The 47,136-nt window shown below is 38.0% G+C and carries 40 protein-coding genes and 1 riboswitch; of the genes, 14 read left to right on the top strand and 26 right to left on the bottom strand.

Features of this window, described 5'->3' with window-relative positions:
• Positions 1-64: 64 nt before the first annotated feature.
• Complete coding sequence (locus ACJ004_RS04135; RefSeq protein ID WP_410891241.1) at positions 65-862, bottom strand: DUF2935 domain-containing protein; 798 nt, start codon at positions 860-862, stop codon at positions 65-67.
• Positions 863-1,069: 207 nt separating this feature from the next.
• On the opposite strand from ACJ004_RS04135, the gene ACJ004_RS04130 reads away from it, so the two are divergent.
• Positions 1,070-2,239: an MFS transporter gene (locus ACJ004_RS04130; protein WP_410891240.1), complete on the top strand. Its 1,170-nt coding sequence runs from the start codon at positions 1,070-1,072 to the stop codon at positions 2,237-2,239.
• A gap of 163 nt (positions 2,240-2,402) precedes the next feature.
• On the opposite strand, the gene ACJ004_RS04125 is transcribed toward ACJ004_RS04130, so the two are convergent.
• The gene (locus ACJ004_RS04125; protein WP_410891239.1) at positions 2,403-2,561 is read right to left on the bottom strand and encodes a YuzK family famiily protein; all 159 of its coding nucleotides are present in this window, start codon (positions 2,559-2,561) and stop codon (positions 2,403-2,405) included.
• Positions 2,562-2,819: 258 nt separating this feature from the next.
• The gene (locus ACJ004_RS04120; protein WP_410891238.1) at positions 2,820-3,740 is read right to left on the bottom strand and encodes a patatin-like phospholipase family protein; all 921 of its coding nucleotides are present in this window, start codon (positions 3,738-3,740) and stop codon (positions 2,820-2,822) included.
• A 409-nt stretch (positions 3,741-4,149) separates the two neighbouring features.
• Here ACJ004_RS04120 and ACJ004_RS04115 point away from each other — a divergent pair, with 409 nt between their 5' ends.
• The 4 genes from ACJ004_RS04115 (at position 4,150) to ACJ004_RS04100 (ending at position 7,133) form a co-directional block, all read left to right on the top strand.
• Complete coding sequence (locus ACJ004_RS04115) at positions 4,150-5,076, top strand: DMT family transporter (protein WP_410891237.1); 927 nt, start codon at positions 4,150-4,152, stop codon at positions 5,074-5,076.
• Positions 5,077-5,088: 12 nt separating this feature from the next.
• On the top strand, positions 5,089-5,664 hold the full coding sequence (locus tag ACJ004_RS04110) for a cysteine dioxygenase (protein ID WP_410891236.1): 576 nt from the start codon (positions 5,089-5,091) through the stop codon (positions 5,662-5,664).
• A gap of 75 nt (positions 5,665-5,739) precedes the next feature.
• Positions 5,740-6,306 carry a helix-turn-helix domain-containing protein gene (locus ACJ004_RS04105; RefSeq protein WP_410891235.1) on the top strand — a complete coding sequence of 189 codons (567 nt, stop codon included), beginning with the start codon at positions 5,740-5,742 and terminating at the stop codon, positions 6,304-6,306.
• Entirely contained in the window at positions 6,207-7,133 is a 927-nt protein-coding gene (locus ACJ004_RS04100; RefSeq protein WP_410891284.1) for an IS3 family transposase, read from the top strand. Before ACJ004_RS04105 ends, ACJ004_RS04100 begins: the two co-directional genes overlap by 100 nt.
• 130 nt (positions 7,134-7,263) lie before the next feature.
• Here the strand turns inward: ACJ004_RS04100 and ACJ004_RS04095 are convergent, their stop codons facing one another.
• From ACJ004_RS04095 to thrC, 11 genes are all read right to left on the bottom strand, one after another.
• Complete coding sequence (locus tag ACJ004_RS04095; protein ID WP_410891234.1) at positions 7,264-10,638, bottom strand: beta-xylosidase family glycoside hydrolase; 3,375 nt, start codon at positions 10,636-10,638, stop codon at positions 7,264-7,266.
• A 262-nt stretch (positions 10,639-10,900) separates the two neighbouring features.
• Entirely contained in the window at positions 10,901-11,938 is a 1,038-nt protein-coding gene (gene yjfF / locus ACJ004_RS04090) for a galactofuranose ABC transporter, permease protein YjfF (RefSeq protein ID WP_410891233.1), read from the bottom strand.
• Entirely contained in the window at positions 11,935-12,942 is a 1,008-nt protein-coding gene (locus ACJ004_RS04085; protein WP_410891232.1) for an ABC transporter permease, read from the bottom strand. Before ACJ004_RS04085 ends, yjfF begins: the two co-directional genes overlap by 4 nt.
• The gene (locus tag ACJ004_RS04080) at positions 12,939-14,453 is read right to left on the bottom strand and encodes a sugar ABC transporter ATP-binding protein (RefSeq protein WP_410891231.1); all 1,515 of its coding nucleotides are present in this window, start codon (positions 14,451-14,453) and stop codon (positions 12,939-12,941) included. The genes ACJ004_RS04085 and ACJ004_RS04080 overlap by 4 nt, the downstream gene beginning before the upstream one ends.
• Before the next feature lie 176 nt (positions 14,454-14,629).
• Positions 14,630-16,519, bottom strand: a complete 1,890-nt coding sequence (locus ACJ004_RS04075) for a substrate-binding domain-containing protein (protein ID WP_410891230.1) — start codon at positions 16,517-16,519, stop codon at positions 14,630-14,632.
• Complete coding sequence (locus ACJ004_RS04070) at positions 16,516-17,706, bottom strand: response regulator (protein ID WP_410891229.1); 1,191 nt, start codon at positions 17,704-17,706, stop codon at positions 16,516-16,518. The genes ACJ004_RS04075 and ACJ004_RS04070 overlap by 4 nt, the downstream gene beginning before the upstream one ends.
• Positions 17,707-17,746: 40 nt before the next feature.
• Entirely contained in the window at positions 17,747-19,423 is a 1,677-nt protein-coding gene (locus ACJ004_RS04065) for a sensor histidine kinase (protein ID WP_410891282.1), read from the bottom strand.
• 256 nt (positions 19,424-19,679) lie between these two features.
• Positions 19,680-20,687, bottom strand: coding sequence for an ABC transporter substrate-binding protein (locus ACJ004_RS04060; protein ID WP_410891228.1), 1,008 nt, complete (start codon positions 20,685-20,687; stop codon positions 19,680-19,682).
• Between the two features lie 242 nt (positions 20,688-20,929).
• A complete protein-coding gene (locus ACJ004_RS04055; RefSeq protein WP_410891227.1) occupies positions 20,930-24,439 on the bottom strand; it encodes a 3-keto-alpha-glucoside-1,2-lyase-like domain-containing protein in 3,510 nt (1,169 codons plus the stop codon).
• A gap of 152 nt (positions 24,440-24,591) precedes the next feature.
• Positions 24,592-25,185, bottom strand: coding sequence for a TlpA family protein disulfide reductase (locus ACJ004_RS04050; RefSeq protein WP_410891226.1), 594 nt, complete (start codon positions 25,183-25,185; stop codon positions 24,592-24,594).
• Between the two features lie 295 nt (positions 25,186-25,480).
• Complete coding sequence (gene thrC / locus ACJ004_RS04045) at positions 25,481-26,884, bottom strand: threonine synthase (RefSeq protein WP_410891225.1); 1,404 nt, start codon at positions 26,882-26,884, stop codon at positions 25,481-25,483.
• Positions 26,885-27,298: 414 nt separating this feature from the next.
• Here thrC and ACJ004_RS04040 point away from each other — a divergent pair, with 414 nt between their 5' ends.
• Positions 27,299-27,934, top strand: coding sequence for a hypothetical protein (locus tag ACJ004_RS04040; RefSeq protein ID WP_410891224.1), 636 nt, complete (start codon positions 27,299-27,301; stop codon positions 27,932-27,934).
• Between the two features lie 546 nt (positions 27,935-28,480).
• Here ACJ004_RS04040 and ACJ004_RS04035 read toward each other — a convergent pair.
• From ACJ004_RS04035 to ACJ004_RS03995, 9 genes are all read right to left on the bottom strand, one after another.
• The gene (locus tag ACJ004_RS04035) at positions 28,481-29,104 is read right to left on the bottom strand and encodes a DNA-3-methyladenine glycosylase (protein ID WP_410891223.1); all 624 of its coding nucleotides are present in this window, start codon (positions 29,102-29,104) and stop codon (positions 28,481-28,483) included.
• A gap of 244 nt (positions 29,105-29,348) precedes the next feature.
• Entirely contained in the window at positions 29,349-29,726 is a 378-nt protein-coding gene (locus tag ACJ004_RS04030; RefSeq protein WP_410891222.1) for a peptide-methionine (S)-S-oxide reductase, read from the bottom strand.
• Between the two features lie 91 nt (positions 29,727-29,817).
• Positions 29,818-29,932: riboswitch (SAM riboswitch) on the bottom strand.
• Between the two features lie 283 nt (positions 29,933-30,215).
• Positions 30,216-32,243 (bottom strand): glycoside hydrolase family 172 protein, encoded by a 2,028-nt coding sequence (locus ACJ004_RS04025; protein WP_410891221.1) that lies wholly within the window; start codon positions 32,241-32,243, stop codon positions 30,216-30,218.
• Positions 32,244-32,264: 21 nt separating this feature from the next.
• Positions 32,265-33,278: a substrate-binding domain-containing protein gene (locus ACJ004_RS04020; protein ID WP_410891220.1), complete on the bottom strand. Its 1,014-nt coding sequence runs from the start codon at positions 33,276-33,278 to the stop codon at positions 32,265-32,267.
• Positions 33,279-33,318: 40 nt separating this feature from the next.
• Entirely contained in the window at positions 33,319-34,347 is a 1,029-nt protein-coding gene (locus ACJ004_RS04015; protein WP_410891219.1) for an ABC transporter permease, read from the bottom strand.
• A complete protein-coding gene (locus ACJ004_RS04010; RefSeq protein ID WP_410891218.1) occupies positions 34,337-35,872 on the bottom strand; it encodes a sugar ABC transporter ATP-binding protein in 1,536 nt (511 codons plus the stop codon). Before ACJ004_RS04010 ends, ACJ004_RS04015 begins: the two co-directional genes overlap by 11 nt.
• Before the next feature lie 166 nt (positions 35,873-36,038).
• Positions 36,039-36,974, bottom strand: coding sequence for a substrate-binding domain-containing protein (locus ACJ004_RS04005; protein ID WP_410891217.1), 936 nt, complete (start codon positions 36,972-36,974; stop codon positions 36,039-36,041).
• Positions 36,974-38,188 (bottom strand): response regulator transcription factor, encoded by a 1,215-nt coding sequence (locus ACJ004_RS04000; protein ID WP_410891216.1) that lies wholly within the window; start codon positions 38,186-38,188, stop codon positions 36,974-36,976. Before ACJ004_RS04000 ends, ACJ004_RS04005 begins: the two co-directional genes overlap by 1 nt.
• Positions 38,166-39,953 carry a cache domain-containing sensor histidine kinase gene (locus ACJ004_RS03995; protein WP_410891215.1) on the bottom strand — a complete coding sequence of 596 codons (1,788 nt, stop codon included), beginning with the start codon at positions 39,951-39,953 and terminating at the stop codon, positions 38,166-38,168. Before ACJ004_RS03995 ends, ACJ004_RS04000 begins: the two co-directional genes overlap by 23 nt.
• A gap of 279 nt (positions 39,954-40,232) precedes the next feature.
• On the opposite strand from ACJ004_RS03995, the gene ACJ004_RS03990 reads away from it, so the two are divergent.
• The 8 genes from ACJ004_RS03990 (at position 40,233) to ACJ004_RS03955 (ending at position 43,444) form a co-directional block, all read left to right on the top strand.
• Positions 40,233-40,571: a hypothetical protein gene (locus ACJ004_RS03990; protein WP_410891214.1), complete on the top strand. Its 339-nt coding sequence runs from the start codon at positions 40,233-40,235 to the stop codon at positions 40,569-40,571.
• Positions 40,572-40,669: 98 nt separating this feature from the next.
• A complete protein-coding gene (locus ACJ004_RS03985; protein WP_410891213.1) occupies positions 40,670-41,113 on the top strand; it encodes a hypothetical protein in 444 nt (147 codons plus the stop codon).
• A gap of 13 nt (positions 41,114-41,126) precedes the next feature.
• The gene (locus tag ACJ004_RS03980; RefSeq protein WP_410891212.1) at positions 41,127-41,255 is read left to right on the top strand and encodes a hypothetical protein; all 129 of its coding nucleotides are present in this window, start codon (positions 41,127-41,129) and stop codon (positions 41,253-41,255) included.
• Positions 41,256-41,406: 151 nt separating this feature from the next.
• Positions 41,407-41,625 (top strand): spore germination protein, encoded by a 219-nt coding sequence (locus tag ACJ004_RS03975; RefSeq protein ID WP_410891211.1) that lies wholly within the window; start codon positions 41,407-41,409, stop codon positions 41,623-41,625.
• Between the two features lie 70 nt (positions 41,626-41,695).
• A complete protein-coding gene (locus ACJ004_RS03970) occupies positions 41,696-41,938 on the top strand; it encodes a spore germination protein (RefSeq protein WP_410891210.1) in 243 nt (80 codons plus the stop codon).
• Between the two features lie 32 nt (positions 41,939-41,970).
• Positions 41,971-42,213 carry a spore germination protein gene (locus tag ACJ004_RS03965; RefSeq protein WP_410891209.1) on the top strand — a complete coding sequence of 81 codons (243 nt, stop codon included), beginning with the start codon at positions 41,971-41,973 and terminating at the stop codon, positions 42,211-42,213.
• A gap of 84 nt (positions 42,214-42,297) precedes the next feature.
• Complete coding sequence (locus tag ACJ004_RS03960; RefSeq protein ID WP_410891208.1) at positions 42,298-42,762, top strand: Hsp20/alpha crystallin family protein; 465 nt, start codon at positions 42,298-42,300, stop codon at positions 42,760-42,762.
• A 19-nt stretch (positions 42,763-42,781) separates the two neighbouring features.
• Complete coding sequence (locus ACJ004_RS03955; RefSeq protein ID WP_410891207.1) at positions 42,782-43,444, top strand: hypothetical protein; 663 nt, start codon at positions 42,782-42,784, stop codon at positions 43,442-43,444.
• Between the two features lie 182 nt (positions 43,445-43,626).
• On the opposite strand, the gene ACJ004_RS03950 is transcribed toward ACJ004_RS03955, so the two are convergent.
• From ACJ004_RS03950 to ACJ004_RS03940, 3 genes are all read right to left on the bottom strand, one after another.
• A complete protein-coding gene (locus ACJ004_RS03950) occupies positions 43,627-44,973 on the bottom strand; it encodes a TrkH family potassium uptake protein (RefSeq protein ID WP_486348383.1) in 1,347 nt (448 codons plus the stop codon).
• 81 nt (positions 44,974-45,054) lie between these two features.
• Positions 45,055-45,711, bottom strand: a complete 657-nt coding sequence (locus ACJ004_RS03945; protein ID WP_410891206.1) for a potassium channel family protein — start codon at positions 45,709-45,711, stop codon at positions 45,055-45,057.
• Positions 45,712-45,808: 97 nt separating this feature from the next.
• Complete coding sequence (locus tag ACJ004_RS03940) at positions 45,809-47,089, bottom strand: ArsB/NhaD family transporter (protein WP_410891205.1); 1,281 nt, start codon at positions 47,087-47,089, stop codon at positions 45,809-45,811.
• Positions 47,090-47,136: the final 47 nt, after the last annotated feature.

The following is a 47,136-nucleotide window of genomic DNA, read 5'->3' as shown; positions in this document are numbered from 1 at the left end:
TTTACATTTTCTAATATTTTTTTACCTATTAGTCCAGCATTTCTCTCTATTAGCCATCGGCTTATCATTCTTTAAGCCGAGGTTTAGCAGGATCACAATTGGGTGGATCAAGATTTGTCGATTCTGCTAACTTCATAAGATAATAGCATTCTTCACGGAACATATGATCCGCCATTAAAGGGCCGAATGTTCCTAAAGCTTGCTTACTTAATCTGAGATCTTCGATTTCCTGTAGAAAATTTTGAAACAACTTTATTTCTAATTGGCTTTCTAAATTCATTCTTTCCAAAGCAGGGAAGGAAGCCAAGTTGGTCCTTAAATATCCTGCTAGTTCGACGGCTTTTAAGTAAAAATTTTCAAAGGTCTTCGTAAATTTAACACTTTTCTCCCTTAATTTCTTTTCGACACCATCTAAATTCGTGGAAATGGCTTCTCCATGACCCGCAGCATCCAATAACCATAAAAGATGATGATGCAGTTCATGGTATACGGGAGGGACTTCCCCAGCCTTTAGGTGTTCTAAAATTCTTAAATATTCCTCTAATTCGTTAACCATATGGTTGATAAAGGTGGGTGAAAGGTGAATTTTGATTTTTCCAATAAGGTGTTTTCTTATTAACTCTAATTTAAATTCCCTTAATTTTATGACCGCAGATTCTGCTTCATTTGTTAATGACACCAAATCAGAAGATTTTGCACGTTCCAGAAGAGTATCAAATACTCTAATAAAATTTGAGGCCTTTTCAATTTCCTCTCCTTGAACGGGTGCAAGAGCTTCAAGAATAAACCTAGAATGATCACCTAATATTTGGAGCCAAAAACGATGTTCAAATCTTGCTGTCCTTTCAAGGATATCATTCATGAATATTCCTCCCCGAATTAAATACCCACACTATTTTGATGTTTATTCTTTCTTTTTCCTTTTATGAACAAACGAACAAAATTTCACTTCAGCACTTAAATCTAAGCAAGCATATTCATTAGCTCTGCTTTTCTATCTTTAGCACATAGACTGTTTTCAGTTCGGGATGTAGAATAAACTCTATCATGATTTTTTGAGGTGAACATCGTGGGTGATAAATCAACCCGTATCTATCTATTATTTCTTGGTTTGTACGGTGTCTCTTATATGGGGAATGCTGTTTATGGTACTTTTATGCCTGTTTACTTAAAAAGTATTGGTTTGAGTCAGACGTCCATTGCAACTTTATTAAGCCTCGGTCCATTGATTGCGATTCTTGCTCAGCCTGTCTGGGGAAGTATCGGAGATCGATCAGAGAGTAAAAACAAAGTCCTTCAGATTCTAACTCTGGGAAGTGCAGTTTCGATATTGTTATTTCCTATATCAAATCATTACTTATATTTATTGATGATTATCTGCCTGATTACATTTTTTCAAACATCAATAAATCCATTAAGCGATGCGATCACTTTAGAATATCTAGCCCGAACAAGGTGGAATTTTGGTCCGATTCGATTGGCTGGGACCATTGGTTTTGCCCTTATGTCTGTTGTTTTCGGCATGATAGCCAAAAAGAATATCAACAGTATTTATGTCGTTTATTCCCTTGTTATGCTACTGACACTTATTATCTGTATTAAACTGCCAAAAATAAAAGGTCATCAGTCTTCTAAAAACAAAGTTTCTATTTTAGTGTTATTAAAGAATCGAAAACTCATGCTTTTTATGGCGATAAATTTTATTGTTCAGATGACATTAGGTTATTATTACGCTTTTTTTCCAATCTACTTTAATCAATTAGGCGCGGATAATGGACTGCTGGGTTGGTCTATGCTTGTCTCAGCTATGAGTGAGTTGCCGTTTTTGCTTTTCGGCCATAAAATCATTCAGCGTTTTGGGATTCCAGTTGTCTTATTAGGTACGGCATTCTTCGCTGGACTTCGTTGGCTGCTCCTTTATTTTGTCCATAATCCATACTTAGTACTGCCAATTCAAATGCTCCATGGTTTAATTTTTATCGTATTATCTGTAACGATTGCTATTTTTATAAATCAAGAAGTACCTAAGGAATTAAAGGCATCTGGTCAGACTATGAATGGATTAATTAGTTTAGGTTTAGCTAGAATAATAGGAAGTATGGCCGGAGGAGTTGCTAGTGAATATCTCGGCATGCGCGAAGTATTTTTATATAGTGCAGTAGTTGCTTTTATCACCTTTATTGCCTTTTTGTTCATTTTTTTAAAGGAAGCCAAAGCCGTGCAAAAAGTACCTATTTAAGAATTCAATCTAAAATAGGCCCCCAGCAAACCCAAAGCGGATTAAAACGGAGGCCTATTTCTACATCTTTTACTAAAGGTAAAAATATGGAACTTAAACGTACTGGGTTTTCTTATGCCATCCATGACTTTGAGAGGCGCTATACATTGGTTTCCCTTTTAATTCATGTCTTTAATCGATTATTATAATGAGCAAGTCGTTCTAAATCTGCAACCATTCTGCGACATCTAATATAGTCCTTTTTACGGCGTTCTTCGACTCTCATTCTTACTGAATGATGTCTTCTGTATTCTTCATAACCTACACCATGAGCACTAAGCATTGCTTTTTCCATTTCGCACGTATAACTTAATTGTAAATGATTGATAACAAATCATTCCTTTCAGTTCTTTTCACATGGCGAATTGTTCTTTTTCGTAGTTTTCATCTTATCATTGAATTCTACGGTACACAAAGTCGAAATACCGGTGTATTTTGCTGTATATAGGAATGTCATTCAAACTCGAGAAAATATCACTGAGATACTTACTTTTTCAGCCATATCCTTCCATATAGTGCAAATCCTACCCTTTACTTTCATCTACTTATTATCTAATCTTTGCATTCTGTTAATCTTATGTTGTTCAAAATCCCACTTCGATAAAAATTCTTTTGCAGATGTATAGCCTGACATATAGAGAAAATCGATTTCATCCTTATCCAGTTCAAAATCAGTTGCGTTAAGGTCACCTGCTGGAATTTGAATGGTACGTTCAATCGTTTCTTTGTTCAAATATCGTAAATCATGGGCTTGAATCATCGTTTTAATGATATTTTTAAAAAGGTGGAGGGGGGTTGGAATAACTGGATCTATGTTAACTTTATCTTTCACAAAACGGAAGCCGAACGTTGGCCACCGAGGATTGTCCGTATCAAATATCCATATTGGGAAATTACTTAGTAAACCACCATCTAAAATGTAGGATTTTTTACGGTCTTTTGATTTCCAAATAACTGGACGGTAGAAAAATGGCAGAGAGGCACTCATCATAACCGCGGTTGAGACTTTTAGATCTACAGGAGTCATCCCGTAGCGAACTAAATCATCTGGCAAAATAAGCATTTCGCCATTTGAAACATCAGAAGCAATGATCTTCAATTTTTCCTCTGGAAGATCCGCAAATGTTCTTATCCCTTTTTCAGTAAGAAGCGAATCCAGCCACGTTTCTAAATAATCATTTTTATAAATTCCAAGATGAATCATTAGTTCTAATAAAGAGCCTAAAATGGGAATTCGATTCAAGAACGTCCCACCTCGAAGCTTTGAAAAATCTAGTTTGCTCAGATGATATCTAATTTCATGGCTTTTGTAGCCGCTTGCCAAAAGAGCAGCGATTATAGCTCCTGCTGATGTTCCAGCCAATCTTTCCCATTCTACTTTTTCCTCTTCCATTGCTTGAATCGCTCCAATAAAAGCAATTCCCCTGGCTCCACCACCTTCAAAAACAGCATCTGCCTTCATTTTTTTCCACCTCACGATTTATTTATAGTAAACTGCTAAGATTGTTCCTTAACAACGAAAATGAAGTATTTCTGACAAAACCCTACCTCTGTTACTTAAAATTTAATTTTTCTAATATAATCCTTAACTTTGAGATAAGTAAATCTTATGGTATTTGCCGATACTTTATTACTCTTAGGTATTGGGATATTATTGTTAAATTTCATAGTCAAATGGGCTTTAATTTCTATAATAGTATCTTTATAGTATCCTGATTGCCAATAAACGTCGAAGGTCATATCTACCATTTCTTTCTATCTCTCTTACTATTTTAATAGTATTAATGAACTTCCATCCTCCATACAGCATCTTCTTTCAGGACAAGCATAAGATGGAAATAACCATCTTTTGCTGGAAGGAATGTTCCGCCTTGACATTTAATAAAACCAAGTTTTCTGCGTCGTTGTATGCAACAATATCGATTAGTTTTTGGGGAGTTTCTTTTGTATCGACGAAAGCTGTTCTAGGAAAACTTGACCCCTATGCGTTACTGGTTCTTCGTTTTGGAATAGGTGCATTATTTTTACTATTGCTATTACTAATGCAGCGTAATCGGTTACTTGTCTCCATTAAATATGTCCCACATTTATTGATCCTTGGGATTCTTGGGGTATTTGTTCATCAGGTGCTCCAGGCAACAGCATTGTTAACGATTAATGCTTCTTCTGCTGGATGGCTCATTTCGTTATCCCCCATCTTTACAGTCATCCTATCCATTCTTTTTTTGCATGAGAAGATGACTATAACCAAAGCTGCCGGAATGGTACTGGCGGTAACAGGAGTGCTGCTAGTCACAACAACAAGAAGTGGACAATCCTTCCAATTCTCCTTGAATATAGGCTTTCTCCTCATGATTTTGAGTACATTGAATTGGGCTGTTTATTCGGTGTTATTAAAAAGTCTAAAAATTCCTTATTCCCCTCTTTTGATCACGTTTTATATGAGTTTATTAGGTTTGATTCTTACCCTACCATTGATCTTCAGAAATAGAGGCTGGGAATCCCTTTCCTTTTTGACCTATAAAGAGTGGGCCCATTTGATGTTCCTTGGTATTTTTGTTTCAGGAATTGCTTATTGGTATTGGGGGAAGGCACTTGAAGTCTTAGAAGCTTCGAAAGTTTCAATGTTTCTATATTTGGAGCCGATCGCAACGTTGGTTGCTGCGGTTTTGCTTTTACAAGAAAAAGTTTTTCTCATAAGTGTTGGTGGGGGAATCATAATTATAATTGGAGTGATTATTGTTAACGGTCAGCTTGTGCCTATGTTGTTTAGCATCTTCAAGAAAAAACGTCTATAGGAGATGAGCTTTATGACTATGACAGGTAGAATGAAGATTGTTTTAAATACATTAAAAAGCCCATCTAAAACCGAGTTGAAAGACGCTTTATTACAACTACATTTGACACTTGATGATCTTGCTCAATTGCCAGAACCCTCCAAGGGAAAGCCTTACAATCGAAAGCTATTATATAAAAATGATGAGGTCGAGCTGCTTATGATGAATTGGTCTCAGTTGGAATGTGCTCCTCATGATCACGGCAATTCCCACGGCTGGATACAAGTTCTCTCTGGCACTTCCCTTAATTCGGTTTATGAGTTAAACGGGAATGGTTTACCAACAGAATTGTTTCATGAATATCATCATAAAGGGAAATGTTTTTATGCACCAAAAAAAGCCATCCATAAAATGCAAGCTTCTAACAATACAGATTTAGTCACTCTCCATCTTTATTCCCCTCCTATAACAGGAATGATTGTTTATGACCTACAAAAATGTGCGGCTTGTGTCGTATCAGACGATTGCGGCGCGTGGTGGCCCGCTGAACAATATCAAAAGGTCAAAGAGATCCAGCTTAACAAGGATTTTACAAAGAATGAAAGATGAAAGGAAAAGGCAACTACCACAAGTGTACTGCACCCCAAAAGTTAGAGTTAAATCTAATTTTTGGGGTGTTTCTTTATGGCTAAGTATAGTGAAGGATTTAAGTTAATGTTAGTAAAGGAGTATCAAGAAGGTAAATTAGGATTTAGGCTTTTAGCACAAAAGCATAATATGAAGGACCATACACGCATTATGAGATGGGTAAAAGTTTACGAAAAATTTGGGGAGAAAGGTTTAATTAAAAAGAAGAGTAAGGAAACTTACTCTGTTCAATTTAAGTTGGATGTATTAAGCTTTATGAAAAGCACAGGTTCTTCAGAGGTTAATACAGCCCTTCATTTTGGGTTAACTAACCCTTCTATGTTAGCTTCGTGGAAGAAAGCTTATTTGGAGGGTGGTGCCGAGGCCCTGGATAGATCGAAAGGACGGCCATCCATGTCAGGTAAAGCTAAGAACAGCGGAAATAAAAAAATTACAGAAGAAAAAGAATTAACGTACGAACAAAAATTGGAGAAAGATAACGAACTTCTTCGTTTGGAGGTAGAATACTTAAAAAAGTTGCGAGCTTTTCAGATGGATCCGGAAGGCTATCTCGAAAAGCACAAGCAGCGTTATCATTCGAACTCAAAGAAACCTTCAAACTAAAGGATGTTTTACAAATAGTCGGCATTCCAGAATCCTCCTACCATTATCAAATAAAAATGATGAAGAAGGAGAATCCAGACCAGGAGTTAGAGGAACTTATTCAATCCATTTTCGAAGAACATAATGGAAATTATGGTTATCGTCGTATTCAATTAGAATTGGAAAACCGTGGGGTTGAAGTGAATCATAAGAAGGTTCAACGCATCATGAATAAGCGTGGTCCTAAGGGAGACAAGTTCAGATTAAAATCACGTAAGTACAGCTCTTACAAAGGATCGACGGGAACTGTTGCCAAGAACCTAGTTAATCGCCGCTTTAAAACAAATGTTTGTCATCAAAAATTAACGACCGATATTACAGAATTCAAGTGTTCAGACAGTGTAAAACTGTATTTAAGTCCAATTATGGATATGTTTAATGGTGAAATTCTATCATACGGGATAAGTATGCGCCCAACCTTAGAATTAGCGCTCAAGCCTCTTGAAGAAGCACTAGAAATAGTAAAGAATTCAAAGTTCAGAACGACTATACATTCTGATCAAGTATGGCATTATCAACATAATAAATGGGTAACAACGCTCAAGGAGAACAAGGCGTTCCAGAGTATGTCGCGAAAAGGAAACTGTTTAGATAATTCGCCAATGGAGAACTTTTTCGGATTACTGAAACAAGAAATGTATTATGGGGAACCACTGTGCTCTTTTGAAGAATTAAAAACGAGAATTAAAGAATATATGATTTACTATAATAACAAGCGGATAAAGCAAAAATTGGCTGGTATGAGTCCGGTACAATACCGTATCCATACCAGCCAATTAGCTGCATAATATAAAACTCTAACTTTCGGGGGTCACCTCAAAGTAAGAGGTAATTGCCTTTTCTTTTAGGCTCTGTAAAACTCGAAACCTTACCGAGGTTCCAGAATTTTCACTTCCCTGCTATTACTGTTTCCTTGTATTAGTCTTGAAGACTTTGCAAAGTAAAGTAATCAAAACTTGCCTTCACATTTCTACCGCTTCCAGTACTTGTACCGTATAAACCTACATTATGCACATTTATAGTAGATGTAACAGGGTCGGCCGCTTTTTCCCATTTTCCTTTTGACCAGAAAAAAGTTGAATAGACGTTACCGGTTTTTTTAATTTTTAAATAGACAGTGTCTTCACCTGGATGTCCCGCCATATTTTGTGGTTTACTGTACTTTCCAGCCTCCTCCTTAGCTGTCTCAAGCTTCAAACCGTTATCCCATACGTGACCAAAGCGGATGTAATTATCTTCGTCCTGCCAAATATACAATCCAGCCTGTTCATTGTTATTTCGAACTGCTGCGTTCAGTTTTGTCGTAATTTCAAAATCTCCCGATGGAGCCTCCTGCAGGAATACATTCTTTATTGTATTGATCTTTTGATAGCTGTCACCCGCTTGGGTTGTGATCGTTAGATGACCTGGATTCTCTGTTAAGCTCCATTTGGCAGCGTCCTCGCGGAAAACAGCCCAGCTATCAGACAAGGTGGTAGAATCGAATTGGTCCACTTTCGCATCTTTATCAATTGGTGAATTCATTTTATCCTTGAAATCCATTATCTGTTTCGTTAAAGTATCAACCTCTGCAAATAGTTGTTCTGAAGTTATCTTTTTGTCATGGTACATCTTATTTGCATCTTTAATGAAGTTCTTTAAAAATTCCATCGCATCCTTGGAATATTCTCCTGGTCTATCACCCATTTGTGAAGCTTTCTGGACATCCTGTGCCTCCTGAATTTTTACTTTTAATAGATTACGTGGGGATGAGAGTTGAATTAAGGATTGATTAGCTTCACGAACTCGCTTTTCATCTACCTTGGTAATTTTTCTGTCATAGGTTAGCAGCCCATTTAACTCGCCTTCTACATCGGTAGTTTGAGTGTATACTGCTGCACTAAGTCCATTTGTATACATGTAACCTTTTAACGAATTAATATATTCGATATAATTTTTCGTGACTTCTTCGTTATTTTTCAGCATGACGTAATTCCATCCAGTAGTTCCCCACTCATGACCTGGTGTTGCTAATCCAAGTCCGCCATATTCTCCAATAACTGCAATCCTATTCTCTTCTACTTGCGGCGATCTTGGGGCTGTATACGTATGCCAGTCTAAAACATCACCAACACCAGCATCCGTCCAACCACTTGCATTAGAAACTAAGCGAGTTGGATCAAGGCTCTCTACCCATTTTGTCATCCGAACTGTATCATACTGTCCCCAGCCTTCATTAAAGACCGTCCATAAGAAGATCGATGGATGATTATACCTTTCTTGAATCATTTCATTAAATTCGTGCTCATACTGTTTTCGATAATCCACAGCACCATCCATACTCGGCATATCCTGCCATACGATCATTCCCATTTTGTCGGCCCAATAGTACCAGCGTTCTGGCTCCACTTTTATATGCTTTCGAATCATATTGAACCCAAGATCCTTCGTCTTTTCGATATCAAATTTTAATGCCTCATCTGTTGGGGCTGTTAAGCCGCTCTCCGGCCAGTAACCTTGATCCAAAGGCCCCATTTGGAAAATGAATTCTCCATTTAATAATGGACGGAGCTGACCGTTCACCTTACCAAGGGAGATTTCTCTCATGCCGAAATAACTCTTAACGGTATCTACTATTCTATTGTTATCTTTAACTTTTATTTGCAAATCATATAAAAATGGATCTTTTGTTGTCCATAAACGTGGCTCAGGTACGGGTACTGTAAACTTTTCCCCTGCTTTACCAGTGGCTTTGCTCACTTTCTTGCCATTTTTATAAACAATGGCCTCAATCGATTTGTTTTCAAGATTCGTACCTTTAACTGAAAGATTAACCTTATTATTATGAATATCAGCCTCAGTTTTTATGGACTCAATACTTGCTTTAGAAACCGGCTCTAACCATACAGATTGCCAGATCCCGGATGTAGACGTATACCAGATACCCTCTGGGTTTGTGGTTTGTTTTCCTTTTGCTTGTCCGCCTTTTGTTTCGTCATATACCTCGACGATCAATTCATTATTACTTTTAACTAGATAATCGGTAATATCCAAACTAAAAGCATCATAACCACCAACATGGTCTCCAACTTTTTGTCCATTCACATAAACAACCGTTTTATAATCAACTGCATCAAAATTTAATTTAACTCTTTCATTCTTCCAATTAGATGGAATCGTAAAACTTCTTTTATACCACATATGTTTTTCTGGTCTTTCAATCCCGGATAAAGCTGTTTCTACGGAAAATGGGACAAGTATGGACTCTTTTAGTTTTTTGCCTGTAGGAACGGTCTCATCTTTTAATGCGCTTTGAAATTCCCATTTTCCATTAAGGTTCATCCATTTGTCTCTTACCAATTGCGGTCTTGGATATTCAGACAAAACCTTATTTTCGTCCACTTTATCTGCAAATGGTGATTCAATATTGAATTGTGAAAAATTCTCTGCTCTATTTAGAAATGCTGAGATTACTTCCCCTTCCTTCGTAACGAAATTCCCCTCACCGTCATACTTAATTAACACTTGGTCTGCAGTTCGTTCGTAGACAGGCTCGACTGTTTCAATGACCAATGTCGATGGGTCATCTTTCTTTAAGGAAAGAGTTTTAAATGCCCAGTCCCGGCCAAAAACATTGATTTTAATATGATCATTCAGCCCGGTTGGCAAAGCAGCTAAGTCATGATTAAATGATAATTCAATATGTTTCCCATCTTCTAACACCTTTGCCTCTTTGATATTGCCACTTAAATTAGAGTTATCTGGAAGGAAGAAGGCACTCTTTGGCACAATTTGTTTTTGCACACTGGCGCTTGACCAGTACAGTTTTAAATTTGCTCCGCCAAAATGCTCAAAGTATTCAATTTTTATGTCATATTCTTGCCCGGCTTTTAATGAAATAGGTGCACTTTTCTGTTCGAGGTCCCATTTATCCTCCCAAAAATTTATGGCTAATTTCCCATCAATCCAGACTCTGAATCCATTATCGCCGATCATGTAAAAGGTGTAATCTTCAGTATGCTCTGGAACAATTTTCCCGGTCCACCTCGTGGCAACGTTATCATTTTGTCCTGTGAACATATCAAAAGTTGGGTTTAGATCAGGAAAATTAATGTTATAATCTACAATCGTTGTTTTCAAATCGTTAAAATCAAATTTCCCTTCACCTGAAGAGGTATAATACTCACCTTTAAGCCCATGGGCTTTTTCAATAGTTTCTGCATTTGCAGTAGCGGGGGTTAATGCGTTAAACCCGATTGCCTGCGTTAATACCACTGTTAAGGTTGAAAAACAGACTAAAAGCTTTTTTTTCATACTCCTCTAAAACCTCCCTTAGTTTACCTTGCATTAGAATGAATCGCTTTCATCTTGTCATCTTTAGAATCATAGAATCTATGTATTCATCTCCTCCTCTGTACTGTATTTCCAATTTCCACTTTAACAAGATATTTGTGAAAAAGATTTACAATAAGAGGTTTATTTTTGTAATTTTCCAATAATTAGTTTTACCCATTTCTTTTGAACTATTTTTTTATAAAAAAAATAGAATGGAGAAGCCATCCTATTTTTTTCATTATTATATTGCGGCGTGCTGACCTGTCTTTTCGATCTGAACACTAGGATCTATTGAGGAAATGACCTTCTTTTTCCCTCTTTTTATAACAATAATCCGTTGAAGTAAAATAAAGAGAAAGAGCAAAAAACCTACCGCAATCTTCGTCCACCAGGAACTTAATGTACCCTGAAACATGATAATAGTTTGAATGATCCCCATGCTTAATACTCCTAATGTTGGACCAATAAGGTAACCTACACCTCCAGTTAATAGGATCCCTCCAATCACGCAAGCTGCAATCGCATCCATCTCCATTCCCATTACGTGAAGCGCATAACCTGACTGCATATAAGTGGTAAAAACAAAGCCTCCAAGTGCGGAGCTAAACCCTGAGAGGGTATATACCAAAATCGTTGTTTTTTTCACAGGGAGTCCCATAAGCTTGGCTGAATGAACATTCCCCCCAATTGCATAAACATTACGCCCAAACCTAGTGTATTTTGAAATGTAAATCGCAATACCTACTACAATAATCGAAATAATCGCCCCTAAAGAAATATAGTTTTCACCTAAAATATAAATTTTAAAATCTGAGAGGGCCATAAACGTAGGATCTGTTATCTCAATGCTCTCTGTATTAATCAAGTAACATAAACCTCTAGCAAAGAACATTCCTGCCAGTGTGACAATCCAAGGGTGTAATTGAAACCTATAGATCAGGTACCCTTGCCCAGCACCAAAGAGAACTCCTATTGCTAGTGTCATCACAATGACCAAATACGAGTTAACCCCATGCTGCAATAAGGAGGCAGTAACCATACTGACAAAGGCAACAAAAGAGGCAACAGAAAGATCAATACCACCAGTAATAATGACAAAGGCCATGCCTGTCGCCACCACAATTAGATAGGCATTATCAATAAATAAATTAAGAAACACCTGTAAACTGAAAAATCCTGTAAAGGAAATTGAGCCATATCCATACAACAGGACAATTAAAAGAAGGGTCGCAATGATTATGATATTATTTTCATTGATACGAAGAACAGACTGTTTCATGCTTCACTCACCTTCTGCTTCATTTTAGGTTTTTTTATTAGTTTTCTAAATTCCTCTGACTGCAGGAGGCAAACGGATATTACTACAATTGCTTTAATGACCATCGTAATTTCTGGCCTAATTCCCATTGAATAAATGGTCGTGGACAGTGTTTGAATAAATAAGGCACCGATAATGGTTCCGCCGAGGTAGAATCTTCCACCTCGCATGGAAGTCCCTCCAATAACTACTGCTAATATTGCATCCAACTCAATCCAAAGCCCTGCATTATTTGCATCAGCACTACTAACATTTGAGCTTACAAGAATACCAGCAATCGCGGCACAAATTCCTGAAATCATATATACAATGAGGATGATTTTTTTGGGCTGAACTCCCGCAAATTTACTAGATGCCATATTAGCACCGATTGATTCCAAAAATAATCCTAGTGCCGTTTTCTTTTTTAGGAATAAGATGATGCCAAATACAGCCAAACCAATATAGATGGCAAAAGGCAATCCAAGCAAGAATCCCTTTCCAATATAACCGTAGGCCTCATTATTAATTGTTAATATTTGCCCTCCTGTAATTAATTGGGCAATCCCTCTGCCAACAGTCATCAAAATCAAGGTCGCAATCATTGGTTGGATTTCAAAGTAGGCGATCAATAAACCATTCCATAATCCACAAATAAGTCCAATAACTATTGCAAAAATTAACGCGAGGGGCACCGAAGTAGATTCAAGTAATGCTGCAGCCGCAGCGGCTGTAATAGCGAGGACAGAGCCGACAGAAATATCGATTCCTTCTTTGGCAATAACGAGGGTCATGCCAATCGCAATAACAAGCAGGGGTATCACACGATTTAGAATATCTATTAAACTGCCAAATAGATGTCCATTCTTGATCTCAATTTGGAAAAATCCAGGGATTAGGATGAAATTAATCAGCAAAAGAAAAAGAAGTGCAATCAGTGGCCAAAAGATTTTTGCTTGAATAAAGCTATTGATGATTTGCTTCAACTTACACCAGCTCCCTCAGCGATCATTTCCATAATATTGGATACAGTCATTTGTTCTCCCTCTAATTCACCAATTTGATATCGGTCTCTTAATATAACTACTCGGTCACAGCATCCAACCATTTCTTCTAAATCCGCAGAAATAAACAGGATACTCATCCCCTCTGCAGCAAGATTGAGTATTAATTTTCGAATCTCTGCCTTTGAACCTACATCTATCCCTCTTGTTGGCTCATCCAAAATTAATAGTTTCGGATTTGTAGCAAGCCATCTTGCAAGAATGACTTTTTGCTGGTTCCCCCCGCTCAAGTTCTCAATTCTCTGTTCCATGCTTGGGGTTTTAATGTTTAAAAGATCAATATATTTTTGAGCAATTTCCTTTTGTTCTTTCATCGAAATATAGTTGAAAATCCCCTTTTTGGTTTGAAGGGCTAACATAATATTTTCACGAATAGTTAATTCCCCAACAATTCCTTCCACCTTCCGATCCTCTGGACAAAAAGCCAGTCCCTTACCAATCGCAAGTTTCGGGTTCATTGATTTGATTTGCTCATTATCAATGACAAGGACACCTTCATCAGAAGAATCAATGCCAAAAAGTAATTTGGCTACTTCCGTTCTCCCTGACCCCAATAGGCCGGCCAATCCTAACAACTCACCCTTACGTATCGATAGATTAATAGGATTAATCGTGCCTTTTTTCTCCAATCGGTTCGTTCTTAGAAAATCGTTCCTTTCTTTTTTCACTATTTTCTTCTGGACAGTTTCTGGCGTATCAGCCCATTCTTTTCCAATCATTTTCGACACCAATTCCGTTCTTGTTAATTCATTTGTTTTATATTCTCCTATCAGTTGACCATTTCTAAGTACAGTTATTCGATCAGTTATTTCAAATACTTGGTCAAGAAAGTGGGAAACAAAGACAATCCCCATTCCATTGCGTTTCAGGTTTCGCATGACTTCAAACAGCTTTTTTACTTCATTTTTATCCAAGCTCGATGTTGGTTCATCTAATATTAAGACGCCGCTTGAAATATCAACTGCTCTCGCTATGGCAACCATTTGTTGAATGGCTGTGGAGTAGGAGGATAGCATTTGTTTGACATCAATTTCGATATTTAGTTTCTCTTTAAGCAATAATTCCGCTTTCTGGTACATTTTCTTCCAATCAATTACTCCCTTTTTTTTGGGCTCTCTTCCAATAAAAATGTTTTCTGCGACCGATAAATTTTCACAAAGATTAACTTCCTGATAAACCGTACTTATGCCCAACCTTTGTGCTTCCTCTGCAGATCTAGGATTAATCTGCTGGTCTCGTAAATAAATCCGCCCTTCCTCTTTTTCATAAACACCGGTCAATACCTTTATCAAGGTAGATTTACCCGCACCATTTTCACCCATTAATGAATGAATTTCACCCTTTCGTAAACAAAAATCTACATTTGTCAGGGCTTTTACCCCTGGAAAGGTTTTTGAAATATTCTCTGACTTTAGCAAATACTCTGCATTCATGGATAACACCTGCCTCATGTATTATGGTCTTTCGATTAGAAGTTAGTAATAGTATAAAAAATCCCAATTAATAAGTATTTAAAAAAAAGAAGGATTTTTTGTAAATTTCCATTTAATTTCATAAAAATAATCCCTAGGTCCATACCAAGGGATTAGGTAAATCTGATAAAATTTATTTAATAGCTCCTACGATAAAATTCCTTCTTAGCCTGCTTTTGATCAAATGTTTCTTCTGATGTGATAATTTTTTGCGGTATTTCAATTCCGTTATTTAAGTCTTTAATTGCTTTCATTAATTCAGGACCGAGTAGCGGATTACATTCCACAGTAAAATTCATCTTGCCGACGTTTAATGCCTTAAATGCCTTTAGGGTTCCATCGATTGAAATAATTTTAATGTCAACTCCAGGTTTCAAGCCATAATCTTCAATCGCTTGAATTGCCCCTAAGGCCATATCATCATTATGGGCATAGACAACGTTTATTTTTCTACCATAGGTTTTTAATGCCTCTTTCATCAATTTCTTCCCTATACCCAACGTAAAATCTCCGGAATAGGATTTTAATAATTGTAATTTTGAGTCCTGCTGTACAATCTCATGAAAACCCAGTTTTCGATCGACGGCAGGGGCAGAATTTGCGGTACCCTCGATTTCAATAATATGAATGGGCGATTTCACTGACTTTGAGACCGATGCCAGCCATTTTCCCGCTCGTCTTCCTTCCTCCACAAAGTCAGAGCCGATAAAAGATGTAAAGAGCGACTGGTCATCCACATTTATTTCACGGTCAGATAGGATCACCGGTATCCCAGCGTTTTTTACTTCTTGCAACACCTCGTCCCAGCCACTTTCAGTTTTAGGTGAGAAGGCTATCACATCCACTCCTTGATTAATAAAATCGCGAATGATTTCAATTTGTTTTTTTTGATCATAGTCGGCATTTCTTAGGATAAGATCTATTCCAGCTTCCTTTGCCGCAGAAACAATTGAATCGGTATTAGCCAGCCTCCATTCACTTTCTGAGCCGACCTGGGCGAAACCAAGTTTTACTCGTTTGTGCTTGTTTTCAATGTGAGGCACAATCCCACCGTCCCCATTTTTAAAATAGGAATCTACATTATTTATTGTGACTTGGTGGTCTCTTAGAATAATCTTCTTAGGGAGGCCCCGAGCTTCATGTAATATATCAATGGCATAGTGAGCGGCCGTAGTTCCTCCTGTTGGAGTAATATACGTAGTGTCAATGATTCCTTCTTTAACTAAATGAAGCCCACCGTTCTTTTCATTTAGCCCATCACTGCCAATAATGCTAACACCTTTGAGACCTAATTGTTTAATAGCTTTATAAGCACCTAATGCCATTGCATCGTTTTGAGCATAAATTAAATCAGGCTTAACTCCTGATTGGAGAAGACGAATGAGTTCGTCTTCTGCCTTATCTTTTAACCAATTACCAGTTATTGAATGGATTATAGTATGGCTTGATTCCATTTGTAAGGTTTCATGAAATCCTTTACTGCGTTCCTCCGCTTGAAGGGAGCCATTATACCCCTTAACTTCAATAATTTGACCTCGTTTATTTCCTAATAATCTAATTGCCTCTTTTGCAGCCATTTTCCCGTTTAATTGATTGTCAGAACCAATATAGAGAGTATAGTCATACCCTTTAACACCTCTCCCTAAGACAATGACTGGGATCTTTTTATACGCTTGTGATATCACTGGGGTTAGAATAGCAGCATTGTCAACTGACACGATTAAAAGGTCTATCCCATAACTCATAAGAGTTTGAATATCTTGAACCTGCTGCTCATCATTTTGTGCTGCATCAGTGAAGATCACTCTTGTATCAGCATGATTTGCGATTTCATTTTTAATTTCCTTATTCATTTGTATTTGCCAAGGTCCGTTTAAATTAGGATGGGAAACACCAATTAAATAGTTAACCTGTCCTTCTGAATTTGCTTTTTGGCTTTTAGTAAACTCTTTAAATCCTCCAAATATAATTAGACCTAACGCCGTTCCGAGTATGATAAGTTTAATTAAAACCTTCCTAAGTCTCACTTCCTGCTACCACTCCTATAGGAACTAGGTGAAATTCCCACCACTTTTTTAAAGGCATTACAGAAGTAATGCTGAGTGCTATAGCCAACCTTTTCGGATATCTCGTAAACTTTTAAATAGGGGTCATTCATAAGCAAAAGAGATTTTTCAATTCGTACCTTTGTTAAATATTGAATAAAAGATGCACCCAATTCATTTTTAAACTGCTTGCTTAAATAAGATGGGCTAACCTGAACACTACTTGCCACTTCATTTAACGTGATAAAGGGATCAAAATATCGCTGGTCAATATAATTCTTAGCTAAAACAACCATCGGTGACACATTTGTATGAGAGTTTAATTGACTAATCAAGTTTTGATAAATGTTAGGTATTTCTTCCGTGTTAACAGCTATTTTCTCGGAATAAACAATGGTCTTACCGAGGAATGTTTCTACTTTTTCCTTAATATGTTGGGTGATAGTCGTTAGTTCCTCTGCTCGATCAACAGGTAGTAAAATGACAATTTGTCCATGTTTATCTTCAAATATTTCAGCAGCTAATCGATTATTTAAAATCTCTTTGATAATATTTCCAAGTGAAAACGCTAACAATTTTTCACTCCAAAATTCTTCTGCTGTATGTAAATCAATATTCAAAAGTTTGATAACTGATACTCCGATAGTTCCATCAAGCTTAATATTAAAGAGATGAAATTCTTCATTAAATTTTTCCTTCGGGATTAGCCCTTCTATCCATTTTTGGAGAAAATCTATCTTTAACAATTCTCGATTACCCTCAAATTGCTTATCTCGATTTTGTAGATCGTTTTTACTTTTTAATTCCTCAGCCGCTCTTTCAATTACATTTTCTAATTCCATCACATTTACAGGTTTTAGCAAATAGTCAAATACACCTAATCGGACGGCTTGCTGGGCATATGAAAATTCGTCATGTCCTGTTATTAAGATAAATAAAGAATCGGGCAAAAGATTTTCTAATTGTTTTATTAAATCTAATCCGTTAAGAAATGGCATACAAATATCTAAAAATAATATATCTGGCTTTAGTTCCTTAGCCAGTTCCAGAGCAAGTTCTCCATCTTCCGCTTCTCCAACTACCTGGATTGAGAACTTCTCCCAGTCAATTGCAGCCTTTAATCCCTTTCTAATAATCACTTCGTCGTCAGCAATTAAAAGTTTCAACATAGAGAATCCCTCCAATTGATATAATAGTAGAATGGAAATGTTATATTTTGATTGGAAGATTTATTTTCACCATCGTCCATTCTTTGTATTTACTTTCTATCGTTAATCCAAAATCGGCGCCATACACCAGTTTGATCCGATCATTCACATTAAAAAGACCATATCCATGAGGTATATTTTCTATGCTATTCTTGCTATGTAAAACCTCATTTAATTCCTTAACTCTCTCTTCTGTCATCCCTATGCCAATATCTTTAACAGTTAATAGAAGACTGTTGGTTTCTTGTTCGACCTGAATTAAAATTTTCCCCTTACCCCTTTTATTCCGAATCCCATGATAAATGGCATTCTCCACTAAAGGCTGTAAAAGAAGTTTGATTATTTGATAATTGTTTACTTCCTTATCCACGATAATTTCATATTCAAGCTTTGATTGATACCTAGTCATTTGGATGATTAAATAACTTTCAACATGCTGTATTTCCTCTTTAATAGTAATAAATTCATTTCCTTTATTTAACCCAATCCTAAATAATGTCGTCAGTGCACTGACCATTTCGACAATTCGATTTGCCTTATATTCATATGCCATCCATTGAATGGTATCGAGCGTGTTATAAAGGAAATGAGGTTTTATTTGTGCCTGTAATATTTTTAATTCCGCCTCCCGTTTATTTTTCTGTTCGGTATAGACGACCTGAATAAGTCTACTAATTTCTTGGATCATTCTGTTGTAGCTTTTGCCAAGCTGACCAATTTCATCATTGTACTTGGAGTAAAAAGGTAAATCGAATCTTCCCTCTTCTACGTTTTTCATCAATTCCTTCAGTTTATTGACAGGGTTAATAATCGAACTAGTAAAAAACCAGGAAGCGATCGACGCTAAGAGTAAGGTGATGACCCCAATGATATAGGTATAAAATTCCACTCTTGAGACGACTTCTGTTGTTTCATCCAATGAGAATACACCTACAACTTTCCACTGGATGGTTGGGTAGGTGTTGTAGATTATTTGGTACTTATTATGATTAATGACTTTCTCGAGGGTGTGGATATTCTTTTCCGACAGCCATGCAGGGTTGATTCGGTAAACAATAGAATTTACAGGGGAATAAACCACATTCCCTTCTTTATTTAGGATAAAGATGAAACCACTTTTCCCTAATCTTATCGATTGAATGACCCTCTGTATAAAATCGAGTTTTAAATCAATTAAAATTACTCCAGTTACTTCATTTGTTTTCGGGTCCTTTATTGCTTTTACAATAGATAATAAATTATTGACCTGATAATTTGAGGTTTCTTTGATATTTCTTCCAACAGGATTACTAATTAATTGAAGCTTTTCTGGTGATTTTATCGCCTGCATATACCAATATTCATCGGTCAAGGAGTCCCTTGAAATCGGTATTGTCTCATTACTTGCAAACAGACCTTGTTGATTAACGATGAGGAGTCCTGCCATATCACCATGACGCTCCATATAGACACTTAGTCTTTGATTCACTTTTTCCTGCAATTTAGGATCTGGAACTTTTTCTTTCATAAATTGCTGAACATCAGCTTCCATAGATAAGTAATGGATAATATCATCATTCTGATTAAGGTTCTTTTCAATTTGATTCCATACCTGTTCCATCATTTGTACTGTATAGGAGTTAGCTTCTTCTTGAAGAGATTTTTTATAAATGCTACTTCCTAACAGGGTCAGTGTCATGACACAGAGGATAATAATAACAAAAAAGTAAAATAAAAGTTTAAACCGAATGCTCTTATTATTAAAATAAGAAAAAAGCTTCATATTAATTTTTTCTCCCGCATAGTATAAACCTATTATTATTTTAAATTTTCAAAAAGAACAAGGGACTATTAGTCCAATTATTGGCTAATGATTTCTTAAATAGTAAAATCGGAATTGCTTCATACGCAATTCCGATAATGATGTGTTATTTCCTAGCAGTACAAATTCACGATTAATACTTTCTGGACGGTAATGCCTCTTCCGCAGCATCTTTCCCAACAAAAACAGATTCTTCCGTTTTAATCCAACTTGGAATTTCTTTCCCGGCTTTCAAATCTTTAACTGCTTGTGCAAGCTGTGGTCCTAGCAATGGATTACATTCTACTATTATATTTGTTTTCCCTTGAACAGCCGCTTCAAATGCATCTTTAATACCATCAATAGATACAACCTTAATGTCCTCACCAGGTTTTAAGCCATATTCCTCGATTGCCTGAATTGCACCGATGGCCATATCATCATTATGGGCATAGACAGCGTCGATGTTCTTACCGTCAGACTTTAAGAACGCTTCCATAACTTCTTTTCCTTTCGTCCTCGTAAAATCGCCTGATTGTGACTTGATAATCTTGAAATTTGGATTGTCCTTTAATCCATTAGCAAAGCCTGTTTTACGATCATTAGCCGCACTGGCACCTACAGTCCCTTGAAGTTCCACAATATTCGCTTTTTTATCAGCACCGATTAAGTTAATCAACTCTTTAGCAGCATTTTCTCCTTCAAGGATAAAGTCTGACCCAATAAAGCTGGTATACAACGATTCATCATTCACTTTAATGCCGCGATCAAGAAGAATAACGGGGATCTTCGCATCCTTTGCTTTTTTCAAGATACTTTCCCATCCTGTCTCAACCACAGGTGCTAATGCAATCACATCTACTTTCTGGGCGATGAAGTTTCTAATTGCCTTAATTTGATTTTCTTGTTTTTGCTGTGCGTCCGAAAACTTTAATTCAAAGTCAGGACTGTTTCCAAGTGTTTCTTTAATAGACTTTGTTTCTGCTGTTCTCCATCCGCTCTCAGCACCTATCTGGGAAAAACCCACCACAATCTTTCCATCCTTCTTGCCACCACTTGCTTCTTCCGTTTTTCCATTTGTATTACTATTACAACCTACAAGCAAAAATAATGCCATGACGAAGATTAACAGACTTACTGTGGCTTTTTTCATCCTATACATTCCTTCATTCCCCCTTTTTGTACTACCTTAAAATTACAAAAGATCAAGGGAAAAGTATTTACAAAAATAGAGCACTTATTTGTAATTTTTTGAACTTTCTCATAAAAGAAACAAAATACCGCTGCCGACTAATTTCGAATACTATATTCGCTATAGATCATTCTCATTTTTTTAGAAATGAAAGAACCCAGTAATAAAATTAGCTGGGTTCTTTACTCATTTTGATCATCTGACTTTATCTGTTATTTCTCTTCAGGTTGTAAAGGTCTAACCACAATATTATCCAGTTCATAAAATCCTTGATCCTTCATGAACATGATGGTATTGACGCCTTTATTCAAAGGAACCTCTATTTTGGTTGCCATGAAGCATCCCCATCCCCGTGTGGATTGATATTTTATAGAGTGTACTTCGCCATTGACAATCACTTTTCCGATTGAAGGACTTAGTCCGTTAGCAAACCAAATATCAACATTATAATTTCCTGCTTGAGGAACAACCACTTGACTGTACTTCACATAACTGTCGGAAAAATCGATTCCGCCGACATAACTTCCTCCTGATGCATTGGGTTCATTAGTTCTCACATTCGCACGGAATACATCTGCTTTTTCCGCTTCATATATAGCTGTGCCTGTATCTGTCAAACTCTCCGACACTTCAGGGAAATAGGTGATACGAAGGTTTTGCGCTCCGTAAGGAACCAGGGTAATATTCTCGGTCGGCTCCGTCGAAAGAATAGGACCCACAGGCGGCTCGGCAGCTTCAACGTTATTGGCTCTTTTGCCCCAGGTTGGAATTTTTTTCGCTTTAGCTATCAACTTAACTGGGGACGTCGCTTGCACAAACGGATTCTCCGGCATTGGTTCGGTAATCACATCAATGGATTTCTCAGGATGCGCACGGTCAATTAGCAAGCCATAATTCCATTGATTATCCGCCTTCACACTGTACTCATTGAAACCCAGTGCAGACGCATTGAAACCTGGCGATCCCGCAATTGGCTTGGCTTTCACCTGCCAATTCTCATTCATCTGCAAAGAAAACACAAGCGGACCGCGTTCAATTCCAATCGAATTATTGATCCACGTTGTCGTTTTTAGTTTCATCGGTACATGAAGAACAACTTTGTCTCCGCTCTTCCACTCTCTGTTGATGTTTACATACTCTCCTGCATTCACACCTTGAACTGGCTCTCCATTCACCATAATAGTAGGTTTAACCGACCAAGCAGGAATACGTAGCTTAAGTGGGAATTTTACCTTTTTTGACGTGGTAATATCAAAATTCATTTGATCTTCAAACGGATAATTTGTCGTTTCCTTAATCGTAACATCTGCTTTTTTCAGTCTTGCTGATACCTGGCTCGGTCCATAGGCAATGACACCAAGTCCTCCGTCTGTCGATGCTGCCCACATATTCTTGACAAAATATGGCCAGCCCATATGCATATTGAAGCGGCAACACGGAAATCCAGAAGTGGGCGAAGGCATCATTCCATTGGAATATTCTTGTTTAAAGCCATGATCTGCATAGTTACTCTCCACTTGATTAGGTAAGGAATAATATTGGTGATTCTTGATTTCCTTATCCATGGCCCCAGGAAGCGAATTGAAAGTAATTTTTTCTAAATCATCGCCAATGTGCGGATCGCCAAGAATCATCGCCGCTTCCTCATTACTTTGCATTCTCTCTGTTATGGCGCAAAGTTCTACTCCCTGCGTGGACGATAAACCTGATAGCATTTCTGTACCGGAAGGCATGCCGGTGATTTGAGTATGATTGGATAAATTATTTACACCCTTCTTGAAGGCGTCACGATCTCTATTGGAATGTGAACGCTGGTAGTAAATAGCCGGCATTTTAATGGCTTCATTCACATTAACCGCATGGGTGGGTTGGAAATCATCTCCAAAATCCTGAAACTTATTATTATTAAACATGTCTGAAATTGGATAACCTTGGTCTGCTAGCGTATCCGCCAGATTGAGCAAGAGGGGTTCCTCCGTATGGTTGTACAGCCATAGAACGGTATCGATATTATCTCCTACCCTTATTTTCCCCCAATCCTTTAAAGGCTGATCCGGCAAATGAACGACTTGATATTGAAAATAGTTACTCATAAATGGAAGAACGCGTGCATCACCCGAAGCTTCGTAATAATCTTTCAGGGCATATAGTGCTACCATTCGCGGCCACCAATCGTCATTACTAACCGGCCCGAATGAACCATCTTTCCGTTGACTATCCAAAATGGCGTTGATCCATTTTTGTGAAGTGGCAATAAGACTCTCATCTTTCAATGTATAAGCAAGAGCGATCAAGCCTTTTAAATAATATACGGGGCGTTCCCAATCAGAATCAGATGCCGTGCCTTCAAGCCAAGCTGCATTTGTTCCAAGCTCGCTGTACAAATCTTCCGCATGACCGGTAGCTCCGTCACGCTGAAGCTCGAGTTGTTTAAGGAGCCATCCTTTAGCCTCAACCGAACCAAGAGGCAATGGCGTAAACGGCGTCTCAGCCAGTGGTTTTTTGTTGATGACCGGTTCTTTGTATGTTTTGGCCGGCACTACATAGGCGCTTGCAATAAAATCATCAAACGACGATTGAGTTTGGTGACTTTGCAGTCCAACTCCACCTTTACCGTAGTGGCTTCTTTTGTTATCGGTATATTGAATGGATGGAGTAACGGTATCGTTAACGTAAACCTTAATACTTTTTTGGCTAGTGACGACTTTCAGATGGTAAAACTTATTAGGCTCGATACGATCAAACAACTTTAATGATTTCAGAACCTGCCGCTTGTTATTTTTTAATTGATTAAGAGTCAATGTACCGTTGCTGCTAATTCCGGCATAATATCCGCGTACATGATCATCATCCGCAGAAACGTTTTTCAGTCCGAACAATAGACCTGCGTCTCCTGTTCCAGAATCCGCAGGAAGTTTGATATTGACTTCCAAAGTCATATCCTCTAACTGTATATCCTCAGCAACAATGTTACTGCTTTCACCTTTATTGCCTAATAGGATCCCTGACTGTAATTTCCAACTGCCGTCAACGATATTCCATGAGTTGATTGCTTGTTCTGGAGTAATGTCGAACTTATCCTCGAACAGAGTGGTACCATCCGTGGTGCTAGCCTTGAAATTATCATAAGTTGGCAGGGAATTGTACATTCTAACTCCGATGCTTCCTGTTGTATAGGTACTGTCGATTTGTTCAAGCACCAATTTATCATTTAAATAGACTTGTATTTTACTGCCAACAGCAGATACCTTTAAATGATAAACTGAATTAGTATTTATTGTGACGGCAGTCCGTTTCAATTCGTTCCAGTTGTTGTTCATACGTCCCAAAAATACAGACCCTGTACCATTTGCCGTAATGCCAACATAATAGCCCTTAACATTGTCAGCGCCAGGCACCGCGCTGTTGACCCGAAACAACACACCTGCATCACCGTTCTTATCTGCAAGGCTGATTTCGGTCTCCAAAGTAAAGTCTTGAACCGAAGTGTTTTGGCTGATAGCTTTATACCCGGCTCCTCTACTAACAGTCAACTTACCTGAATCAATTCCCCATGGGCCTTCAATCACATTCCATTTAGCATTAATGATTGTTTTATCGAAATGATCCGCGAAATAATCAGGGATTTTTTTATTTACTTCCGCTTTAACAGGATACTGGAAAACGCTTGATACAAATAAAGTCAGTAAAAGAAGCTGAACAATCGTTAATTTGACCTTCATCAGATTCACCACTCTTTTTATATTATTCTAATAAACACTACTCTTATTGTTTTTACGAAGCCCCTTTCTTTAGGATTTAATTGCACATTTAAAGACAACACTGCAAAAAAAATAGATTCTAATAAAATCTCTCATCTAAAAGATTAGAAAGCTTACTTCTTGGCAAGACGACCTATCTTCTCTTCTAGTTCAAGCGAATCCACCATGTGGAACGTATCAATAATGTAGCCCTCCTTGTCGATTAAGAACATTGTGGGCAACGCATGAAGTTCATAAAGATCAGCAGTGTGCTTATGCTCATCGAGCAAAATTGGGTACTGAAGATTGTTTTTCTTAATAAAATCTTTAATATTTTCAGGCTTTTCTTCGGTTGTCACATTTATTCCGTAGAAGTCGATTTGATCCTTAAACTGCTCATAGAGCTTTCTCAGCTCCAAAGCTTCGACAGAGCAGGCATCACACCAACTTGCCCAAAAATTCAAGACAATCGGTTTAGCGCTTTTTCCTCCAATTGAAACATAGGAATTATCTATTGATTTCAGTGTAAATGCTGGTGCTTTTACGCCAGATGATCTAGTTCCGTGGCCAGAATCAGCCTGATTTACGATCTTTTCCAACGCTTCTGCATCCAAACTCTTGTCCTCAACAGTATTTGCCTTTTGGGCTGCTGTATTGTTTACCGCCTGGAGGGTGGCAAGGGTTACGATGAGTACGATGGCAACAATGAGCCATATATTTTTCTTCATTAAATACCTTCCTTCCCCACTTTAATGATAGCGCTGCCAATATAACTTTGAGCGTAAATCTATCATAAATGGATTCCAAGCACATGTATTTGTAAAAAACCTAGAATTTTTGTGATTTTCGGCAAAAATTTGTGATGCAATGTCTTAGACAAACACGAATTTATTTCGTAACTAATTGACATAAAAAAAACAACCTTCTTTAATAAATTGATGGATTTAACGAACTAGTTCTTATTGAAAATCATTAAAAAAAGGAGGAAAAAATCCCCCCCCTTTTTCAACCTAATATTAAGATTTAATTAGCTGTAAAACGAAAAAGTGTCTCTAAATGACGAACTACTTCATCTTTATCCGCCTCAACAACTTCTAAATACTGTGGTTTATTAAACAATTGACTTATTTGCTCAGGGAATGTCTGCTGTATGTTACATCGTTCAACAGATTCATTAAACTTTGCCGGGTGAGCGGTTGCTAGTGTAACACAAACCTCACTAGAATCATTACATCTTTCATATGCAGCGACTCCACACGCCGTATGTGGGTCTAATAAATAACTCGTTTCATCATAGTACTTGCTAATCGTTTGCAAGCATTCTTCCCCTTCAACTCCATGTGCCGCAAAATCCACTTTCACTTGGCGGAGCTGTTCTTCGCTTACAACGATTTTTCCTTCTGACTGAAATTTCTCCATTAAATCCGAAACTGCCTTTGAATCTTCACCAAGTAAGTAGTATAAATAACGCTCAAAATTGCTTGCGACCTGGATATCCATCGACGGGCTGTATGTGCTGCGGAACTCACCAGGCTCGTACACGCCATCACGGATAAACCCTTCTAAGATATTATTTTCATTTGTCGCGACAATGAGGTTACCTACAGGAAGCCCCATTTTCTTCGCAAGATAACCAGCAAAGATATCTCCAAAATTCCCGGTCGGTACACTAAAGTTCACGCTCTGTAACTCCAACTCTTTTTTCACTTGGAAATAGGCATAGAAATAATAGACGGTTTGCGCCAAAATACGAACAAAGTTAATGGAATTAATCGCACGCAGATGATATTTGTTTTTCACATTCATATCTGCAAACAATTCCTTGATGATTCTTTGACCATCGTCAAACGTTCCCTTTATGGCTAAATTCAACACACTTTTGTCATCAACAGTTGTCATTTGTAATTCTTGAACCTTACTAACTTTCCCATGAGGATGCAAAATACAAATGCGAATGCCTTCTTTTCCTCTGACACCTTCAATGGCTGAAGCACCCGTATCACCTGATGTTGCTCCGAGAATATGAATCGTTTCACCTGTTTTCTTTGAAACATAGGAATATAAATTTCCTAAGAATTGCAGTGCAATATCTTTAAAAGCAAAGGTCGGGCCATGGAATAATTCTAGTACAAACATGTTATCCTTCACCTTTTTAACAGGTGTGACCTCTGGGTGGCGGAAGGTAGCATAGCTTTTCTCGATTAATGCCTTCAACTCATTGTCTGGAATTTCACCATCGACATAATAGGAAAAGATTTCGAATGCTAATTCCTGATAAGTTAACTCGGACATTGCCTCTAACTTGTCTGCAGAAATTTGCGGAATCTTCTCAGGTACTAATAGTCCCCCATCATTTGCCAGTCCCATTAGGACTGTATCAATAAATCCAATTTTAGTTACATTACCTCGTGTACTTACAAAGTTCATGACAGCCTCCAAGTATATTAAAAGTTTTATTATCTTAATTGTAAAACAAGATTCATTTAGAAACATGTGAATCCTATATTATTTTTGAATCAAAAATATATAAATTTTATTTTATACATAATTGAGCGAATAGTCTATAAATTGTCGTTTTAAAAGGCATATTTTTATCAATTACATATTTCGATAGTAGATTTCCTCATATTTACTCAACAAATAGGAGGAACCATCGTATTTCATAAGAAAGTGACGATAAAAACTCATCATACACATACAGGAATGAGAAGAATGATATTGAATTATACTCTTACAAGAAAAATAATCTTGTAACAAAAATAGAGAGGTTGTGTATTTATGATACTTTCAGATCTACAACCTAAGAAAAACTTCAGCTACATCTTCGTTCAATTTCCAGGCATGAAAATGAATGTTCCTATGCTCTCTAACGAAGAGGGAAAGGCGGTGAAAGAAGATGTGGCATTATGTGTCCAATTAAACAACAAAGAAAAGGTACATCAACTTCACTTTGTCCGCACACAAAGTATTAAACCCTTTGACTTCACCGAAGAAGGAATTGGAGCAAAAGCATTTTATCGAGTGGTGAAACAAAAGGAAACCTCAAAAAACTCACACCTGAATGAAAACGTAGATTTCGTCACGATTATTACAGATGAAGTAGAAATAGTACAAAGGAAAACAGAGACAGGCTATAACTTCGTCTTAGTGTTAAATAAACGTGAAATCGGCGTAATTGCATCGGTAGAAGAAGAAGTATTTCAAACAAAGAAAGTATCATTGCTAATCAATAAAGAATTGAATGAGCGTGACACCACTAATAAGGCTAGTAAAAAAAATATTTCTGTCCTTGGCAGGAGCGTCAACAAGGAGATTTTCTTAGGAGGCAATGCCTTTCAGGATATCGGAGTTATTAAATCAATCCGAATTCTTTTAGAGGGCGTTAAGAGAAAAGTTACGGTCTTTTCTCCTGCCGCATTAGATTTTATCGGTCCAGGTGATCGGAACCAAACCATTTTAATGATGAGGAGGTGTTGATAAAGATTGTTCTTTTTGAAAAAAACTTCATATTAGTAAAATCGAAACAATAGGATTAAATGGATAATCCTTTTCGATAGAATAAACTCTAGGAAAGGAAGAAATAATCGGCTGCAAGCCTAATTCTTACTATGGAGAACTAAATTAATCCATTTATTATAGGGACTTAACCAAGGTGTTAAGTCCTTTTTAGGTTGTTTTCGTAAAGAATGTGGTTATTTACAACGTTCGACCTCCCAGAAAGTGTAAAATCATAGTGAATTAATCTAAACTATCAGCGTAATTCGTAAGTTTATCAGCGAATCTGTAATTTTATCAGCGATTCCAAACATTTTATCAGCGAAACTTCAACTTTATCAGCGATTCCAAACACTTTATCAGCGAAACTTCAACTTTATCAGCGAAACTTCAACTTTATCAGCGATTCCAAACACTTTATCAGCGAAACTTCAACTTTATCAGCGATTCCAAACACTTTATCAGCGAAACTTCAACTTTATCAGCGATTCCAAAAAAGTAACAACTTTTTTAGAGACGAGTCCTACTTTAATACACGTAAATAGACTTTTGATGCCGTGAAACATATTTATTATTCGTAACCCAGAAGCGCCATGGATAGTCCCGTGCTTCTTCAGACTTGTCAATTCCGATCCTTTTCCCGGCTGATATGCTATCCGGACTAAGGCCTTTAGCAATATATAATGGAGGATGCGTAAGAGTGTGGCCATAGTCCTCCATGGTAATGCCCAATGATTTTGTCAGTTTGCCCGGCCCATTTGTCAGGCTTCGCAAGTCTTCCAGCCCTCTCCTGTTTTTCATTATCTCGATACCATACCGAGGTTCCAAGGCGCGGATTAAAACCGCTTCAGGATTTTCTTTACCACCGCTAACCACATTGAATAGGCAGTGTGTATGCATTAAATAAGTATAGGTAAGGCCGGAACGTTGGAACATGACCTCGGTTCTAGTGGTCCGCCTATTATTATAACTGTGGGCAGCCCTGTCACCTGGACCTATGTAAGCCTCTGTTTCGACAATATAACCTGCCGCCATTCCCACACTAGTTTCTTTTACAAGGAGGCATCCGAGCAGAGCCTTTGCCAGTTCAAGAGTCGGCTGTTCATAAAATACTTGGGGTAATGGAACGATTTCTTCAGTTATTTCTCCCATGTTATATGCCTCCTTTTACGTTACTATTATAATGCTGACGAGTTCAATTTTTCTATACTTAACAAGTCTCAAGAGGAGCTCCAAATTCTGATACCCCTCCGGAATATTTAAGTGTTTGTATTCCAATAAAACAATAAAACCAAAAATCCGTCGCAGTGACGGATTTTTAGATTTATTTTGAGAAAATTCTAACCTGTCAGTCGCACAAAAACAGTACTTGCCAAAACATTTTCAAATTAGTGGTTTAGGATATTAATTTTATTTCTTCTAGACTATTAATATGTTCCCGAACTGGAGTAATTTCTGTTATAAGTTCATTTTTAAATATATGTTGTAACTCATTTTTCTTTTGTTTAGCTACAGTTAATTGATTAAGATCTGAAAAGAAAATGAATGATTGATTTTTAAATTGCTGACCTTTCCTAGAAGTTGGATCATGTAAGTCGAAAAACAACTCTAATAATTCATGATAAGATACTTTCCAGGGATCAAACCATATTTCTACTATATCTACATTTTTCCCTTTTAGGTGTCCTGTTTGAACAGATTCAATACCTCGAAATCCTGTAATAAAAGCTTTTTGACTAAAAAATTCACTTGCACCAAATACTGCTCTTTCCATTTAATTTCGCTCCTCCTGAGCGATAAACCTTTTATCCATTTAAAAAAACCTCTCTTGATTAAAAGAGAGGTTTGTATTGTTAAATACTCTCCTCTCATCTTTCAAAGGTAATACCTTTGCAGGAATTAGCACCGTTCAAGCCAAAATTTTGACTTGATGGTTGCCGGGTTTCACAGGGCCTGTCCCTCTACCACTCTGGATAAGAAGTTTATCGCTATTTATTTTTTAATGTTTAGTTGGTTTATTGTTACTAACAATACCACTCACTAATCTAAAAAATCAAGCAAAAATTTAAAATAATAACCCCATTGGACGATAAGAAGCATATTTTACTTTTATTTTACGCTAAATAACCAGATCTCCTCCTGCGAAGAAACCTGGCTAAATTATAATCACTTTATCACCGTCCACTCCACGTGGACAAATTGGGTAAACTGTCTTTCTTCGGTGTCAGGCACCATATAAAACAATATTATTACTCCACCACCATTATTTAATTCCGTACCAATATGTTGTGGAACCATAGTGGGCAGGGACATTGTTTTCCCAGCCGACTTCGATGCCGAATCTTGCGGATGTGTTGAATGAGACGGAGTCGCCGATTAGGAGTCGGTATGCTCCCGTACTGTCAAATTCTGTCCCAAAGGCATTGACTTCGTGGGCAGTGTTGCCGTTTAAGGGATTGGTGAAGGTTCCGCGGTTAAAGTACCAGCCTGATTCATAGAAATCTTCTGTTCCTGTTCCATGAATTTGCGGAAGGTTTGCTTCGTCTACATATACTCTTTCGTCACCTTCAAGATAATTCCGTGTAAAGTCTTTCCCCTCCATTGAATGGGAAACCCCAACAATTGTTCCTTTTCCAATGGTATTTAAGAAAGTCCAATCCTGACCGCCTGTCACTTCTCCCTTGTGAGAAGTCGTTCTGAAGTAAGCGGAAGTCGGGTTTGAACCTAAAGCCTTTGCCCACTGCCCTGACTTGGCAAATGTCACTTCGGCCTTACCGGCTGTAATTTCTTGCTCAGATCCATTATACAATTCAACCTTTGCTGACTTCTTATAAGGCATTGGCCACCAAGATGTATACCAGCCTTCCGGATTTGTATCCATAGAGAAGAATAACGATTTAACGTTATATTCACCAAAGGCAGACCCAAAGAATTCTCCAACTGGCGAGTCCACCATCAATTCCCCATCGAAAGTGATTCGTAGTCTGGCATTTTGCAGAACATCATCTGAAGCTGCAATAAGCTCTGAATCACCAGTGGGAGGATATTGGTAGTCTCTGACTCCCTGCCATTTTTGGTCTACAATTTGGTAATTGTGGGCTGCTTCATCATCCAGGGAGTTTGGACCAAGATCCATGACATCCGTTTGCACCCATTCACCATTCACCTTTGATTCAATGAAGTAACTGAATTCATTAAAATCAACGTCAGAGGAAACAAACTTATTTTTAATGGTGATATTTTCTTTTCCAGCTGTTAATTCGGCCGGAATTTCAATTGTTTGATCGAGCCAGCCCTGTCCGGCAGGAAGTGGCCCCCAAACGCCCGCATTCACTCCATCTACTAATAGATTAGCTTTTTGATTTCCAATCACTTTATCCAGCCGGCGGGTAATCCGCACCGCTTCGTTTTCAGGATTAACGGCAGCAGTAAATTCACTATAGCCTGTAAATGCACGTCCATCATCGATAACCCGCTTGCCAGGAGTCGGACCAATGATTTGCGGAATTTGCATACGAAGCTCTGAAATACTTCCAGGATTATTCAAATTTGCTAGTGTTACCTTTTCACCAGGAGCTAACTGGAAATCCTTTGCAACTTTTTTAGCCTTCTCCTGTTCTGGTTTTGGATCCTGAGTACCTGATTTCTTCAAAAGTTCAATGACATCTTCAGCTTTATCAGTTGGATCAAATGTTTTTACACCAACAGCATCGGAAAATGCTCGGTAAGTTACATGGTAAAAATATGGATTGTTAGTTGTAACTACTTTCATGCTCTCTTTATATGGCATTGGAATTTTAATATAGACACCGCCGGATGTTTGATCACCATTTGCGACTAATGGGAATAGAAATGGTGCTCCCAATTCTCCATTCACAACAGCCTGCAAAGATGCATCCACTACTGTTTTTCCATCCAAAACAATCTTAATGTTTCCTGTTCTGGTTACATCTCCGCCATCACGGGTAAACCAAATCGATTCGACTTCACCAGCGCCTTCACTTTCCGCAATAACACAGCCTTCTTCATCCTGGCGTAAGCAGGAGTAAGTCCCTTCAAAACCGTCATTATTTCCGCCGTTACGATCGTAGCTCGAAAATTGCTTTGTCTCAACACCACTTTTTAGCTCATGAAGTCGGTCAAGCTGTCTGTAAATATCCCAGCCTACCGTGCCTTTGTTGGTAGGGGCAGCTTCCGTATTACTTTTTCCAAAGGCTGCGACCGGCATTGCTAATAAAATGACAAGTACAACAAGAAATGGAACAGTAAATATTTTTCGTTGCTTATTCATTAATTCTCTCCTCATAATCTTTTATTTTCCGCCGAATTGCCTATACACCTGCTCGGCATTGTCCTTTGTAACCTCAATCGTATCAAGAATCACTGTTTTTTCTACTTCCTCTTTGTCTAAGAGAATTTTTATAGCGCTTTCAATTGCTTCCTTACCGCCAGTCGGATAAATATACGTTGCGGAAAGTCTTCCTTCCATTACCGCTTTAAGACCTCCATCCGGAGTTGGCAGTCCATCAATACCAATAAAGATCATTTCCTTCTCCCGCCCTGCATTTTTAGCTGCAATGTAGGCTCCTTCTGCTGCCGGATCGTTATGACCGTAAACAACATTGATATCTTTATTTGCCTGAAGGATATTTTCCATGACGGTAATCGCCTTATCTCTTAACCAATCAGCGTTTTGAGAAGCAATCACCTTAACATTCGGGTTGCTTGAAATCCCTTCTAAAAATCCGTCATGCCGTTCCTGCTGCGGTGTCGAACCTTCTAATCCTTTGATTTCTACAACCTTACCCCCTTTTTCCCCTAACACTTTTGCAACATACTCACCTGCTTTTTTACCTATTAACTTGTTGTCGCCACCAATGTATTGCGTATAAGCATCCCCTTCTACTTTACGGTCAAGCACAATGACAGGGATTCCCGCATCATAAGCTTTTTTTACAACTGCCGTTAATGGTTTTGCTTCGTTAGGAGAGATAATAAGCAAATCTACCTTTTGCTGGATAAAATTCTCTACATCAGCAATTTGCTTCGAGTTATCCTGAGCCGCATCTGCAAATACAACCTTTAGTTCCGGATGCTCATCTGCTGCAGCCTGAATCTGATCATTCATTGCTACACGCCATGGTTCCCCGAGATTGGCCTGAGACATCCCAATCAAAAATTCTTTTTTCTCCTCTCCCCCGCTCCCGCTATTTGCCGTACTCGAGGTGTTTTCAGAACTGTCGCTACAGGCTGCCAGCATCAGCGACAACAACAAGGCAAAGCTCAAGAACAACCATTTTTTTACATCAATTCTTCCATTACTCATTACTTTCACCCTTTCACTTTTATATTTACCTATTAATCTATTATTTGTTCGAATTCGCTTTTTGAAGGACAACGGCGACAATGATGATTGTACCCTTGACAACCATTTGCAGATTACTGTTAACATTCAAGAGTCCCAGCATATTATCGAGGACGCCAAGAATGAGAACACCAACGATGGTTCCGAAGATGGTTCCGATTCCTCCCATCAGGCTTGTACCGCCAATCGCAACTGCTGCAATGGCATTTAACTCGTAACCATTACCATCATTAGGAGATCCCTGGCTGAGCTGGGCTGCGTGAATAATTCCCGCAAAGGCTGATAGTAAGCCGCAAATAACGAATACAAGGATCTTGATTCGGTCTACTTTAAGCCCCGATAAATGCCCTGCTGTTTCATTACCGCCAATCGCATAAACGTACCGGCCAAACCGGGTAAATTTTAAAACAGTAAAAAAGATAATTGCGAGCAGGATAAAAATAATGGCTGGTACAGGAACACCATAAACCCTTTCGGCAAAAGTACTAAAAGCGGAAGGTGCCAAATTGGCTTCCTCACCGTATGTGATTGGAACACCAATACCGCCTGACCAAAAGCGGGCAATCCCCCTTGCAATACTCATCGTCGCCAATGTAACAATAAAGGATTGAATCGACAGCTTGGTGACAACGAGTCCATTTAGCCACCCAATTAGTGCACCCATTAATAAAACAATTATAAGCGTAAAGACCATTCCTAAATCCTTGTTCATCATCAGGTCGGCTGCTGCCGTTGCGGTCAGTCCGAGGATCGCACCAACCGATAAATCAATCCCGCCGATCAGGATAACTAGTGTCATACCTATTGCGATAATCCCATTTTCAGATACAGAGCGGACAATGTTTGCCAGATTAATAGGGTCAAGAAAAAGGTTCTCACCATTGCGGACACATAGGATCGATGCGAGAATTACCACCACAATTAAACCAAGAATGCTTTGAAATCGTTGAAGCCAGTATAAAATTTCCTTCAAATTAAATTTCGTCTGATATTGCTCTAAATTTGGCACAGGAGATTTCTCAGCTGACATGTTCCTCCCTCCTTTCTCTTAAAGTGGCCGCCATTAACAGTTTTTCCTGAGTTGCTTCTTCCTTGCTGAACTCTCCTGTGAGCTGCCCTTCACAGAAAGTCAGGATGCGATCCGACATCCCTAATACTTCTGGTAATTCAGAGGATATCATGATGATACTTACTCCCTGTGATGCAAGCCCGTTAATGAGGTGGTAGATTTCAGCTTTTGCCCCAACATCTATCCCCCGTGTCGGTTCATCCAGGAGCAAAATATCCGGCTTTGTCAGGAGCCATCTGCCGATGATCACCTTCTGCTGATTACCTCCGCTTAGCTGCTGCACCAAAGAATAAAAGCTGGGAGCCTTAATCTTTAAATCATCCATTTGTTTTTGCCAGGCATCCTTTTCCATCCGTTTATTCATCAACATGAACGGGCTGAATTGTTTTAATAGCGGGAGTGACATATTTTCGCCAATTGACCGGCTTGGAACAATCCCCTGGCCTTTCCGGTCCTCTGTAACAAAAGCAAGACCCTGTCTGATTGCGTCGATCGGGTTTTTGATATGGACCGCTTTTCCTTTTAAAAAGATCTCTCCTTTTGTACTCTTTGGGTGAACACCAAACAAGCATTCAAAAAATTCGGACCGTCCCGAACCCATTAGACCGGCAATTCCTAAAACCTCCCCCTTTTTTAAAGACATGGAGATATCAGTAAGACTCTTCTTATTTCTGGTGGTTGGGCTGAATGATAAATGCTGTACTCTTAAAATCTCCTCCCCAAGTCTGGATTCTCTTACCGGGTACATTTCCGTTAATGTTCTTCCTACCATCATCGTTATTAATTGATCCATATTCGTCTCTTCGGTGTTGACTGTACCTATGTACTGCCCGTCACGAAAAATGGTAATCCTGTCAGACAGCGCAAATATTTCATCCATTCGGTGTGAAATGTAAATGATGGCTACCCCTGATGCCGTCAGCTTTTTCATTACCTTGAATAGCTTTTGTGCTTCTGTATTGCTGAGGGCAGAAGTAGGCTCATCCATGATTAGTATTTTTGCTTCCATTGATATAGATTTTGCAATTTCAACCAGCTGTTGTTCGCCCACGCGTAATGTTTTTACCTGCTGTTTTGGGTTGACTTGCAGCTCTAATGCATCTAAATAGGGCTTTGCCAGCTCATACATTTTTCGATAATCAACAAAGCCAAATTTATTTCTTGGCTCCCTGGACAGAAAAATATTTTCGGCTATGGACAGCTCCGGTACAAGCTGCAGCTCTTGGTGAATTTTTGCAATCCCAAGCTTTCTCGCCTCCAAGGGTGATGTAATCTCGACTTTCTGCCCTTGAACGAATATATCCCCATCATCTTGGCTCAAAGCTCCATTTAAAATATTCATGAGTGTGGATTTTCCTGCACCATTCTCACCCATCAAAGCAAGCACTTCACCTTCTCTTAAATCAAGCTGTACATTAGCAAGCGCTTTCACAGGACCGAAGGTTTTTGAAATTCCCTTCACCTGAAGGACCATTTTACTTTTCAACTTCATCACCACCTTTTGCTATGGTTTCATTATAGATTTTTATAAAATCAAAGTATTTCTACTATTGCGCCATTTTTTATAGTTTTCTGAAAAGAATATCATAGTTGAAATAAAAAAGACTTGCAGGAAATATCTTTTTCCGTGCAAGCCACTTATCTTAATAATTTTATTTTGTTATTTTCTTGCTTTCGAGAGTAAGTCTTTTCGGTACATCCTTATTTTGTAAAATCTTCAGCGCGTATTGAACTGCTTCCCTACCGCCTGTGGGATACGTAAAGGTTCCTTGCAGGATCGATTTCTCCACTAATTCTAGACCACCATTTTTCCCTGGAAGTCCATCAATTCCAACAAACTGAATATCTTTTTTTTCGGCTGCCATTGCTGCCCGGTACGCTCCGAGCGCCATTGGATCATTATGAGCATAAACAAGGTCAATGTCCGAATGATTCCTTAAATACGTTCGAAATGTATTTTCCGCGTTGTCTCTCAGCCAATCTGCAACCAATGTTTTCACAATGACAATATTTGGATGACCCTTAATTTCATTCTTAAAGCCCTCACTTCGCTCCTGTGCAGGCAGTGAACCAGGCAGGCCAGAAATCTCAACAATATTTCCTCCCTTTTGTCCAAGCAATTGAGCGGCATATATTCCTGCCTTTTGACCGATTAATTTATTATTTGCACCAATAAACATCGTGTAATCATCACTGATAATATCGCGGTCAAGGATGATGACAGGGACCTTTTTGTATGCTTTACGGATGATGGGGGTTAAGGGCTCCGCTTCGTTAGGTGAAATGATAAGGAGGTCAATACCTAAACCAAGCAGCTTCTCTACATCGCTGATTTGTTTTTGGCTGCTTTGCCCGGCATCGGTAAAAATCACTTTTGCTCCTTCATGACGCGCTGCCTCCTTCTTAATCTCCTCATTCATCACTACACGCCATGGTTCTCCAAGATTTGCCTGCGACATGCCAATTAAATATTTTATTTCTCCCGTTTTTTCAGAATTTACTGGATAGACGCTGCAACCTGGCAGAAAAACCGACGTGCCCAATAAGTAAACACCAATAATCAATAAAATAAATGGCCTTTTCCACACTAGTGCCCTTTTCCTCCCTTTCGATATTCCAAGGGAGACAAGCCAAGCACCTTTTTAAATACAGTACTGAAATAATGCTGCCCCTTGTATCCAACCTTTTCGGCAACCTCATAAATCTTAACAGTAGGGTCATTCAAAAGCTTTATGGCATGCTGGATTCGTTTTTGAGATAAATAATCAATAAACGAAGCTCCTAAATCCTGTCGAAGCAATCTGCTTAAATATGCGGGGCTGATGCCGATTGCATCTGAGACTTCCTGGAGTGATAAATCAATTTTGTGAAAATGGGTATCAATATATTTTTTAGTCAAGGCCACTATCGGTGAATTGAATTGCTCATTTTCAATTACTCTCACCAGCTCTTCATATGCCCCACAAATCCCGGTAAGCCCTCCAACGGACTCCTTTGCTTCTACTACTATTGGAAATTCCAGGATACTCTCCACTTTTTCACTGATCATTTTCGGTAACTCTACCCACTCTGACCATGATTTATTTGGCAGGATTGCGACAATATAATCCTTCCGATCCCTGAAAACGAGGCATGGTTGCCAGGACTTTAGCAAGTCTGTAATAACGTTCTGTAAAGCAAATAAAGCAAGCTTCCTTTCCCATGTTTTATCTGCACCTGGCAAATGACTCTGTTCTGCAAGCTTAATAACCATTATTCCTTGGTTTCCTTCTGATAACGTGATATTTAAATAGTCCATTTGCTCTTGGATATCCGATTTCGAAATCGAGCCATTCATCCATTCATCAAGAAAGCGCTCTCTTAATAAAGGCAGATTTTTTTTTAGCTGCTCATTGGTCCATTCTGAATATTTTTTCTGTGTAGTCCGAAGTGTCAATTGTTCAATTGCCTTATGTAATACACTTTGTAATTGCTCCTGAACAATTGGTTTAAGCAAGTAATCAAATACACCGAGTTTGACCGCCTTCTGGGCATAAGTAAATTCGTCATATCCTGTAATCACCACCACAAAACAATCCGGGTTTATGTTTTGAACTTCTTGGATTAACTCCAGACCGTTTAAAAAAGGCATACATATATCAACAAGCATTAGCTGAGGTGAATGTTCTTTTACCATTTCCAATGCCATTTCTCCGTCCTCCGCAAGACCTACCACCTCAACCTCGATCTCTAAATGATCAATTAAGCGTGCAAGCCCGCGGCGGATTTTAGGTTCATCATCAGCGATTAGCATTTTCCACATATCGATCCCCTTCTCCAATAATAGGATGCCATATCTCAACTGTTGTTCCTTCACCTTCTTTACTTCTTATATGCAGACCATAGTCTTGCCCGAAAGTAAGCTGTATCCGTTCGTTAATATTAAATGACCCATACCCTGGTTTATCTGTTAATGGAATTCCATCAACGAACAGGTCCCTTAACTCTTCCAATCTTTTTGGAGAAATTCCGACGCCATTATCACTCACCATAAAAACAATTTTATCGTCTTCCTGTCTTGCGCTTATCCTGATCCTCCCTACCCCGCGTCGGGCTTTTATTCCGTGATAGATTGCATTTTCTACCAATGGCTGTAAAATCAGCTTTAACACAAGGAGATTTTCAATTTCTTTTTCAACTGTAATCTCATATTCTAGCTTTTCCTCATATCTTGCTTTTTGGATAATCAGGTAGCTGCGAATATGCTCCATCTCTTCCTTAACACTAACCATTTCTTTGCCTTTGTTTAATCCAATTCGGAACAAATTAGTTAACGCGGCAATCATCTTTACAATTTCATCATTCTTCTCCTCTATCGCCATCCACTGAATGGTGTCGAGCGTATTGTATAAAAAATGCGGTTTAATTTGTTCCTGTAAAACCCTTAATTCAGCTTCGCGCTTACCCTTTTGTTCTTTATAAACCATATCCACTAGGTTCCGGAGTTCGCCAATCATGTTATTAAAACTTTTACCCAATTCGGCAATCTCATCCTGTGATGGACTGTCAAAATGGACGTTTAGATCCCCTGCCTCGGCTTTTTTCATCAGCAGCTTAAGTCTTCCCACAGGTTTCACGATAGAATTGGTAAAAATGATTGCTGCACCCATACCAAATAACAGAGTAACAATACTGATCGCTATAGAGAAGTTTCGGACCTGTGTGACTTCCTTAAGGGTGTCATTAAGGGAAAAAACGCCAACGGTTTTCCATCCGGTAAAAACGGAGGCGCTTACTAGTATCTGAAAACGATTACCTAAAATATTCTTCACAATGTTATCATTCTCCTCCTCAAGCCATTCGGAGTTTACACGTTGGACAATCGGATTTACCGGTGCATAGACGACATCCCCTTTTGCATCGACAATATAGAGGAAGCCACTTTTTCCAAGGGTTACTCCGGTAACGGCTTTTTCAAGAACATCCAGTTTCAAGTCCACCATTATGACACCAAGGATGTTTTCTTTCAGGGGATCTTTTATTGCTTTCACAATAGATACTACTTGATCAGCACTGTAATTGACACGGTTTCTAATATTTCTCCCTATCGGGTTGCTATTAAGATGAAATTCGGAAGGTGTTTGAACGGCTTCGGTATACCACGATTCCTCTGTGAGCGGATCCTTTGAGGAGCGGTACATTTCGTTGCTAATATCTTTATCATCTTTATTTACGATCAGAATCCCGGCAATTTCCGGTTGATTACCTTGAACATTTGTCATTAATCGGCTAATTTCTCTTTCTGTAGCTTCCCTTTCACTTTCTGTCGAAGGCGTCTTATTCTGCAAAAACGTTATAACTTCGGGTTCATTGCCGAGAAACTTAATCATTGTTTCAACGTCTTTTATGTAAGATTCAGTATTAATCTGGACTTGTTCAATCATTTGTTCAGTATGTGTGGTTGCTTCATCTTCAATCGTTTTACTTGAAACCCAGTTGCCGAAAACCCCAAGTGTGGTAAAAGGCAGTAAAATAATCGTAATAAAATAGATTAATAGTTTTGTACGAAGACCTTTTCCAGAAAACATCTCATTCCCCCAAAAAAGTAAATCAACTAATTCTCATCCCTTTAAAACGCTCCAGACTTTTCATAATATTTTAACATATCCGGACGGGTTATATAAAGATAGCTGTGTATACTGTTTTAAAAATCCTGATGGGAAAATTAGCAGCACATTGTATTGCGAAAAGGTGATAAGGACAATACTAGAAGCGGAGAAAAACGGTATCCAGCTCAAAAAGTCAAAGTAAGAATTCATGGAACGTCTGATTCAGGAGGGTAAAATCGTGTTACAGGAGGAATGGTAATGACCAAAGATGAGGTTGTCAAACTATTAATACTAATCGAGTCGGTTTATCCTAACTGCATAATCAAGGATGAGACGATTCAGCAATGGTTCCAATATTGTTCTGAAATGGATTATGAACTGGTGATGGCGAAGCTGAAAAACCACATTAGAAAAAGTCCTTTTCCTCCGGCTATTGCTGACATTGCTGTATTCTCCTTTGCAGAAAATGATTTTCCAGTAACATTCAAGGAATGGATGAAGAAAGGACGGGAGAGAATTGAATGCGAACGTGACCATGCCCAACGAATTCCAATACCTGAATGGCTTGTCGAATATTCAACAAGAAAATCTGTTTGAAGTGGTAGGCATTCTTTTAGCAAATAACTCTTAAAGTGGAGAAATATAAGCACATGTGCCCTCTTTATTGAATAAGATGGGCGTGAGGGTGTGATTCGATGTTTAAAAGCACTAATGTTCAAGAAGATTTGCATGTGATTGCTTCTCTTCAAAGAGATCTTAATCTTGCTTCGGCTGCATTATTATTAACAGGTCAAATTACAATAATTGGTGTATTTGTAACACCTGGTGAATTTAGTGTTTCACTTAGTGGTCCCTTATTTGGCAGAACTCGACTTGAAGGGAAATATGGAAATTTGTTTGCTACCACCATGATTGACATAATAGATGTATTGATTGCCGTGCTTTTAATTATCGATGAAATTCGAGTGGTCAGCTCTGTGGTCGGACCAAGCAGATTTTCAATTAATGTCAGCGGTCCCATTTTTGGTGCTCCGAAATATGAACCAACTCTGCCCGTTCTAAAGAAAAGTTTTCATTTCTTTCGTAAAATTGTTTCAAGGCATTTTGAGGTGGATCCCATTATTTTTAGAAATAGTTAAGGAGTGAGAGTATATGTCCCTGACTGATTTTCCAACGATTAAACCTACAGATAGTCAAGTTTTTGTTATTGCACTGTCTATCATTCTCTTTATTTTCTTTTTTACAGAGAGAAAAGAAAGTGACGCTCAACAGATGGATTAATCCTTGTTGCTATAGTGTATGTATAAGAGCCTAAATTGGTTAAGAGCCTGAAAGATGAGAACCTGATTGTTAATCGATCATGGCCTATGGGGACTGAATAGATTTTTAAGCATATAGTATAGGGAATTGAAGAAAAAGAGGTGGGACATCCTTGGATAATAAACAAATCGTGCATCATATGGACACAGGTATCATCAGCGAAAACGGAAATATTAATATCGGCTCCACGGTTCAAAATAGTCATACCGCCAACAAGAAAGTGGCGGGAGCTGCTTTTACCTTTGGAGATTGTTCAAATATCTTTCAGCTTCATAACCAAACGATTGTAGATGACATTAACAAGGAAGAACAAAGTGAAATTCCTGAATAAAAACTTATTTTAACCAAATGTAAAAAATGGGCATATATATATAACCAACGACAAGTTGGGAGGAGAGAACATGCCCACCAATATAAATATATATAGTATAAAAATCAACAATATATCTAATAACGGCTCTTTAAATATAGGAGATGCTCTCCATAATGCACCTACTGCCAACACAAAATCACAAGGGGTTAACTCCTCATACGGAGATACCTCACCAACTACCTCAGGTATGGAAAATGTATTCATCGATCCAGATATAAATGATCAAGGAGACATTGCAAATCCAGCTAATGTAAACTCCAAGCAGATATAAGGGTTTTCGTTTTCAATGAAAGGAGTTTTAAGATGCCCTACTTTATAAATATTTTCAACATTAAGACGAATGGAATTACCCAAAATGGGAATTTTGATATTGGAGCAACGATTCACAATAGTCATACAGCAAATACAAAATTTATTGGGGCTAATTTTTCATTTGGGGATGTGTCTCCTTCTTATTCCTTAATGGGCAATAGCAATATTGACCCCGATATTAGTGATCAAGACCAAATTGCAAATCCTTCACTTCCAATAAGTAACCAATTCTAAAGTCACCTTCTTGAGTAGCTGTCCCTCCCAAAAGTTAAGGACAGCTATTTTAATACTTAGGAAAAGCTGTAAGGGGGAAGCCTGATGGATTTTGAAAAAATTAAACAATGGATGGAAATTACACAAAAGTATCAAAACGGAAAGTTTTGGGAGATGGTTTTGGATGAGCATCGCACTGATGATCTAGAGGATGTTGAGGGAGGTAATGTAAATACCAAGGAAAATCCTCCATTGATAAAATATCCAAAGACTGATATTTATCAAACAGAAACAGATATCATCCTCTTATTAGAGATACCAGGAGCTATTAAAGAAGATATTTCTTTATCGGTTTCTGGTACGAAACTTACGCTAAGAGGTCTATTGCGGCCTCCAATGATTCAAGGTGTGACCATAAAGAATGAACGAAAATATGGGGAATTCGAAAGGAACATCGATTTACCGGAACCCGTTGATAGTAAAGAAATCTTTGCAAGGTTTGAAAATGGACTTCTAATCATTAGTTATAAAAGAAGATATACAAGGGAAGAGACAATCATGATTCGTTGACTAAGGTGTGGTGAGTATTATGCCTTTAAAAGGGAATAAATATCCACAGGATGTTTATAAAAGAATAGAAGCATTAGAAAATCATATAACAAAAATGAATACGGTAGAGGTATATCTGAAACAAGTGATGCAGCTGGAAAAGCAGCCAGGGTTAATGAATAGGAGCGATATTTCAATAGGGGAACGCATTAGTACAGACTCAGTCAAAAGCTTGGAAAAAAAGCTTTTAATCTTCGTACAAGAAACGATCAAAGGACAATTAGAACCAATACAGAATTCGATAAACAACTTATCTAAACGTATTTCCAATTTCGAGCATCGTATATCCACAATAGAGAAAATGTACCCTGAAAACATGGATACGAAAGAAACGGAAATAAAAGATAATGAACCAAATGCTAAAGAATGGCCGGTTGTTTATCAGGAATTCAAGGTAGAAAAATTATATATTGATAAATATGAACAGGTCAATAATCTAGGAAACTTAGGAATTAGAGAACTAAACGGACATTTAAATATTGGCCCAACCTTTGGTAACGGTTCTATCCCAAAGGAACTTGTTACAGAATTGATAGGGGAATTCGATTTACTGAAGGAAAAATTAGAAAAATACAACGATGTACAGGAACAAGGAAAGGATAGCATGGACAGCAAAGGTAACAAGGAGGTTCATAAAAATTGATGGGCCCAACCAAAAATCATACACGGTTAAAGCTGGGGGTTATTCATGGACACTAAGTGTTTTAGAATAAGGTTTCTCAATTACAAAGGCACAACTAGCAAAAATCCACTAGTTGTGCCTTATTGCGCACAAAACCCTCACCCGCTGAGATTGAAATAATGAGCACCTTTAAACAGTTTTATTTAGCCAATCAATATTTTTTCTTCTGCATATCTTACTTTTGCATCGTTCTTTTTCACCAAAAGCGCAAAAGCCATGGTTAAAGGACCAAGCCTTCCAATAAACATCATGATTGTGATTAAAACTCTACCTACTGGTGTTAAATCTCCGGTTAATCCTGCAGATAAACCAACTGTCCCAAATGCTGAAATCGTTTCAAAAAGAATGGAACTCATATCCGCTTTTTCCGTATAAGTAAGTAAAAAGAAGATAATAAAGATAAAAAAGATAGCAATGACCCCAATTGACAATGATTTATTCACCAATCGCCATGAAATTCTTCTTTTAAAAATATTGACATCATCTCTATTTGTAAGGACCGCCCAAAAAGCAAATATAATAATAGCGAAAGTCGTTACTTTTATTCCTCCCCCAGTCGATCCTGACGAGGCACCAATAAACATTAGAACCATTGTAAAAACCTTGGAAGATAGTGTCATTTGTCCTATATCAATCGTATTAAAACCAGCTGTACGGGGGACAACTCCTTGAAAATACGAGGCCCATAGTTTATCTTCTAACCCTAGCTTTCCAATGGTAGCTGGATTATGAAATTCTGAAACCAAAATAATCAATGTGCCAACAATATTGAGTATGAGGGTTACCAGTAAAGCTATCTTTGAATGAAGAGACAGCTTTCGCAACGATTTTTTTTGCCATATATCCAATATTACGGTAAATCCAATTCCACCAGTAATAAAAAGAAAAGTAATGACAATATTTATGGTAGGATCTCCCACCCATTTACTCAAACTGTCCGGCTCCAGTCCAAAACCAGCATTATTAAATGAAGATATGGAATGAAAGATTCCGTAATAGATGGCTTTCCCCCACGTCATTTCAAAGGACCATCGAATCGCTAAAATAAGTGCACATAGACCTTCAACAATCAAGGTAATACGGATAATTCGTAATACCAGATGGACAACTCCTGATAGTGTAACAACATTCAACGAATCTTGGAGCAGAAGCCGTTCTTTTAATCCAATTTTCTTACCTAGGATGATAAACATAAAGATGGCAATAGTCATAATTCCCCATCCGCCAAATTGGATTAATACCAGCAGGACAATTTGCCCAAATAAAGTAAAAGTTGTTCCTGTATCCACTACGGCTAGTCCTGTTACGCATACTGCAGATGTTGCCTCAAATAAGGCATCAATGAAATTGAGTCCGCGTCCTTCTTCTACTGTTGAAATAGGCAGCATTAACAAGAGGGTGCCAACCAATATTAGGCTGCCAAAGCCGAGTACAAGGATTTGGGCAGGATGTAGTTTTATTAGATTACCTTTTCTTTTTAATAACCTCACTATAAATTCTCCTTACAAGGTCCATAGGTTCTAGTCCCTTATCAAAAATTAGTTTACTTTTAAGGTAATTGGACAGCCGATTTAATCAATTTCCGAGAATTTCTGCAAGTCCTCATTTCCCCCAATCACAATCATGATATCACCTGATTTTAGTGCCCTTTCTGGGTTTGGAAGGATGTCCATTTTATCGCTATTCTTGATAGCAATGACTGTAATATTATAATTTGCTCTTAAATTCAGATTACGAAGATTCTGTCCATTCATACTCTCCGGTACTTTGATTTCTTCCATGCTGTAGTCCTCAGCCAACTCAATAAAATTAAGGACATTAGGCGAGGCCATTAACAAATTGGCCACCCTTTCACCCATATCTTTTTCAGGATAAATGACCCTGTCAGCTCCAACCTTATTTAAAACTTTGCCATGACTTTTATTGACTGCCTTTGCAACTACATGCTTTACTCCCAATTCTTTAAGTAAAAGTACGGTTAAAATACTTGCCTGAATATCATCCCCAATGGCTACAATCACCGTATCAAAATTTCTAATTCCGACCTCTTTAAGAGTCTGCTCATCCGTAGTATCACCAATTATTGCATGGGTTACAGAATCTTGATTGTTTTCAATGTTCTCTTCTCTTTTATCAATTGCCAGCACTTCATTTCCTTCTTTAAAAAGAGACAAGGCAACACTGGAGCCAAATCTCCCCATGCCAATGACAGCATATTGTTTCGACATCATTCATACCACCTTTAGAATTATATCTTTGTTCACCGAGAATGGATCCAGAGTAATAATAATTTAGGAATCTGCGGTGTAAATTTAGAGTACTTCTTTACATTAAATACCTTATATAAACATAAATCGTGGAAATAAGAATGGAAACGAGCATTATCGGGAAACCAATTATTAAATACTTCACAAAGGAAATATGGTGTCCTTCCTTGGAAGCAATTCCGGCTACAATCAAGTTTGCACTTGCCCCAATCAAAGTCCCATTTCCCCCTAAGCAAGCACCCAGTGACAAACTCCACCAAAGAGGATTTAAATCAGTTATCCCCATCTTTCCCATCTCTTTTATCATGGGAATCATTGTTGCGACAAAAGGAATATTATCAACAAAAGCGGAAATAATGGCACTCATCCATAAAATAAGCATAGTTGTCGCTGTTAGTTCTCCTCCCGTCAAGGAGATCGCTTTTTTTGCAAAAGCAGCAATTAATCCCGTATCAACCAGTCCGCCAACAATGACAAATAATCCAATAAAAAAGAAAAGAGTCGTCCATTCAATGGATTCAAAAGCTTGCTCCAAATATTTTTCCCCTGTAAATAAAAGGAGAAAGAATGCACCAATTAAAGCAATAGTAGCTGTTTCAATATGTATAAACTGGTGGAGAAAAAAACCTCCAATGGTGAGTACAATAATAAACAAACATTTTTTTAATAATGGAGGGTTTTTTAAGGCATCACCGGGATTTTGAGCTAATAAATGCTGGATTAAATCATCAGTTGTTTTTAAATGTTTTCTGTAAAGGATTGTAAAAATAAAAATAGTTACGATAAAGATAATAGCAATGACAGGTGCAAGATTGTTAATAAACGAAAGAAAAGTTAACTCCTTAACTGCACTTCCCATCATAATATTAGGAGGATCACCAATCATCGTGGCGGTTCCACCAATATTGGAAGCAAATATTTCCGAAATAAAATATGGGATGGGATTCACTTTTAATTGGTTAGTAATGCTTAGTGTAACGGGAACAACAAGAAGCACTGTGGTAACGTTATCGAGAAAAGCGGAAGCAAAAGCTGTAAATAAACTTAATACAACCAAAATCTTTATTGGATCTCCTTTTACTTTCTGGGCCAGCCAAACTGCAATAAACTGGAAAACCCCCGTCTCAGCTGTGATTCCGACAATAATCATCATCCCCACTAACAGCCCAATGGTATTGAAATCAATGTGGTGGATTGCATTCTCCTGATCTAATACACCGAAGGCAATCAATAATAGCCCACCAAACATGGATATAATCGTTCTGTGTATCTTTTCTGATATTATTATTGCGTAGGTAAGAAGAAAAATAATTAGCGCAATTAATTCCTGTGATTCCAAATAACGAACACTCCTTTATCCAACATTCAACATATTGATTTTTAATA

The sequence above is a fragment of the Neobacillus sp. 204 genome, from assembly GCF_046562815.1.
Classification (GTDB): domain Bacteria; phylum Bacillota; class Bacilli; order Bacillales; family Cytobacillaceae; genus Neobacillus.
Note: the sequence above shows the minus strand (reverse complement) of the source record. Positions and strands in the feature narration are given on the sequence as shown.

What these genes read in the sequence shown, in the direction of transcription:
- ACJ004_RS04135 (WP_410891241.1), bottom strand. Translation starts at nt 862, where the DNA reads ATGAATGATATCCTTGAAAGGACAGCAAGATTTGAACATCGTTTTTGG.
- ACJ004_RS04125 (WP_410891239.1), bottom strand. Translation starts at nt 2,561, where the DNA reads ATGCTTAGTGCTCATGGTGTAGGTTATGAAGAATACAGAAGACATCAT.
- ACJ004_RS04120 (WP_410891238.1), bottom strand. Translation starts at nt 3,740, where the DNA reads ATGAAGGCAGATGCTGTTTTTGAAGGTGGTGGAGCCAGGGGAATTGCT.
- ACJ004_RS04110 (WP_410891236.1), top strand. Translation starts at nt 5,089, where the DNA reads ATGACTATGACAGGTAGAATGAAGATTGTTTTAAATACATTAAAAAGC.
- ACJ004_RS04105 (WP_410891235.1), top strand. Translation starts at nt 5,740, where the DNA reads ATGGCTAAGTATAGTGAAGGATTTAAGTTAATGTTAGTAAAGGAGTAT.
- ACJ004_RS04095 (WP_410891234.1), bottom strand. Translation starts at nt 10,638, where the DNA reads ATGAAAAAAAAGCTTTTAGTCTGTTTTTCAACCTTAACAGTGGTATTA.
- yjfF (WP_410891233.1), bottom strand. Translation starts at nt 11,938, where the DNA reads ATGAAACAGTCTGTTCTTCGTATCAATGAAAATAATATCATAATCATT.
- ACJ004_RS04080 (WP_410891231.1), bottom strand. Translation starts at nt 14,453, where the DNA reads ATGAATGCAGAGTATTTGCTAAAGTCAGAGAATATTTCAAAAACCTTT.
- ACJ004_RS04070 (WP_410891229.1), bottom strand. Translation starts at nt 17,706, where the DNA reads ATGTTGAAACTTTTAATTGCTGACGACGAAGTGATTATTAGAAAGGGA.
- ACJ004_RS04065 (WP_410891282.1), bottom strand. Translation starts at nt 19,423, where the DNA reads ATGACACTGACCCTGTTAGGAAGTAGCATTTATAAAAAATCTCTTCAA.
- ACJ004_RS04060 (WP_410891228.1), bottom strand. Translation starts at nt 20,687, where the DNA reads ATGTATAGGATGAAAAAAGCCACAGTAAGTCTGTTAATCTTCGTCATG.
- ACJ004_RS04055 (WP_410891227.1), bottom strand. Translation starts at nt 24,439, where the DNA reads ATGAAGGTCAAATTAACGATTGTTCAGCTTCTTTTACTGACTTTATTT.
- ACJ004_RS04050 (WP_410891226.1), bottom strand. Translation starts at nt 25,185, where the DNA reads ATGAAGAAAAATATATGGCTCATTGTTGCCATCGTACTCATCGTAACC.
- thrC (WP_410891225.1), bottom strand. Translation starts at nt 26,884, where the DNA reads ATGAACTTTGTAAGTACACGAGGTAATGTAACTAAAATTGGATTTATT.
- ACJ004_RS04040 (WP_410891224.1), top strand. Translation starts at nt 27,299, where the DNA reads ATGAAAATGAATGTTCCTATGCTCTCTAACGAAGAGGGAAAGGCGGTG.
- ACJ004_RS04035 (WP_410891223.1), bottom strand. Translation starts at nt 29,104, where the DNA reads ATGGGAGAAATAACTGAAGAAATCGTTCCATTACCCCAAGTATTTTAT.
- ACJ004_RS04030 (WP_410891222.1), bottom strand. Translation starts at nt 29,726, where the DNA reads ATGGAAAGAGCAGTATTTGGTGCAAGTGAATTTTTTAGTCAAAAAGCT.
- ACJ004_RS04025 (WP_410891221.1), bottom strand. Translation starts at nt 32,243, where the DNA reads ATGAATAAGCAACGAAAAATATTTACTGTTCCATTTCTTGTTGTACTT.
- ACJ004_RS04020 (WP_410891220.1), bottom strand. Translation starts at nt 33,278, where the DNA reads ATGAGTAATGGAAGAATTGATGTAAAAAAATGGTTGTTCTTGAGCTTT.
- ACJ004_RS04015 (WP_410891219.1), bottom strand. Translation starts at nt 34,347, where the DNA reads ATGTCAGCTGAGAAATCTCCTGTGCCAAATTTAGAGCAATATCAGACG.
- ACJ004_RS04000 (WP_410891216.1), bottom strand. Translation starts at nt 38,188, where the DNA reads ATGTGGAAAATGCTAATCGCTGATGATGAACCTAAAATCCGCCGCGGG.
- ACJ004_RS03995 (WP_410891215.1), bottom strand. Translation starts at nt 39,953, where the DNA reads ATGTTTTCTGGAAAAGGTCTTCGTACAAAACTATTAATCTATTTTATT.
- ACJ004_RS03990 (WP_410891214.1), top strand. Translation starts at nt 40,233, where the DNA reads ATGACCAAAGATGAGGTTGTCAAACTATTAATACTAATCGAGTCGGTT.
- ACJ004_RS03985 (WP_410891213.1), top strand. Translation starts at nt 40,670, where the DNA reads ATGTTTAAAAGCACTAATGTTCAAGAAGATTTGCATGTGATTGCTTCT.
- ACJ004_RS03980 (WP_410891212.1), top strand. Translation starts at nt 41,127, where the DNA reads ATGTCCCTGACTGATTTTCCAACGATTAAACCTACAGATAGTCAAGTT.
- ACJ004_RS03970 (WP_410891210.1), top strand. Translation starts at nt 41,696, where the DNA reads ATGCCCACCAATATAAATATATATAGTATAAAAATCAACAATATATCT.
- ACJ004_RS03965 (WP_410891209.1), top strand. Translation starts at nt 41,971, where the DNA reads ATGCCCTACTTTATAAATATTTTCAACATTAAGACGAATGGAATTACC.
- ACJ004_RS03960 (WP_410891208.1), top strand. Translation starts at nt 42,298, where the DNA reads ATGGATTTTGAAAAAATTAAACAATGGATGGAAATTACACAAAAGTAT.
- ACJ004_RS03955 (WP_410891207.1), top strand. Translation starts at nt 42,782, where the DNA reads ATGCCTTTAAAAGGGAATAAATATCCACAGGATGTTTATAAAAGAATA.
- ACJ004_RS03945 (WP_410891206.1), bottom strand. Translation starts at nt 45,711, where the DNA reads ATGTCGAAACAATATGCTGTCATTGGCATGGGGAGATTTGGCTCCAGT.